Origin of the sequence: Duganella aquatilis, from assembly GCF_009674565.1 — a bacterium.
In the GTDB taxonomy this organism is placed as follows: Bacteria; Pseudomonadota; Gammaproteobacteria; order Burkholderiales; family Burkholderiaceae_D; genus Rugamonas; species Rugamonas aquatilis.
Window position 1 is genome coordinate 1 of record NZ_WKJL01000038.1, and the last position, 44,467, is coordinate 44,467.

At 66.2% G+C, this 44,467-nt stretch carries 37 protein-coding genes and 1 riboswitch; of the genes, 12 read left to right on the forward strand and 25 right to left on the reverse strand.

Features of this window, described 5'->3' with window-relative positions; all coding sequences use genetic code 11:
- Positions 1-293 (reverse strand): TSUP family transporter (locus GJ698_RS28340; RefSeq protein ID WP_371865463.1); only part of this gene is annotated, 293 nt, incomplete at its 3' end.
- A gap of 77 nt (positions 294-370) precedes the next feature.
- Here GJ698_RS28340 and GJ698_RS28345 point away from each other — a divergent pair.
- On the forward strand, positions 371-1,270 hold the full coding sequence (locus tag GJ698_RS28345; RefSeq protein WP_154361204.1) for a LysR family transcriptional regulator: 900 nt from the start codon (positions 371-373) through the stop codon (positions 1,268-1,270).
- On the opposite strand, the gene GJ698_RS28350 is transcribed toward GJ698_RS28345, so the two are convergent.
- From GJ698_RS28350 to GJ698_RS28360, 3 genes are all read right to left on the reverse strand, one after another.
- Positions 1,267-3,135 (reverse strand): flagellar assembly protein A, encoded by a 1,869-nt coding sequence (locus GJ698_RS28350; RefSeq protein ID WP_371865464.1) that lies wholly within the window; start codon positions 3,133-3,135, stop codon positions 1,267-1,269. The two genes, GJ698_RS28345 and GJ698_RS28350, sit on opposite strands and share 4 nt — an antisense overlap.
- A 111-nt stretch (positions 3,136-3,246) precedes the next feature.
- Positions 3,247-5,157: a flagellar assembly protein A gene (locus GJ698_RS28355; RefSeq protein ID WP_371865465.1), complete on the reverse strand. Its 1,911-nt coding sequence runs from the start codon at positions 5,155-5,157 to the stop codon at positions 3,247-3,249.
- 186 nt (positions 5,158-5,343) lie between these two features.
- Positions 5,344-5,679, reverse strand: a complete 336-nt coding sequence (locus tag GJ698_RS28360; RefSeq protein ID WP_371865466.1) for a hypothetical protein — start codon at positions 5,677-5,679, stop codon at positions 5,344-5,346.
- 236 nt (positions 5,680-5,915) lie between these two features.
- Between GJ698_RS28360 and ompR the strand changes: the two genes are divergently transcribed.
- Genes ompR through GJ698_RS28375 form a run of 3 tightly spaced genes read left to right on the forward strand, consistent with a single transcriptional unit; the run spans position 5,916 to position 8,765 of the window.
- The gene (ompR, locus tag GJ698_RS28365; RefSeq protein ID WP_154361205.1) at positions 5,916-6,683 is read left to right on the forward strand and encodes an osmolarity response regulator transcription factor OmpR; all 768 of its coding nucleotides are present in this window, start codon (positions 5,916-5,918) and stop codon (positions 6,681-6,683) included.
- 13 nt (positions 6,684-6,696) lie between these two features.
- Positions 6,697-8,064: an ATP-binding protein gene (locus GJ698_RS28370; RefSeq protein WP_154361206.1), complete on the forward strand. Its 1,368-nt coding sequence runs from the start codon at positions 6,697-6,699 to the stop codon at positions 8,062-8,064.
- Positions 8,064-8,765 carry a hypothetical protein gene (locus GJ698_RS28375; RefSeq protein WP_154361207.1) on the forward strand — a complete coding sequence of 234 codons (702 nt, stop codon included), beginning with the start codon at positions 8,064-8,066 and terminating at the stop codon, positions 8,763-8,765. Before GJ698_RS28370 ends, GJ698_RS28375 begins: the two co-directional genes overlap by 1 nt.
- Here the strand turns inward: GJ698_RS28375 and GJ698_RS28380 are convergent.
- Positions 8,737-9,237 carry an Imm26 family immunity protein gene (locus tag GJ698_RS28380; RefSeq protein ID WP_154361208.1) on the reverse strand — a complete coding sequence of 167 codons (501 nt, stop codon included), beginning with the start codon at positions 9,235-9,237 and terminating at the stop codon, positions 8,737-8,739. The genes GJ698_RS28375 and GJ698_RS28380 overlap by 29 nt on opposite strands.
- Before the next feature lie 113 nt (positions 9,238-9,350).
- Positions 9,351-9,450, forward strand: a riboswitch (TPP riboswitch).
- 56 nt (positions 9,451-9,506) lie between these two features.
- Between GJ698_RS28380 and GJ698_RS28385 the strand changes: the two genes are divergently transcribed.
- Positions 9,507-11,639 carry a TonB-dependent siderophore receptor gene (locus tag GJ698_RS28385; protein ID WP_154361209.1) on the forward strand — a complete coding sequence of 711 codons (2,133 nt, stop codon included), beginning with the start codon at positions 9,507-9,509 and terminating at the stop codon, positions 11,637-11,639.
- Here the strand turns inward: GJ698_RS28385 and GJ698_RS28390 are convergent.
- The 8 genes from GJ698_RS28390 to GJ698_RS28425 form a co-directional block, all read right to left on the reverse strand.
- The gene (locus GJ698_RS28390) at positions 11,636-12,355 is read right to left on the reverse strand and encodes a hypothetical protein (protein WP_154361210.1); all 720 of its coding nucleotides are present in this window, start codon (positions 12,353-12,355) and stop codon (positions 11,636-11,638) included. The two genes, GJ698_RS28385 and GJ698_RS28390, sit on opposite strands and share 4 nt — an antisense overlap.
- On the reverse strand, positions 12,352-12,864 hold the full coding sequence (locus tag GJ698_RS28395) for an AAA family ATPase (protein WP_154361211.1): 513 nt from the start codon (positions 12,862-12,864) through the stop codon (positions 12,352-12,354). Before GJ698_RS28395 ends, GJ698_RS28390 begins: the two co-directional genes overlap by 4 nt.
- Positions 12,861-13,496, reverse strand: a complete 636-nt coding sequence (gene pnuC, locus GJ698_RS28400) for a nicotinamide riboside transporter PnuC (RefSeq protein ID WP_229260205.1) — start codon at positions 13,494-13,496, stop codon at positions 12,861-12,863. Before pnuC ends, GJ698_RS28395 begins: the two co-directional genes overlap by 4 nt.
- A gap of 5 nt (positions 13,497-13,501) precedes the next feature.
- On the reverse strand, positions 13,502-15,670 hold the full coding sequence (locus tag GJ698_RS28405) for a S46 family peptidase (RefSeq protein WP_154361212.1): 2,169 nt from the start codon (positions 15,668-15,670) through the stop codon (positions 13,502-13,504).
- A 62-nt stretch (positions 15,671-15,732) separates the two neighbouring features.
- Positions 15,733-17,166: an efflux transporter outer membrane subunit gene (locus GJ698_RS28410; protein WP_154361213.1), complete on the reverse strand. Its 1,434-nt coding sequence runs from the start codon at positions 17,164-17,166 to the stop codon at positions 15,733-15,735.
- Entirely contained in the window at positions 17,163-20,459 is a 3,297-nt protein-coding gene (locus GJ698_RS28415; RefSeq protein WP_371865467.1) for an efflux RND transporter permease subunit, read from the reverse strand. Before GJ698_RS28415 ends, GJ698_RS28410 begins: the two co-directional genes overlap by 4 nt.
- The gene (locus tag GJ698_RS28420; protein ID WP_166454960.1) at positions 20,456-23,617 is read right to left on the reverse strand and encodes an efflux RND transporter permease subunit; all 3,162 of its coding nucleotides are present in this window, start codon (positions 23,615-23,617) and stop codon (positions 20,456-20,458) included. Before GJ698_RS28420 ends, GJ698_RS28415 begins: the two co-directional genes overlap by 4 nt.
- Positions 23,614-24,924 (reverse strand): efflux RND transporter periplasmic adaptor subunit, encoded by a 1,311-nt coding sequence (locus tag GJ698_RS28425; RefSeq protein WP_154361214.1) that lies wholly within the window; start codon positions 24,922-24,924, stop codon positions 23,614-23,616. The genes GJ698_RS28420 and GJ698_RS28425 overlap by 4 nt, the downstream gene beginning before the upstream one ends.
- Before the next feature lie 245 nt (positions 24,925-25,169).
- Between GJ698_RS28425 and GJ698_RS28430 the strand changes: the two genes are divergently transcribed.
- Both GJ698_RS28430 and GJ698_RS28435 read left to right on the forward strand, forming a co-directional pair.
- Positions 25,170-25,898, forward strand: coding sequence for a response regulator (locus tag GJ698_RS28430; protein WP_208023892.1), 729 nt, complete (start codon positions 25,170-25,172; stop codon positions 25,896-25,898).
- Complete coding sequence (locus tag GJ698_RS28435; protein WP_154361216.1) at positions 25,898-27,163, forward strand: sensor histidine kinase; 1,266 nt, start codon at positions 25,898-25,900, stop codon at positions 27,161-27,163. The genes GJ698_RS28430 and GJ698_RS28435 overlap by 1 nt, the downstream gene beginning before the upstream one ends.
- A gap of 26 nt (positions 27,164-27,189) precedes the next feature.
- Here GJ698_RS28435 and sppA read toward each other — a convergent pair whose 3' ends face one another.
- From sppA to GJ698_RS28465, 6 genes are all read right to left on the reverse strand, one after another.
- Positions 27,190-29,064: a signal peptide peptidase SppA gene (gene sppA, locus GJ698_RS28440; protein ID WP_154361217.1), complete on the reverse strand. Its 1,875-nt coding sequence runs from the start codon at positions 29,062-29,064 to the stop codon at positions 27,190-27,192.
- Between the two features lie 43 nt (positions 29,065-29,107).
- The gene (locus tag GJ698_RS28445; RefSeq protein ID WP_154361218.1) at positions 29,108-30,547 is read right to left on the reverse strand and encodes a sodium:solute symporter; all 1,440 of its coding nucleotides are present in this window, start codon (positions 30,545-30,547) and stop codon (positions 29,108-29,110) included.
- Between the two features lie 125 nt (positions 30,548-30,672).
- Entirely contained in the window at positions 30,673-31,875 is a 1,203-nt protein-coding gene (locus tag GJ698_RS28450) for an MFS transporter (RefSeq protein WP_154361219.1), read from the reverse strand.
- A gap of 85 nt (positions 31,876-31,960) precedes the next feature.
- Positions 31,961-33,058: an aromatic ring-hydroxylating dioxygenase subunit alpha gene (locus GJ698_RS28455; RefSeq protein ID WP_154361220.1), complete on the reverse strand. Its 1,098-nt coding sequence runs from the start codon at positions 33,056-33,058 to the stop codon at positions 31,961-31,963.
- 37 nt (positions 33,059-33,095) lie between these two features.
- Positions 33,096-34,541, reverse strand: a complete 1,446-nt coding sequence (locus tag GJ698_RS28460) for an alginate export family protein (protein WP_154361221.1) — start codon at positions 34,539-34,541, stop codon at positions 33,096-33,098.
- A complete protein-coding gene (locus GJ698_RS28465; RefSeq protein ID WP_154361222.1) occupies positions 34,528-35,421 on the reverse strand; it encodes a VOC family protein in 894 nt (297 codons plus the stop codon). Before GJ698_RS28465 ends, GJ698_RS28460 begins: the two co-directional genes overlap by 14 nt.
- 118 nt (positions 35,422-35,539) lie before the next feature.
- On the opposite strand from GJ698_RS28465, the gene GJ698_RS28470 reads away from it, so the two are divergent.
- From GJ698_RS28470 to GJ698_RS28480, 3 genes are read left to right on the forward strand one after another with little or no spacing between them, the layout of a single operon-like run.
- Complete coding sequence (locus GJ698_RS28470) at positions 35,540-35,764, forward strand: DUF3820 family protein (RefSeq protein ID WP_154361223.1); 225 nt, start codon at positions 35,540-35,542, stop codon at positions 35,762-35,764.
- A gap of 58 nt (positions 35,765-35,822) precedes the next feature.
- Complete coding sequence (locus tag GJ698_RS28475) at positions 35,823-36,848, forward strand: M4 family metallopeptidase (protein ID WP_154361224.1); 1,026 nt, start codon at positions 35,823-35,825, stop codon at positions 36,846-36,848.
- 10 nt (positions 36,849-36,858) lie between these two features.
- Entirely contained in the window at positions 36,859-37,164 is a 306-nt protein-coding gene (locus GJ698_RS28480; protein ID WP_154361225.1) for a protealysin inhibitor emfourin, read from the forward strand.
- Here the strand turns inward: GJ698_RS28480 and GJ698_RS28485 are convergent.
- The 6 genes from GJ698_RS28485 to GJ698_RS28510 all read right to left on the reverse strand — a co-directional run bounded on the left by GJ698_RS28485 (position 37,161) and on the right by GJ698_RS28510 (position 42,691).
- Positions 37,161-37,550: a PPC domain-containing DNA-binding protein gene (locus GJ698_RS28485; protein WP_154361226.1), complete on the reverse strand. Its 390-nt coding sequence runs from the start codon at positions 37,548-37,550 to the stop codon at positions 37,161-37,163. The two genes, GJ698_RS28480 and GJ698_RS28485, sit on opposite strands and share 4 nt — an antisense overlap.
- Positions 37,551-37,552: 2 nt before the next feature.
- Positions 37,553-37,918, reverse strand: coding sequence for a glutaredoxin (locus tag GJ698_RS28490; protein WP_154361227.1), 366 nt, complete (start codon positions 37,916-37,918; stop codon positions 37,553-37,555).
- A 6-nt stretch (positions 37,919-37,924) separates the two neighbouring features.
- Positions 37,925-38,506, reverse strand: a complete 582-nt coding sequence (locus tag GJ698_RS28495; RefSeq protein WP_154361228.1) for a BPSL1445 family SYLF domain-containing lipoprotein — start codon at positions 38,504-38,506, stop codon at positions 37,925-37,927.
- A gap of 84 nt (positions 38,507-38,590) precedes the next feature.
- On the reverse strand, positions 38,591-40,732 hold the full coding sequence (locus tag GJ698_RS28500) for a putative bifunctional diguanylate cyclase/phosphodiesterase (RefSeq protein ID WP_154361229.1): 2,142 nt from the start codon (positions 40,730-40,732) through the stop codon (positions 38,591-38,593).
- Positions 40,725-41,702, reverse strand: a complete 978-nt coding sequence (locus GJ698_RS28505; RefSeq protein ID WP_154361230.1) for an EAL and HDOD domain-containing protein — start codon at positions 41,700-41,702, stop codon at positions 40,725-40,727. The genes GJ698_RS28500 and GJ698_RS28505 overlap by 8 nt, the downstream gene beginning before the upstream one ends.
- 50 nt (positions 41,703-41,752) lie before the next feature.
- Entirely contained in the window at positions 41,753-42,691 is a 939-nt protein-coding gene (locus GJ698_RS28510) for a LysR substrate-binding domain-containing protein (RefSeq protein ID WP_154361231.1), read from the reverse strand.
- Between the two features lie 145 nt (positions 42,692-42,836).
- Between GJ698_RS28510 and GJ698_RS28515 the strand changes: the two genes are divergently transcribed.
- Positions 42,837-43,541 carry a pirin family protein gene (locus GJ698_RS28515; RefSeq protein ID WP_154361232.1) on the forward strand — a complete coding sequence of 235 codons (705 nt, stop codon included), beginning with the start codon at positions 42,837-42,839 and terminating at the stop codon, positions 43,539-43,541.
- Between the two features lie 132 nt (positions 43,542-43,673).
- Entirely contained in the window at positions 43,674-44,327 is a 654-nt protein-coding gene (gene ribA, locus GJ698_RS28520) for a GTP cyclohydrolase II (RefSeq protein WP_154361233.1), read from the forward strand.
- Positions 44,328-44,467: the final 140 nt, after the last annotated feature.

Genomic DNA, 44,467 nt, shown 5'->3' on the forward strand with positions numbered 1-44,467 from the left:
CCGAGCACCGCGCCGCTCCACGCGGCCGCGCCCAGCAGCGGCGCGCAGGCCGTGCCCACGCACACCGCCAGCAGCAGCCAGCGGAAGCGCCGCCACAGCGGGTACAGCGCGGGGCCGGCCGCCAGCTGCCATACGTTTGTAATCGACGAAGGCACAATCAGCAGCGCGGCAGCTTCCAGCGGCGGCATGCGCAGGGTCAGCAGCGCCACCGCCACCGTCGGCAGTCCCATGCCCGTCACGCCCTTCACCAGGCCGGCCAGCACGAAAACCAGAGCAATAAATAAAGTATCCATGGCCGCCATTGTGCGCCGCCGGCCGGCCGCTGAAAATCTGGAATATACTGAGTCAGACTTCGGAAAAACCATAGGCTATGCGCTTCGACCTGACCGACCTGAAACTGTTCATCCACATCGCCGACAGCGGCAGCATCACGGCCGGCGCACAGCTGGCCCACCTTGCCCTGCCGTCGGCCAGCGCCCGCATCCGCGCCATGGAGGAAGCGCTCAACGTGCCGCTGCTGCAGCGCGGCCGGCGCGGCGCCGAGCCGACCGAGGCGGGCCGCACGCTGCTCCAGCACGCGCGCGCCATCACCCGCCAGGTGGAGGACATGCACGCCGACCTGGCGCAATTCGCCACCGGCCTCAAAGGCCAGGTGCGGCTGCTGTGCAACACCTCGGCCATGACCGAGTTCCTGCCGGACGCGCTGGCGGCCTTCCTGAAAGCGCATCCGCAGCTCAGCATCAACCTGGAGGAGCGCCTGAGCCGCGACATCGTGCAGGCGCTGGCCGACGGCGTCGCCGACATCGGCATCGTCAGCGATGCCAGCGACCACAGCGCGCTGCAAACCTTCCCCTTCCGCGCCGACCCGCTGGTGCTGGCCATGGCGCGCAGCCATCCGCTGGCGCAGGCGCTGGGCCACAAGCGCCACATCGCCTTCGGCGACGCGCTGGATCACGACTTCATCGGCCTGGCCGGCGACAGCGCGCTACAGCAGTACGCCGCCGAGCAGGCGGCAAGGCTGGGGCGGCGCATGCACTGCAAGATCCGGCTGCGCAGCTTCGAAGCCATCTGCCGCATGGCGGCCAGCGGCGCCGGGCTGGCGCTACTGCCCGCAACGGCGGCGCGCCGCAGCAGCGAAGACCTGCGCGTGGTGAAGTTGAGCGATGCCTGGGCCGACCGCAAGCTGCTGATCTGCGTGCGCGACCAGGCCGCCCTGCCCGGCTACGCGCGCGAACTGGTGGCGGCGCTGCGCAATCCGTCTTCAGGCTAGTCGGCGGTGTACGGCGCCCAGTTGATCGGCGCCACGTGGCCGGAATGCAGCACCGTCATGCCCGGCACGGCGGTGCGCACCCTGGCCTTGACCTCCTTGGCCGGACGGTCGTAAGGCGGCGGCTCGCCGGGAACGAAGGTCATGGTCCGCAGCAGCACGTCGCCGGTCAGCAGCTCCACCGTGCAGCGCGAGCCGCGTATCAAGGCGGACTTCTGCCGCTGCACCTGATCGACCTCGCCCTGCGCCTGCTCCTGCTGCACCTGCGCCGCCTTCATCGCCAGCGAAATCTTGGCGACCTGGCGCAGCGACGGCCCCACCGCCTCCGCCATTTTCTGGAACAGCGGCAGCTGCTCCGGCGTCAGCATCACCTCGCGCTTGCGCACGCGGGTGGCCAGCGTCAGGTAGTTGCGGACTTCGGTCTGGCTGGTGATGGCGTCCATCTCGGTCTTGCGCTCGTCCGCTTCGCGCGCCGCGTGCTGCACCTTGGGCTGCAGCTCGGCGATCTTCTTGTCGAACTTGGCGGTGTCCGGCACCAGCGCGTACAGCAGCATCTCGCTCTGCTTGCGCGGCCCGGCGTGGACGATCTCGATCTTGCGGGCGGCGATGGCACAGCCTTCGGCCACCTTGATCACCACTTCGTCCGCCATGATCTCGCAATTGCTGGCCTCCCCGATCACCACCCGGCTGCCGGTGATGATGCAGCTTTCGGCGCGCGCCAGCGCCACCTCGCCGCGTTTGGTCTGCAGCACCGCGCCCGAAGCCACGCCCTTGACGCGGATGCCGCCGTCGGCGTTGGTGACGGTGCCGCCCATCAGGTTCTTGCTCAGCGTGACGTCGCCGCCGCGCGAAGCGATGTTGCCGAACACGTCGCCGTGGATGGTGATGTTGCCGCCTTCGACCGAGCGCTGTTCCTGCACGTCGCCGAATTCCTCGTACTCGCCGGTCAGCTGCAGGTTGCCGGTGGTGCGCGCGCTGACGCCTTCACGGCTGATGATCTTGGGGCCGATCGACAGCCGCTTGCTGCCCGGGTCGACGCTGAGGAAGCCCTCCACCGCCGACACCAGGAATTCGCCGCTGCGCAGGTTCTCGATCACCGTGCCCTCGCCGGCCACGCTGGCCAGCTCGATATCGCGCGGCAGCGGCGGATCCAGCACCAGGCCGGAAAGCTCGAAACCGCGCACGCCCGGCGCGCGCGGCACCTTGCGCAGCAGCTTGACGTGCGGCTTCACCTGCGGAAAACGGTTCTGGAAGCTTTGCAGGTCCAGCCGGCCGTCGCCCTTGTCCTTGGGCGCATTGCTGCGGTGGATATCCTGCGACACCTCCACGATGGCGGCGTCCTTGCCGGGCACCGCGTTCAGGCGGCGCGCCACCACGATGCGCGCCAGCCGGCCGGTGGCGATGACGTCGCGCACCGCCGGCGCGTCGATGCCGAAGCGGATGCCCTTGACCCACATGTCGGCCACGAATTCGTCGAAGTTCAGGCGCGCCGGCTGCGGCGGCATGTCAGGCACGTCGAAGAACACCGGCTCGAAATAGTATTCCGCCTCGCCGTTGATGACCTTGACCGTCTTGTACAGGGCGCGGCGCGGCGCGTGGAACGGCTCGATGCTGTCGGCAAAGCGCAGCAGCGGCTTGTCGCGCAGGTTGTCCGGCAGGTCCGGGCCGACGTTGTACAGCATCTTGCTGAACACCGCGTAATCGAGGCCGGCGAAATAGCCGCTGCTCATGAAGACCTGGCTGATCGCCGACAGGCACGCCACGGCCGACGCATCGGCCTTGAAGTAGATGCCGTCGGCGCGCTTGACGATCGCTGCCGGGAGATCGCCTTCCGCAGTTGTTTCCAGCGCCGTAGCGTCGTCTGACACAGTTGAATCCCCAGGAAGATGTACGTCGGGCCGGCGCGCCATGGCACGCCCCCTTCACTTTTTGATGTTAGCCCAAGATTAGCATGTTACGCCGGGCGAGCGCCAGCCGCTTCAAGGAGACACCGGCCGCTGGCGCGAATTCAGGTGCCAGTCGAGCGAGCCGGCGCTGTCGGCAAACAGCAACTCGCCGCCCACCGGGGTGCCGCGCAGGCGCTGCTTCAGGTCCTTGGGCGGCAGCTGCCGCAGCGCCGCGGTGTCGCCGCCGAACGGCATGGTGCGCACCATGGTCTCGCCGCTGGCCAGGTGCAGGCCGCAGCGGGCGATGCCGGCCGCCTCCACCTTCTGCTCGATCACGCGCGCCAGCCGGTCGCCCAGCAGCTTGTGCTGGGTCATGCCGACTTGCAGTTCCAGCTTGTGCTTTTGCAGCGCCTTCATCTCCTCGTCCACCGCGCCGGCGATCTTGCGCAGGAACTGGCCCTGCTCCGGCGTCAGCACCAGCTCCTGGGTGCGCAGCTTGGCCGCCAGCGCCAGGTAGCGGCGCACGTCCGGCAGCGCCGCGATGCGCTCGGCCTCCTGCTGGTTGGTCTCGTTGGCCTGGGCGAAGCCGGCCAGCCGCGTTTCCAGCTCGGCGATCTCCTGGTCGAACTGCGTCACGTCCTTGACCAGCACATAGATGAGCATCTCGGTACGGCGGCGCGGCCCGGCGCTTTCCACTTCGACGTTGCGGCCGGCCACGGCGCAGCCTTCGGCCACCGACAGCAGCACCACGTCGCCGATGATCTCGCAGTTGGAGGCCTCCTCCACCGTCACGTTGACGCCGGAAATGACGCAGTTCTCGGCGCGCTGGATAGTGACGGCGCCGTTGGCCGCGTAGATCACCGCGTTGGACGCCACGCCGGCGATGGTGATGCTGCCGGCGGCGTTGTGCACGCTGCCGCTGACCAGGTTCTGGTCCAGCACCACGGTGCCGCCGCGCGAATGGATATTGCCGTAGACGTTGCCGTGCACCGTGATGTCGGTGCCGGTGACGTCGCGCTGCTCCTGCACGTCGCCGTATTCCTCGTAGGCGCCGGCCAGTTGCAGGTTGCCGGTGGTGCGTCCGCTGACGCCTTCCAGGCTGACGATTTTATCGGTGATGGAAATGCGGTTGGACTTGGCGTCGACGCTGAGGAAGCCCTCGCGGGTGGAGACCAGGTACTCGCCGTCCTCGAACATCCTGGCTTCGGTGCCCTCGCCGGCCAGGAAGCGCAGCGTCAGATCCTTGGGCGGCGCCGGCTCGGTCTTGCGGCCGGCCAGGTCGAAGCCCGGCAGCCCCGGCTCGGTCGGCAGCTTTTTCAGCAGCCGCATATCGGCCTTGATCTGCGGGAAGCGGTTCTGGAAGCTTTGCAGGTCGATGCGGCCGTCGGCGCGCGCCTTGGGGGCGTCGCTGCGGTGCAGGTCGGAGGAAATCTCGACCACGGTGGCGTCCTTGCCCGGCTCCGGTTCCAGGTCGGTGGCGAAGGTGATGCGGTCGGCCTTGGGCGAGGCCATGGCCGCCTTCACCGCCGCCACGTCGATGCCGAACTGGATGCCCTTGTTCCACATGTCGGCGATGAATTCGTCGATGTCCAGCTGCACCGGGCGCTCGGGAATCACGGTGCCGTCGGGCAGCGTCTCCTCGTCGAGGAACAGCGGCTGGAAGGTGTATTCGGCGTAGGACAGGCTGACCTTGGGGTTCTTGTACAGCGCCAGGCGGCCGCCGTCGAACACGCGCACCTCGTCGGCCAGGCGCAGCGCCTGCAGCGTGCCGGTATCCGGGCCGACGCCGTACAGCGCCTTCATCAGCGCGGCATAATCCAGCCCGGCCAGATACCAGCCGGAGCGGAACACATGCGCCACCGCCGCCGTCAGCGCCGGCTTGGGCATGCCCAGATCGATATAAATTCCGTCCGCGCGCTTCACCAACCCTATAGGCAGGCCAGTACCCGAAGCTTGTGGCTCCTGGCCGTCGGCTGGCGCTGCGGATGCAACGTCTTGAACCACGGTCTTCCTCCAAACGGCACGCATTCAGCCGGGAGGCGTTGCGTGTAATTAATTAATCTTACACGCAGACTATGGGAAAGATAGGGGAAATACGGCTGGAAACGCTACGAGTGTGAGGATATTGATACAAATCAATAGTACGCAAATAACAAACGTAGCGTTTAATTATCGCTAGTTGCCGTAGAATTAACGGCGCGGCGGATTGGCGTACAGATCCTGGCTGACTTCGTTGATCTGGCGGCGCAGGTCGCGGCGCTCGTCCGGCGTCATGCGGCCGACGCGGCGGCTCATCTCGGCGTTGCGGCTGGCGTCCTGCATGGCGCGGCGCTGCTCCTCGGCGCGCGCCTCGTAGCTGCGCGGGTCGAGCTGGCGGCCGTCGCCGGCGCGCGGCTGGTCGCCGCGCGGCGCGTTTGGTTGCGGCTGCTGTTGGTGCTGCTGCTCGCGGCGCGGACCGTTGGGACCATCGGGATCGGCGTGCGCCAAGCCGGCGGCCAGCAGGCCGCACAGCATTGCGGAAGCCACGGAGGATCGAACGCAAAAAGATGCGCTAGCTGCCGCGAATTTTCTTTTGTGATCGATGAACATGGCGTTCCCTGAAAAGCTGAATCTATGGCCGCAGTGTATGATGCTTTGACTGAGGCGGTAAGGCTAAATGGGTAAAGTTTGTAATAATTTGTAATGGGTCGTCCCGCACGCGTTTTCGCTGGACGAATATGACGTTACCATAGCAACATGAATAAGACAAATCTGGCAGCCAAATGACTACAACAACGACTGAATCCGGCAACAACGCCGCCGCGGGCCAAGGCCACGCGGCCAAGATCATGGTCGTCGACGATGACGTGCGACTGCGCGACCTGCTGCGCCGCTACCTGACGGAGCAAGGCTTCAACGTCTTCACCGCCGAAAGCGCGACCGCCATGAACAAGCTGTGGCTGCGCGAGCGCTACGACCTGCTGGTGCTGGACCTGATGCTGCCCGGCGAGGACGGCCTGTCGATCTGCCGCCGCCTGCGCGGCGCCGGCGACCAGACCCCGATCATCATGCTGACCGCCAAGGGCGAGGACGTGGACCGCATCGTCGGCCTGGAAATGGGCGCCGACGACTACCTGCCGAAGCCATTCAATCCGCGCGAGCTGGTGGCCCGTATCGGCGCCGTGCTGCGCCGCCGCGGCCCCGACGAAATTCCCGGCGCGCCGTCGGAAACCCCGCAAACCTTCGAGTTCGGCCAGTTCGTGCTGGACCTGGGCACGCGCACGCTGAAGAAAAACGGCGAGACCGTGCCGCTGACCACCGGCGAGTTCTCGGTGCTGAAGGTGTTCGCCCGCCACGCGCGCCAGCCGCTGTCGCGCGAAAAGCTGATGGAACTGGCGCGCGGCCGCGAATACGAAGTGTTCGACCGCAGCCTGGACGTGCAGATCTCGCGCCTGCGCAAGCTGATCGAGCCCGACCCTTCGAGCCCGCTGTACATCCAGACCGTGTGGGGCCTGGGCTACGTCTTCATCCCGGAGGGACAGCCACGTTAATCCGTGGACGCCTATGAAGTTGCCGTCGAAGTTACCCTTTGGCCTGCGCCTGGCCAGCCTGAAAAGCGGCTTGTTCTGGCGCACCTTCTTCCTGCTCGGCGCCCTCACCACCACCAGCATGACGGCGTGGGTCGGCATGATCAGCGTGGTGCAGCACGAGCCGCAGGTGCAGCAGATTTCCGCCCAGGTGATCTCGGTGGTCACCATCACCCACGCCGCCCTCACCCACGCCGCGCCGGAATTGCGGCGCGAGCTGCTGTTCGACCTGGTGGCCAATGAAGGCATCCGCGTGTTCACGCTGGAGGAGGACGACCAGGTCGCGCCGCCGGCCGACAACGCGCTGATGCCGGACATCGAAAAGCTGGTCAAGGCCAAGCTGGGCGCCGACACGCGCTTCTCGTCCAAGGTCAACGGCGTGTCCGGCTTCTGGGTCAGCTTCAAGATCGACGACGACCTGTACTGGCTGATGCTGGAGCGCGAACGCATCCGCGGCCTGACCGGCATCCAGTGGCTGGGCTGGGCCAGCGTGGTGTCGGTGGTGTCGCTGCTGGGCGCCGCCTTCATCTCCAGCCTGATCAACCTGCCGCTGCGCCGCCTGACCCAGGCCACGCGCGACTTCGCCCAGGGCAAGCGCCCGGCGCCGCTGCCGGAACGCGGCCCGATCGAAATCATGGAAGCCAACCGCAGCTTCAACCAGATGGTGGACGATTTGCAGCAGGTCGAATCCGACCGCGCCGTGATCCTGGCCGGCATCTCGCACGACCTGCGCACGCCGCTGGCGCGCATGCAGCTGGAAGTGGAAATGGCCAACCTGTCGCAGGAGGCGCGCGAAGGCATGCAGTCCGACATCGGCCAGATGGACGCCATCATCGGCCAGTTCCTCGACTACGCCAAGCCGACCGAATCGTCCAGCTTCGTCAACGTCGACATCAGCGAGCTGCTGACCGACACCGCGCACGAAGTCTCGCGCCTGCCCGACATCCGCATCAACACCGACATCGCGCCCGGCGCGCACGTGATGGGCAACGCCACCGACATCAAGCGCGTGATCAACAACCTGATCGAAAACGCCCGCCGCTACGGCAAGAGCGCCGACAGCGAGCACACCGAGATCGACATCAAGTGCAGCGTCAAGGGCATGCACGCGTCCAAGCGCGTGACCATCGAGGTGCAGGACCATGGCCCCGGCGTGCCGGAAGAACAGATCGAACAGTTGCTCAAGCCCTTCACCCGGCTCGACGCCGCGCGCGGCCAGGCCAATGGCGCCGGCCTCGGGCTGGCGATCGTCGACCGCGTGATCACGCGCCACGGCGCCGAACTGCTGGTGCGCAACCGCGAAGGCGGCGGCCTGCTGATCCAGATCGTGATGAAGGCCTTGTGATGCGGCGCGCCGTTCTTTGCGCCGCGCTGCTTGCGGCCGGCGCGGCACAGGCAGGCACGCCGGCGCGGACGCCGGTGCAGGAGCGCGAACCGAGCGACGAGGAGCGCAGCTCGTTCACCGACTACTATCGCGAACAGGTGCCGGCCCAGGTCAGCGGCGGACCGTCGCTGTTTGCGCCCGCCTTCGACATCCAGCGCCGGCGCGGCGAACCGTGGCGCGTAATCGCGCGCGTCGATTCCTCGCCACGCCACTACACGCCGGAACTGTGCCGCCAGGTCCGCACCAGCTACATCTACGACGCCAGCGCGCCCAAGGGCGAACGCTGGACACCGTCGGCCGCCGCGCCGGAATGGCAGGTCTGGCTGGCGACGCCAAAAGTGATCTGCACCGCCGCCCAATACACGGTGCAGATGCATCCTGCCGTGCGCACCGACGACGTCACCGCCCTGCTGCGCCAGCACAAGGAGCTGCTGGCGCGCGCGCGGCTGCTGTTCGCGGGGAATTCAAGCTGTGCGCGTCAGCGCGCGCTGACCTTCCGCCTCAGCGCCGTCGAGCCGGCACCGCCGGCCAGCGGAGCGCCGGTCATGCTCGGCATGGTGTTCGACAGCGACCGCGACACGCGCGTGCGCGTGGGCGTACGCAAGAGCCGCGGCGAATACGTGGCCTGGAGCGTCAACTGCTCTGCTGACTCTGCCGGTTGATCGGATGTTCCGGCGGCTCCAGCAGCTTGGTCATCAATAGTTCCACCGAACCGTAGCCGTACAGCGAGTCCGCCTCCAGCCCCTGCGTTTCATACGGCACGGATTCCTCGCGCTCGGAGCGGCTCGGATCGGCGTCGGCATAGGTCACGCGCCAGGCGCGCTTGAGGGCGTCGGCGCGGCGCAGGAACTGCGGCACCGGCCACGCGGCGGGATTCCACACGTCGATATCGCCCAGCACGCGCCAGTGGCCGCTGACCAGCGCCATGTCGCCGCAACGCAGCACCTTGACCGCGTCCTGCGGCTGCAAGGTGTTCAACTGCTCCAGCGTGGGAAAGCCCGGCAGCTTGGGACCGAACAGATACGCCAGCATGATCTTGCTGCCCGGCGACAGTCGCGCCACCAGCCCCCAACCGTAGCCGCCGTCCAGCAACGGCACGGCAAACCAGCTCCCCTCTTGATACGACTGCTTCATTCAAACCCTTTCAACCACCGCCCAGCGGCGCAAGTCGGAAGTGTAGCGACGCCACGCAAAACACGGCGCACGGCATCGCCGCAACGGAACCGCATGACATCTGTGTTACACTGCGGCTTCGCTAGGGGTCCTGGGAACGTCGTTTCCGGGTGAGAGATACCCTTCGTACCTGATCTGGATAATGCCAGCGAAGGAAAGCGCAAAAGTGGTTCTCCCCTCCTTTGATGGCTCTCTTCGCCGGCTCCCAGCCGAACAAGTAGAGAGCAGATATGTCCACACCAAACTTTGCAGTGTCCGCCATCGCGTTGGCGGTTTTACAGATGACTTCCGGCGCCGTCCGCGCCGAAGATCCCGACCAGGCCATGCAGGAAGTCGTCGTCAACGGCGCCAAGCTGCGCGCCGCCTCGGCCTCGGTGGCCGGCTTCGGCAGCGCGCCGCTGCTGGAAACGCCGGCCTCGGTCAGCGTGCTGACCTCGCAGCAGATGCTGGACCTGCAAATCCGCTCCACCACCGACGCCGCCAAGTTCGATGCCAGCCTGAGCGACGCGTACAACGCGGTCGGCTACGCCGAGCAGTTCTCCATCCGCGGCTTCAAGCTGGACAACGAATCCAGCTACCGCAAGGACGGCATGGCGATCACCGGCGACACCCAGATCCCGCTGGAGAACAAGGAACGCCTGGAAGTGCTGAAAGGCCTGTCCGGCCTGCAGGCCGGCGTGTCGGCGCCGGGCGGCATCGTCAACTACGTCACCAAGCGCCCGACCGACACGCCGCTGCGCACCGTGGTACTGGAAGAGCGCGAGCGCGGCAACCTGTACGGCGCGGTCGACCTCGGCGGCCGCTTCGACAACAGCGATTTCGGCTACCGCATCAACGCCGCCGCCGAGCGCTTGCGTTCCTACATCAAGGGCGCCGAGGGCAACCGCAAGTTCGTCTCGGCCGCCTTCGACTGGCGCATCTCGCCGCAGGCGCTGCTGCAAGTCGACGCCGACTACCAGCGCAAGTCGCAGGTCACCGCGCCGGGCTACCAGTTGCTGAACAACGCCACGCTGCCGAACGTGCCGGCCGACCAGCTGCTCAACGACCAGCCGTGGAGCCGTCCGGTGGAAACCACCAGCAGCAACGTCGGCGCCCGCTTCGAGTACAAGTTCTCGCCGGCGTGGAACGCCACCCTCAGCGCCAACCAGCACAACTTCAAGCGCGACGACTACACCGCCTTCCCTTACGGCTGCGGCGCGCAGGATCTGTATCCCGGCTTCTGCGGCAACGGCGACTACGACGTCTACAACTACATCAGCCTGGGCGAGAAAAAATCGCCGCTGACGGCGCAGGCGCTGCTGCAAGGCCGCTTCGCCACCGGCGCGCTGACGCACGAATTCACCGGCGGCGCATCGTTCTTCAAGAACAGCGAAAAATGGGGCGACTACCTGTACGACTGGTCCGGCACCAGCAACATCTACCATCCTGTGGTGGTGGCGCCGGCGCCCGGCAGCAGCGGACCGGTCTCGGAACGCCGCCGCGACAACGAGCGCGCGCTGTTCGCGCAGGACATCCTGGGTCTGACCGAACAACTGAAGCTGCACGCCGGCGCGCGCTACGTCAAACTGAAACGTGACGAATACGTCGGCACCGACGACGATGGCGCCGTGCTGCCGTATGCGCACACCGACATCGGCTTCTGGCTGCCGAACGTGGCGCTGGTGTACAAGGTGCGTCCGAACGTCTCGACCTATGTGTCGTACGCGCAGGGCCTGGAGCATGGCGGCGTGGCGCCGATGGGCACCGTCAACGAGCACCGCGCGCTGGACCCGAGCAAGTCGAAACAGGTGGAAGTGGGCGTCAAGGCCGACATTCGCCAGGATTTGAGCGCCTCCGTGTCGCTGTTCCAGATCCGCAAAGGCCTGGAATACACCGACGCCGCCAACGCTTACGTGCGCAACGGCGAAGCGCAGAACCGCGGCCTGGAAATGGCGCTGGCCGGCCGCGCCACGCGCGAGCTGACGGTGGGCGTCTCGGCCACCGCGCTGAACACCCGGCAAAGCGGCACCGGCTCGGCGGACCTGGACGGCAAGCGCGTGACCGACGTCGCCGCCTTCAAGTCATCGGTGTATGCGGATTACGCGCTGCCGCAGGTGCAGGGCCTGAGCGTGGGCGCCAGCTGGCAGTACTCGGGCAAGAAAGCCTTCGACGCCGCCAACACGGTGTTCGTGCCGTCCTACCACGTGGTCAACCTGACGGCGTCGTACGCCACCCGCCTCGGCAACGTCGGCACCACCTTCCGCGCCGGCATCGACAACGCCTTCGACAAGTTCTACTGGCGCGACGTCACGCCGGACCTGGGCGGCTACCTGATGCCGGGCGCCTCGCGCACCTTCCGCGTGTCGGCGACCTTCGATCTCTAGAAGATCAGCTGCGCGCGCATCGAAAAACTTTTTGCTGCGCGCGCCGAATTCCTGCCGATCAGATAGGCGAATTCATACTTCAATTCCTGCCGCCCGATGTCGGTGTGGCCGCCGACCATCGGCCCGGCGCGGTGCGACTGCTGCTTGTACGGCGACCAGTCGTTCCACTTCCCCACTTCGCCGAAGGCCTGCACGCCGGGCTGGAACCACGGCTTCCAGTTGTGCTTTACCTGCAGCTGGTAAGTCAGCTCGGTCGGATTCGGCCCGGAGACGGTGTGGTAGTCGCGCTGGAAGAACAGGTTTGCGTTGAACTGGGTGCGGCCGATTTCCGTTTGCAGCACCGGCCCCCACTCCAGCATGTAGCCGTTGTCGCGGTCGTGCGAGCGCTCCACCTTGGTGTGCAGCGCCAGGTCGAAGTCGTACTGGCCCTGGGTCAGCATGTAGTCGTTCTGCCAGGCGGTGGCGGTGCGTTGCGTGCCGCCGCCGTTGCGCGTGAACCATTCCTCGTAGATCTCGGTGTACCAGCGCGACGTGACGCCGTAGCCGACGCCGATTTCCGGCGACGCCGTGGTTCGGCCGCTGTATTGGGCGTGCCAGTATTTGTAGTCGATGGAAGTCTGGCCTTCCACGTCGTAGGTGGAGACCAGGTAATAGCCGGTATCGGCCAGCGCCAGCGGAGTAACCAATATCGATAACGCCGCCAACCGCTTGATCATAGATACCCTGAAGCCCGTAATATGCGTTGATCGGGATCGCCCGATATCAGCAGATAGGGTATCCCACGCGCCGCCAGTTCGTCCAGCAGCAAGCGGTTGACGATGACGCTGACCTCCTCGTTCTCGCGCTGCAAACCGTCGGCCACCCAGGGGATGTCGGGCGCCGTCACCAGCGTCAGGGCGTAATCGCGCTGGTGCGCGTCCGCCAGCAGCGCCAGTTCGGCGTCGATGCCGCCGAAATAATGGCGGCTGTAGACCGCCGTCATCAGCGGCGTAGTGTCGCAAAAAAGATACTTTCCGGCCTGCTGCGCGGCGGCGTCCTCGCGCTGGCGCTGCGTGCGGGCGATGTGGATCTGGTCCGCCGCCACCGGCACGCGGCCTTCGGTGTCGACGAATTCGCGCAGGTATTCCGGCACCCACACGGTGCCGTAGCGCGCCGCCAGCGCCTCGGCCAGCGTGGTCTTGCCGGACGACGCGGTGCCGAGGATGGCGATGCGCCGCGGCGTCATTCCAGCGCCAGCCGGCGGCCGCCGGCGTGGCTGTCGCCGCTCCAGGCGCGCAGGCCGATGACCGCCATGCCGACGAAGATGGCGTACAAAATCGCCGTCAGCATCAGGTGCTTGTGCAGGTACAGCGCCACGTACAGCACGTCGACGATGATCCACACGTGCCAGTTCTCGATCTTCTTACGCGACAGCAGCAGTTGGCCGACCAGCGAACCGGCGGTCAGGAAGCCGTCCGAGTTCGGCACGTCGGTATCGGTATAGGACTTGAGGAACCAGGCCAGCAGCGCGAAGCCGACCAGCCAGGCGCCGGCGGCGCTCCAGCGGCCGCGCGCGTCGAGCGACGTCACCGGCAGCCTGGCGTGGCTGTCGTCGCCGTGCAGCCACTGATACCAGCCGAAGATCGACACCGCGATGAACACCAGCTGCAGGCCCATGTCGCCGTACAGGCGCGAACCGTAGAACACCAGGCCGTAGGTGGCCGACGAGATGATGGCGAACAGCCAGCCCCAGTGGCTCTGGCGGATGTTCAACCACACCGTGGCCACCGACAGCAGGAACGACAGCAGCTCCAGCGGGGTCGTGGCAAATACTGCCAGGTGCAGCGGCATATTCGCGTAACCCAGCAGGAGCGTCATTGCGTTCATTTTTTAGGATATTTGATGGTCATTTCTTTGAGCACGTTGTCGGCGTGATCCACTTCCGACATCACCCACAGCATATACCGGATATCCAGGTGGATGGCGCGGGTGATGTCGGTGTCGAAATACCAGTCCTTGGTGATCGACTCGTAGGTGGAATCGAAGTTCAGGCCTATCAGCTCGCCGTTCTTGTTCATCACCGCCGAACCGGAGTTGCCGCCGGTGGTGTCGGCGCTGGTCAGGAAGTCGACCGGCACGGTGCCCAGCACCGGGTCCTTGAACTGGCCGTAGCGCTTGGCCTTGATCGCATCCAGCAGCTTGGCCGGCGCGTTGAACGGCTCCTTGCCGGTGTTCTTCTCGACGATGCCTTCGATGGTGGTGAACGGTCCCTTGGTGACGCCATCCTTCGGCGAGTACGGCGCCACGGTGCCGTAGGTCACGCGCAGCGTCGAATTCGCGTCAGGATAGACCGGCTTGCCCTGCGATTTCTTGAACGCGATCACGGCCGCCATGTATTGCGGGATCACGCGTTCCAGGTTGCCGTCCAGTTCCTTGCGGCGTTCCTTCAGCGACTGCGACACGCCGTCGACCTTCACCGCCAGCTTGATGAAGGCGTCGTCCGACGCCGCCACCGTGGCGGCGTCCTTGCCCACCCACGCCAGGCGCTTGGCGGTGTCGCCCAGCTGCGATTGCGCGTACAGCGCCGGCACCGCGGCCACCGATGGCAGCAGCGCATCCAGGCCGGTCACGTGCATCGACTTCGGCAGCGCGGCGTAGCGTTGCAGCGCGGCGGTGAAGCGCGCCTGATCGACGCTGCCCACATACGACTGCTCCAGGCGATTCAGGCGCGCCTTGATGAAGCCCAGGTCGCGCTGCTGGTAGCCCAGTTCACGCTCGGCGTCCGGCTTGGCGCTTTCCTGCGCCAGGCGATACAGCGTGGCGCCCGACTTCAGCAGGTCGCTGGTGATGGCGACGCTGTGGCCGAATTCCTCGTCGCTCAGCGCGATGTCGGCGGCGATCAGGCTGTCCAGCTCCGTCAGCATGGTCTTCGACACGCCCGGCTGCCTGGCGTACCAGGCGCGGAATTCGGCGTCCTGCACGTCCTTGATGGCGGCGATGTCCTTGCGCGCGAAGCCGTCCATCAGGCCGCGGGTTTTCTTCATCACGTTATTGAGGCTCTTGACCACGCTGGCGTAGCGCACCGCGTTGCCTTCGTTGTCCTTGGTGGCGGCGGCGATCACGTCCAGGTCGGACTGGATTTCCGCGGCCTTGGCCGGATAGGCGGCGTCGCGCGCGTAGCGGATTTCCGACGGCAGCTTGTAGCGGCTGGTGCGGCCAGGATAGCCGGCCAGCAGCACCGGGTCGCCGTTCTTCAGGCCCGCGGCCGACACCACTAGGAAGTCCTTCGAGTGGTAAGGCACGTTGTCCGGCGACGGATCGGCCGGACGGCCGTCCTTGCCAACGTAGGCGCGCAGGAACGAGTAGTCGCCCACGTGGCGCGGCCATTCGTAGTTGTCGATGTCGCCGCCGAAGTCGCCGATCGAATTGGCCGGCGCGTACACCAGCCGCACGTCGCGTATCATCATCTGGCGGATACGGTAGTATTCCAGGCCGCGATGGAAGGCCGGCACCGAGCAGCGGTAGCTCTTGTCGCTCTCGCACTCGGCGACCAGCGCCTTGACCGCCTTGTCCACCGCTTCGCTGCGCTGCTTGCCGCTCATGGTCGGCGTGATGTCCTTCAGCACGCGGCTGGTGACGTTTTCCACCTTGTCGGTGACATACACCAGCGTGTTCGGGCCGCCCGCCAGCTCGTCGGCGCGGGTCTTGGCCAGGTAGCCGTTGGCGATGTAATTGTGTTCAGGCGTGGAATTGCGCTGGATGGCGCCATAGGCGCAATGGTGATTGGTCACAATCAGGCCGGCGTCCGACACGAACGACGCCGAGCAGCCGCCCAGCGACACGATGGCGCTCATCGGGTGCTTGGACAGATCGGCCAGTTTTTCCGCCGGGATGGCGATGCCGATGCGTTTCAGTTCGGATTTCAGTTGCGGCAGCTGGTACGGCTGCCATTGGCCTTCGTCGGCGGATGCGCCGGTTGCGCACAGCAGCGCGGCAGGAATCACTAAATATTTTAACAAGATATGGCCCCAGATTGAATTCGGCGCCAGCATTATAAATCGAAGCGCAGCGCCAGCCAACGCAGACCGCCAGCGGCCTGCGTTGGCGCGGCGCCTTATTCGGCGCTCGCGTGCCAGCCGCCGCCCAGCGACTGGATCAGCGCGATGGCCGTGGTCTGGCGGTTGACCTGCGCCTGCACCAGCGCGCGGCGCGCGGAAAGCGCGGTCTGCTGGGCGGTCACCACGTCGCTGTAGCTGACCTGGCCGGCGCGGTAGCGGTTCAGCAGCTGCACCTCGACCTGGTCGGCCGCCTCGGAGGCCGCCTTGCGCAGGTCCTGCTGCTGCACCAGCGCGCGGGTGGCCACCAGCTGGTTCTCGACGTCGGCGAACGCCGTCAGCACGGTCTGGCGGTAGTTGGCGATGGTCTGGTCGCGCGCCGCCTCGGCGCCGGCCACGCGGGCCTTGATGGCACCGGCGTCGAACAGCGTCTGCGCCGCCGTCACCCCCAGCGACCACAGGTTGTTGTTGGCGTTGAACAGGCCGCCGGTGGACGCCGCGCCGTAGCCGAAGGAACCGCTCAGGTTCAGGCTCGGGAAGTAGGCGCTGCGGGCGATGCCGATGTTTTCATTGGCGGCGGCCACGCGGCGCTCGGCGGCGGCGATGTCCGGACGGCGCTGCAGCAGCGTCGACGGCAGGCCGGTCGGCACGTCCGGCACGGTGATCTTCCACTCGGCCGGCGCCAGCGTGAAGTCGTTGGCGGCCTTGCCCAGCAGGACGGCGATCGCATGCTCGTAGGTGGCGCGGGTGCGCACCAGCGTGATCTGGTCGATGCGGGCGCTGGCCAGCTGGGTCTGCGCCTGCAGCAGGTCCGACTTGGCGGCGATGCCGGCGTCGAAGCGGTTCTGCGTGATCTGCAGCACGCGCTCGTAGCCTTCGGTGGTCTGTTCCAGCAGCGCTTTTTCAGCGTCGGCCTCGCGCAGCGCGAAGTAATTGGTGGCCAGCTCGCCCTGCGCCGACAGGCGCGCGGCGGCCAGGTCGGCGGCGCTGGCCTGCAGGCCGGCGTTGGCGTTGCCCAGGCCGGCGCGCAGCTTGCCCCACACGTCCGGTTCCCAGGTGGCGCCGATGTTGGCGCGGTACTGGTTGGCGGTTTGCGTGTTGCCGCCACCGCCGGAGCGGGTGGCGCTGCCGTTCAGGTTCACCACCGGGAACAGCGAGGCGCGCTGCTCGGCCACCAGCGAACGCGCCTGCGCATACGACGCGATGGCGGCGGCGACGTTCTGGTTGTTCACCTCGATGCTGTCGGCCAGCTGGTTCAGCACCGGATCGCCGAACAGCTGCCACCATGGGCCGCGTTCCAGCGTGTCGGCCGGCGCGGCGGCGGTCCAGCCGGCGGCGGCCTTGTCGGCGTCGCTCGGGGTTTCCTTGTAGGCCGCCGGCTGCGGCGTCTCCGGCACCTTGTAGCTTGGCGTGACCGAGCAGCCGGCCAGCAGCGCAACCGCCATGGCCAGCGCGCTCAGTGGATAACGGGAGGTTGGTACGTATTTGATCATGGTGTAATCGGCGATTGGTCGCTATGGATGCGGCTCAGTTGTTGTTCGGACGGGCTGCGGCGGCGCAGCTTGTCCATCAGGATGTAGACCACCGGCGTGGTCAGCAGCGTCAGCAGCTGGCTGGCGATCAGGCCGCCGATGATGGCGACGCCGAGCGGCTGGCGCAGTTCCGAGCCTTCGCCGAAACCGATCGCCAGCGGCAGCGCGCCCAGCGCGGCAGCCACGGTGGTCATCAGGATGGGACGGAAGCGCAGCAGGCAGGCCTCGCGCACCGCTTCGCGCGGCGACAGGCCGCGCGCGCGCTCGGCCTCCAGCGCAAAGTCGATGATCAGGATGGCGTTCTTCTTGACGATGCCGATCAGCAGGAAGATGCCGATCAGGGCGATGGTCGAGAACTCCATCTTGAACACCAGCAGCGCCAGCACCGCGCCGACGCCGGCCGACGGCAGCGTGGTCAGCACCGTCACCGGGTGCACCAGGCTTTCGTACAGGATGCCCAGCACGATGTAGATCACCACGATGGCGGCCAGGATCAGCAGCGGCAGCGACTTGTTGCTGTCCTGCGCCGACTTGGCGGCGCCGGCAAAGCTGCCGCGCACATTGTTCGGCATGGCGATTTCCGCTTCCGCCTCGGCGATCTGCGCCGCCGCCTGCGACAGGCTGGCGCCTTCCGCCAGGTTGAAGGCGATGGTGGTCGCCAGTTCGCCGTCCTGGTGGTTGATCGAGGTCGGCGCCGAGCTTTCGGCGTAACTGGCCACCGTCGACAGCGGCACCATGGTGGTGGCCGAGGTGCTCAGCGACGAGCCGGACGAGGCGTCGCGCACCGCCGGCGCCGCCACGTTGGCCGCGGTGGCGGTCGAGGTGGTGGTGGTCTTGCTGGTGCCGGTGGTCGAGGTGGCCGCCGCCGTGGTCGCCACCTGGGCGCCGGTCGGGTTGGCCGCGCTCGGCGCCGGCAGGCCGGTGGACGGCACGTAGACGTCCTTCAGCGCTTCCGGGCTGCGCGAATAGTCGCGCGACACTTCCATGATGACGTGGTACTGGTTCAGCTCATCGTAGATGGTGGCCACCTGGCGCTGGCCGAAGCTGTTGTACAGCGCGTTGTCGATGTCCTTGGTCGACACGCCCAGGCGCGAGGCGCTCTGCTTGTCGATGGTGACAAAGGTTTCGACGCCGTTGTCGGCCTGGTCGGAGTCGACGTCGGTCATGGCCGAGCGGCCCTTCATCGCTTCCGCCAGGCGGCTGGCCCACTTCTTCAGGTCGGCCTTGTTGTCGGCCTTCAGCGTGTACTGGTAGTTGGCGTTGGCCGAGCGGCCGCCCGAGCGCAGATCCTGCACCGGACTGAGGAACAGGCTGACGCCGGTGACCTTGGCCAGCTTCGGCCGCAGACGCGCGATCACCGCCTGCCCCGCCACCTTGCGCTGGTTGGCCGGTTTCAGGTTGACGAACATGAAGCCGCCGCCGGCGCGCCGGCCGCCGGTGAAGCCGACCACCGTCGCCACGTCCGGATCATCCTTGATGATGTTGACCAGCTGGCGCAGCTTGCCCTGCATGGCCTGGAACGAGATGCTCTGGTCGGCGCGGATGCCGCCGTTGATCTGGCCCGTGTCCTGCTGCGGGAAGCCGCCCTTCGGGATCGCCGCGAACAGGTAGAAGTTCAGGCCGATGACGAACAGAAGACTCAGCATCACCAGCCAGACGCTGCCCAGCGCCCAGTCCAGCGCGTGCTCGTAGCCTTTCAGGACGGCGTCGAAGCCGCGCTCGAAGAAGCGGGCGACGCGGCCCGGCGGCTTGGCGTGCACATTCCCCGGCGACAGCAGCCAGGCGCACATCATCGGCGTGGTGGTCAGCGAGATCACCAGCGAAATCATGACGGCGGCCGACAGCGTGATGGCGAATTCCTTGAACAGCGCGCCGAACTGGCCGCCCATGAACAGCAGCGGAATGAACACCGCGATCAGCGACAGGCTGATCGACAGCACGGTGAAGCCCACTTCGCGCGCGCCCAGCAAGGCGGCCGACAAACGGTCCATGCCGGCCTCGATGTGGCGCGTGGTGTTTTCCAGCACCACGATGGCGTCGTCGACCACGAAGCCGGTGGCCACGGTCAGCGCCATCAGCGACAGGTTGTTCAGGCTGAAGCCCAGCAGGTACATGACGCCGAAGGTGCCCAGCAGCGACACGATGGTGGCCACGGTCGGCACGATGGTCGCGCGCACATTGCGCAGGAACACGCTCACCACCAGCACCACCAGCAGGATGGAGATGATCAGCGTGACCTCGATTTCATGCAGCGACGAGCGGATCGAGTTGGTGCTGTCGCTGGCCACTTCGATCTTCACGTCCGGCGGCAGCTGCGCCTGCAGCATCGGCAGCTGCGCGCGCACGCTGTCCACCGTCTCGATGACGTTGGCGCCGGCCTGGGAGCGCAGCAGCACGATGATGGCCGGCTGGCCGTTGAACAGGCCCAGGTTGTTCTGGTCCTCGACGCCGTCGACCACGTCCGCCACATCCTTCAGGCGGATCGCGGTGCTGTTGCGGTAGCCGACGATCAGGTTCTGGTAGTCGGCCGCGCTGCGGCCGCCCGAGGCGTTGGCCGACTCGGAATAGATCTGCAGGCGGCGGCCGTTGCCCTGCAGGGCGCCGCGCGGACGGTTGGCGTTGGCGGCCTGGATGGCGGCGCGCACGTCTTCCATCGACAGGCCCTGCTTGTTGAGCGCATACGGGTTCAGTTCCACGCGCACCGCCGGCAGCGAGCTGCCGCCCAGTTCCACGTCGCCGACGCCGGTCACCTGCGACAGGCGTTGCAGCACGATGTTGGAGACGGCGTCGTAGATCTGGCCCGGCGTGCGGGTTTTCGAGGTCAGCGCCAGGATGATGACCGGCGCGCCCGAGGTGTTGGCCTTGCGGTAGGTCGGATTGCTGCGCAGCGTGGACGGCAGGTCGACGCGGCTGGCGTTGATCGCCGCCTGCACCTCGCGCGCCACCGCGTCGACGTTGCGGTTCAAATCGAACTGCAAGGTGACGTTGGCGGAGCTGGTGCTCGACTGCGAGGTCATTTCATTGACGCCGGCGATGGTGCCCAGGTGGCGCTCCAGCGGCGTGGCGACGCTGGTGGCCATGGTGTCCGGGCTGGCGCCCGGCAGCGTGGCGCTGACCGAGATGATCGGGAAGTCCACCTGCGGCAGCGGCGCCACCGGCAGCACGAAGAACGCGCCGATGCCGGCCAGCGCCACGCCCACCGTCAGCAGGACGGTGGCGATCGGACGCTTGACGAATGGAGACGACAGGTTCACGGCGCGTCACCTTTGCCCTGGCCTGGCGCCGGCGACAGCAGCGCCGCCTGGTGCGGGTCGCGCGGCGGCTCGGACTTGAAGCGGCGGTTGACGCGGCGCGCCAGGCTGTCGAAGCCAAGGTAGATCACCGGCGTGGTGAACAGCGTCAGCAGCTGGCTGACGATCAGGCCGCCGAAGATGGCCAGGCCCAGCGGACGGCGCAGCTCGGCGCCCTCGCCCCAGCCCAGCATCAGCGGCACGGCGGCAAACAGCGCCGCCAGCGTCGTCATCAGGATCGGACGGAAGCGCAGCAGCGCGGCCTGGTGGATCGCCTCGCGCGGCGGCTTGCCTTCGTCGCGCTCGGCCTCGATGGCGAAGTCGATCATCATGATGGCGTTCTTCTTGACGATACCGATCAGCAGGATGATGCCGATGATGCCGATCACGCCCAGGTCCTGGCCGGTGATCCACAGCGCCAGCAAGGCGCCGACGCCGGCCGACGGCAGCGTCGACAGAATGGTCAGCGGGTGGATATAGCTTTCGTACAGCACGCCCAGCACGATGTAGACGCAGACCACGGCGGCCAGAATCAGCCACAGCTGGTTGTTCAGCGAGTTCTGATAGGCGCCCGACGCGCCGAGGAAGGTCAGGGTCACCGCGGCCGGGAACTTGATCTCGGCCGCGGCCTGCTTGATGCTGTCCACCGCCGTGCCCAGCGAAACGCCGGGCGCGGTGTCGAAGCCCAAGGTGGTGGCCGGATACTGCGCCACGTGCGTCACTTGCAGCGGCGCCTGGCGTTCGGTGACGTTGGCCACGGCCGACAGCGGCGTCGGTTTGCCGGAGCCGGTGCGCAATTGCAGGTTGCCCAGGTCGGCCGGGGTGGCGATGTCGTCGCGGCGCGCTTCCAGGATCACGCGGTACTGGTTGGTCTCGGTGAAGATGGTCGAGACGATGCGCTGGCCGAAGGCGCTATATAAAGCATCGTCGATCGAAGCGGCGGTGACCGACAGGCGCGAGGCGGTGTCGCGGTCCACCGTGACGTAGGCCGCGGCGGCGCTGGCGCCGACGTCGGAGGTGACGTTGCGCAGTTCCTGCTTGGTGCGCATCTGCGCTTCCAGCTTGGTGGCCCATTCGTTGACGCTGGCGTTGTCGGCGCCCTCGATCGACACGCGGAACTGGGTCGGGCCGGTTTCGGCGTCGATGGTCAAGTCCTGGGTCGGTTGCAGGAACAGCGTCAGGCCGGGGATCTCGGCCACCCGGCTGCGCAGGCGGTCCATGATGTCCTGCTGCTTGCCGCTGCGGTCGTGCTTCAGGTTGATCAGCATGCTGCCGGTGTGCAGCATGGTGTTGTTGGCCGCGTCCACGCCCACCACGGAGCTGAGGTTCTCGACCGCCGGATCCTGCAGGATGACCTTGGCCGCCTGCTGCTGCAGCGCCGCCATCTTGTCATACGAGACGGCCTTGCCGGTTTCCAGGCGCGCCTGCAGCTGGCCGGTGTCCTGGGTCGGGAACAGGCCTTTCGGGATCACCACGTACAGCAGCGCCGTCAGCAGCAAGGTGCCCAGCGCCACCAGCAGCGTCAGGCCGCTATGCTCGATGACCCAGGTCAGCGAGCGGTCATAGTGACCGATGACCCAGTCGAAGAACTGCTGGAAGCGCTGCGCGAAGCGCGACGGCTTTTCGTCGGCGTGGTTCTTCAGCCAGCGCGCCGACATCATCGGCACCAGCGTCAGCGACACCACGGCGGAGATCAGGATGGTGATCGCCAGCGAGATCGCGAATTCGCGGAACAAGCGGCCCACCACGTCGCCCATGAACAGCAGCGGAATCAGCACGGCGATCAGCGACACCGTCAGCGAGATGATGGTGAAGCCGATCTGCTTGGCGCCCTTCAGTGCGGCGGCCATCGGCGTTTCGCCCTCTTCGATGTAGCGCGCGATGTTCTCGATCATGACGATGGCGTCATCGACCACGAAGCCGGTGGCGATGGTCAGCGCCATCAGCGACAGGTTGTTCAGGCTATAGCCCAGCAGGTACATGACGCCGCAGGTGCCGATCAGCGAAATCGGCACCGACAGGCTGGCGATCACGGTGGCGCGCAGGCTGTGCAGGAAGGCGAAGATTACCAGCACCACCAGCACCACGGCCAGCACCAGCTCCATCTCCACGTGTTCGACCGAGGCGCGGATGCCGGTGGTGCGGTCGCTCAGCACCTCGACGTGCATGGCGCCGGGCAGCGCCGCCTGCAGTTCCGGCAGGCGCGCCTTGATGGCGTCCACGGTGGCGATGACGTTGGCGCCCGGCTGGCGCTGCACGTTCAGGATAATCGCCTGCTTGATGCCGGAAGCGGCGCCGGACCAGGCGCCCAGCTCTACATTCTCGGCGCTGTCGATCACCTGGGCGACGTCGCGCAGGCGCACCGGCGCGCCGTTTTTATAGGCCAGGATCAGCGACTTGTAGTCGGCCGCGGCCAGCAGCTGGTCGTTGGCGTTGATGCTGTAGGCGCGCGTCGGGCCGTCGAAGCTGCCCTTGGCGCCGTTGGCGTTGGCGGCGGTGATCGCCGTGCGCAGCGTGTCCAGGCCCAGGCCATACGAAGCCAGCGCATTGGTGTCGGCCTGAATCCGCACCGCCGGGCGCTGGCCGCCGCTCAGGGTCACCAGGCCGACGCCCGACACCTGGCTGATTTTCAGCGCCAGGCGGGTGTTGACCACGTTCTGCACTTCGGTCAGCGGCATGGTGTCGGAGGTGATCGCCAGCGTCAGCACCGGCGCGTCGGCCGGGTTGACCTTGGCGTACACCGGCGGCGCCGGCAGGTCGGTCGGCAGCAGCGAGGTGCCGGCGTTGATCGCGGCCTGCACTTCCTGCTCGGCCACGTCCAGCGTCTGGCCCAGGCCGAACTGCAGGGTAATGATGGAGACGCCGGCGGCGCTGGTGGAACTCATGCGGGTCAGGCCGGCCATCTGGCCGAACTGGCGCTCCAGCGGCGCAGTCACCGTCTGGCCCATCACTTCCGGACTACCGCCCGGGTACAGCGTTTGAACCTGGATGGTCGGGAAGTCCACCTGCGGCAGCGCCGACAGGGGCAGGAACTTGAAACCGACGATACCCGCCAGGACGATCGCCAGCATCAGCAGCGAGGTCGCTACCGGCCGCTGGATGAAGGGTGCGGATGGACTCATTGTTTCGCAGCGCCTTCCTTGTTACGGCGACGGTGTTCGCCGTTCGGCGACGACGCGCCGCCCGCGCCGGCCGGCTTGGCGCCCGGCAGCGTGACTTTCGCGCCTTCCTTCAGGCGGTCGGCGCCTTCGGTGATGACTTGCTCGCCCAGCTTCAGGCCCTCGGTGACCTGCACCTTGTCGACGGTGGCGGCGCCGCGCTTGACCGGACGCACGGTCACGGTCTTGTCTTCCTTGAGCACGTAGACGAAGTCGCCGTTGGTGCCGTGGCGCAGCGCGTTGACCGGCACCATGATGGCGTCCTTGATGGTGTTCAGTTCCAGGCGCACGTTGACGAACTGGCTCGGGAACAGCGTCAGCTTGCTGTTGGCGAAGCGCGCCTTGGCCTTGACGGTGCCGGTCTGGGTGTCGATCTGGTTGTCCATGGCCGAGAATTTGCCGCTGTCCAGCGTCGCGGTGCGGGTGCGGTCCAGCGCCAGCGCCGGCAGCGTGGCGCCGTCGTTGACGCGCTGCGCCACGCCCGGCACGCTATCCTGCGGAATCGAGAATTCGACGTCGATCGGCGACAGTTGGGTGATCACGGCCAGGCCGGTGGTGTCGCTGGAGCCGACCAGATTGCCGATATCGACCACGCGCAAGCCCACGCGGCCGGAGATCGGCGCGATCACCTTGGTATAGCCCAGATTCAGCTTGGCCGTGCCTTCGGCCGCCTTGTCGGTCAGCACGGTGCCTTCCAGCTGCTTGACCAGCGCCGCCTGCGTGTCGACGTCCTGGCGCGCAATCGAGTCTTGGGTCAGCAGGGTGCGGTAGCGGTTCAGCGTCAGCTTGGCGTTTTCCAGCTGCGCTTCATCGCGTTGGCGGGTACCGGTGGCTTGCATCAGCGCCATCTCGAACTGGCGCGGATCGATCTGCGCCAGCACCTGGCCAGCCTTGACCATCTGGCCCTCTTTAAACAAAACGGATTGCAGGATGCCCGACACCTGCGGACGCACCGTGGTGGTGGCCGCCGCCGTCACCGTGCCCAGCGCCTCCAGCGTGACCGGGATGTCGGCCTTTTCCGCCGTCGCCACGCCCACCGTGGTGGCCGGCATGCGGCGGCCGCCACCGCCAGGACCACCAGGACCGCCTGGGCCAGGACCGCCCGGACCTTGGGCGCCGGGCGCGCCGGCCGGCGTTGCCGGCTGGTGCGTCAGGTACCACGCCAATCCGCCCAGTCCGGCCATGGCGGCGACGGCGATCACGCTGCCGAGAATCTTGCGGCTGCGCTTGGGAGGGTTGGCATTCAAAGTCGGCTTGGCTTGCGAATCCATCGTTATCCTTTTTCTAGGCGTGCGTGTCCATGGCAAACGCGCCATGGCGATTAATCCGTGGAATGTAACATATGGCGTAGCGGCTGTCTGTCGGTGCTTGTCTGGGGTTACAAACTCGCTACAAAATCAAGGACTTTGCGTCGCCCTCGTTAATCTGGCTTTACATTTCTTTACCGGGGCGACATCGCTCCTACACGCGCCCGCGCGATACTGCCGGCACTGTCCTGTAGCGTAGAATGAACCGCATGAACCCTGTAGACCGAATTTTGCTGGTGGAAGACGATCCGCGCCTGGCCGAGATGCTCACCGAGTACCTGAGCCAGGCCAATTTCCGCGTGACCCACGCGCCCACCGGCCGCCTGGCGATGGACCACATCGCCGCCGCCGAGATCGACGCCGTGATCCTCGACCTGATGCTGCCCGATATGGATGGCCTGGACGTGTGCCGCCAGCTGCGCACCACTTCCGACGTGCCGGTGCTGATGCTGACCGCGCGCGGCGACGCCATCGACCGCATCGTCGGCCTGGAGATCGGCGCCGACGATTACCTGCCCAAGCCGTTCGAGCCGCGCGAGCTGCTGGCGCGCCTGCGCGCCATCCTGCGCCGCCGCGTCGACGTGCGCCACCTGGACACGCCGCCCGGCGCCGCCGCCCCGGCCGCCGACAGCTTCCTGCGCTTCGGCCGGCTGGAGATCGACCCGGCCGCGCACGCTGCCAAACTCGATGGCGTGCCGTGCGAGCTGACCGCCTACCAGTTCGACCTGCTGCTGGTGCTGGCCAGGCACGCCGGCCGCGTGCTGTCGCGCGACGCGCTGATGGACCTGCTGAAGGGCGAGCCGCTGGAAGCCTTCGACCGCTCGATCGACGTCCACATGTCGCGCATCCGCGCCGCCGTCGAGGACGATCCCAAAAAACCGCGCCGCATCATCACCGTGCGCGGCGCCGGCTACCTGTTCGCCAAGGTGCAGGACTGATGAAGCGCCTGAACCTGAGCCATATCGGCGTGCCGCGCCTGTACTTCCGCTTTTACGTCGCGCTGCTGCTGATCCTGGCGCTGTTCTCGGTCGCCACGCTGGAAATCTGGAACCGCACCGGCAGCCCGCTGGAACGCTCCAACAACACGTTGGCGCAGGTGATGCAGAACGTGCTGGCGCCGCCCGATGCACCGCCGGACATGCAGCAGGCCGCCCTGGCCCGCGTCGCCGCCAATCTGAACGATGCCCACATGACGCTGTACACGCGCGACTGGCGGCCGCTGGCCGTGGTGGGCGAGCTGATACCGGCGCGCCACTGGCGCCGCCAGGGCATGACCGGGCCGCCGCCGGAATCCTTCGTGCGCCTGCCGGACGGCCGCAAGCTGCTGTCGAGCGAGCCGCTGGGCTTCACCCGGCCCAAGGCGATGCTGAACAACGCCCTGCTGCTGGTCGCGCTGGGCATCGGCGTGGTGTCGTTCCCGCTGGTGCGGCATCTGACCAAGCGGCTGGAGCGCCTGCAGCTGGGCGTGGAAAAGCTGGGCGCCGGCGACCTGACCACGCGCGTGCCGGTGGAAGGCAAGGATGAAGTGGCGCGGCTGGCGCAAAGCTTCAATCGCGCCGCCGACCAGATCGAACAGCTGGTCGGCGCGCACAAGACGCTGCTGGCCAACGCCTCGCACGAACTGCGCACGCCGCTGGCGCGCATCCGCCTGGCGCTGGAGCTGATCCCGGAGGGCATCGATCCGAAACGCCGCAAGGGCCTGGAGCAGGACATCGCCGAACTGAATCACCTGCTGGATGAAATCCTGCTGGCCAGCCGCCTGGGCGCGATCCAGGAAAACACCGACACCGAGGAACTGGATTTGCTGGCGCTGGCGGCGGAGGAATGCGCGCGCTACGACGACGCCCTGCTGGACGGCGAGTCGGCCGTGATGCGCGGCGATCCGCGCCTGCTGCGCCGGCTGCTGCGCAACCTGCTGGAAAATGCGCATCGCCATGGCGTGCCGCCGGCCACCGTGAAGATCACGTGCGCCAACCAGGTCGCGACCTTGCGCGTGTGGGATGAGGGTCCTGGCGTGCAGGATCAGGAATTCGAGCGGGTGTTCGAGCCGTTCTTCCGGCCGCGCGGCACGCTGGACAACAATGGCGCCGGGCTGGGACTGGCGCTGGTGCGCCAGATCGCGCGCCGCCACGGCGGCGACGCGCGCTGCGCCCTGATGAAGGATGGGCGCAGCTGCTTCGAAGTGGAACTGCCGCTGGTCTAAGCGGCTGGTCTAAGCGATTGCGCCAATTACGGCGATTCGCACAGGCAGTGGGTGATCGCGGTGAACGGCTTGTGCTGCGCCGTGATCTCCGACAGCCAGCCCAGCTCATTCGCGATACCGGTGGCCGCGCTCGGCGGCAGGCCGGTGGTGGCCGCGGCGCCCAGCTTCAGCTGCGCCGACACCGCCTGCGCCACCGCCTTCGCGGTGCCGCCGCCAACCATCTCCACAAAGCGGTCGAACTTGCTGATGTCACGCTCGACGTACACCACGCGGTAATCCGCCGGCAGCTTGGCGCGCGACGCCGCCGATTTCAGCGCATCGCCATACGACCCCAGACGATCCACCAGGCCGCGGTCCTTGGCCTGCGCGCCGGTCCACACGCGGCCCTGCGCCACGGCGTCGATTTTCTCCGGCGTGGTCTTGCGCGCCTGCGCCGCCTTGGTGGTGAACTCGGCGTAGACATGGTTGATGCTGCCCTGGATCACCTGGCCGAAGCGCGGGTCCAGCGGACGCAGCGGATTGCCGGCGTCGCCCAGCCAGGTGGTCGGCTGGCCGGCGGTGTGGATGCCCAGCTTGTCGATCACCTTGTCGGCGGTCGGCAGGATGGCGAACACGCCGATCGAGCCGGTGATGGTGGTCGGCTCGGCGATCACCTCGTCCGACGACATCGAAATCCAGTAGCCGCCGGAAGCCGCCACGTTACCCATCGACACCACCACCGGCTTGCCGGCGGCGCGCGTCAGTTCCAGTTCGCGGCGGATCAGCTCCGAAGCGAAGGCGCTGCCGCCCGGCGAGTCGATGCGCAGCACCACCGCCTTGATATTGTCGTCCTCGCGCGCCATGCGGATCAGCTTCGAGGTCGAATCGCCGCCGATCGCGCCCGGACCGGCGCTGCCGTCGCTGATCTCGCCCTGCGCCACGATCACGCCGACGGCGTCGCCGGTCAGCCTGTGCGGCACGCGCGCCAGGTAGTCGTCGAAGGCCACCTGGCGGAAGCTCTTGCCGTCGGTGTCGGCGACGCCGCGCTTGGTCATCATCTGGCGGATTTCATCCTTGGTCTTCAGGCCGTCGACCAGCTTTTCCGCCACCGACAGCTTGGCCAGGTCGCCATTCACGGCCGCCACCTGCGTCGGCAGGTCGTTGATGGTCTTCATGATCTGCCCTGCCGGCAGCTTGCGCGCCTTTTCGACATTGTCGGTGTACGACGACCACAGCGCGTTGTTCAGATAGGATTCCGCCTCGCTGGCCGCCTGCGACGGGCCGTTGGCGATGTACGGCTCGCCGAAGCTCTTGTAGGTGCCCACGCGCAGCAGGTTGACCGTGACGCCCAGCTTGTCCAGCGCATCGCGGTAGTAATTGCGGTAGCGGCCGAAGCCCTCGATCATCACCATGCCCATCGGGTGCAGATAGACTTCGCTGGCATGCGCGGCCAGCAGGTACTGGCGCTGGTCGTAGCTCGCGCCCCAGGCGATCACCGGCTTGCCGGTGGCCTTGAAGCGGTCGATGGCGGCAGCGACTTCCCGCAGCGAGGCCTGGCCGCCGCCTTGCAGGTCGTCGGTCAGCAGCACGGCGGCATCCACGTTCGGATCCTTGGCGGCGGTGTCCAGCACGGCCAGCACGTCGCGCAGCTGGATCATCTTGTGCACTTCGGCGCCGCGCGCGTTGGCCAGCAGCGCGTCGGTGGCGTTGACGCTGGACTGTTCGACCAGCTGGCCCTTCAGATCCAGCACCAGCGTGGTCTTCGGTTGCAGCGGCTTGGCGCCGCCGCCGAAGATCGCGTACAGCAGCACCAGCACGATCGCCAGGAAAATCAGGTTCAGCACCGTGCGGCGGCTGGCGTCCAGCGCGCGCCAGAAAAAACCGAAACCGCGACGGACATAGGAAAACGGGGATTGACTCATCAACACTCCAGTGGTTGCGTAATTTACAATGATAATACCGCCATCACCGCTTTTTGGAAATGACCAGCAGGCCGGCAAACACCAGCAAACCGTTCAGGATCAGCAGTTCCAGCCCGATGCGGTAGCTGCCGAACAGCGATTGCTGATTGAAATCAATAACATAGCACAGCACCGGCCCGGCCAGCGCCACGCCTGGCACCCAGCGGTCGCGCACCTCGCGGCGGGTCAGGATACCGAAGGCGAACAGCCCAAGCAATGGACCATAGGTATAGCCGGTCAGCTTCAGCACCAGGCCGACCATGCTGGCGTTGTCGATCCATTTGAACACCAGCACCAGCGCCAGGAAGATGGCGCAGAACGCCAGGTGCACGTGGTGGCGCAGGCGCTTCATGGCCGCTTCGCTCATGTCGCGGCGCTGCACGCCGAGGATGTCGATGCTGAAGGACGACGTCAGCGCGGTCATGGCGCCGTCGGCGCTGGGGAACAGCGCCGAGATCAGGCCGATGAAGAAGATCAGCTGCAGCGCCGCCGGCATGTGGCCCATCACCACCGCCGGGAACAGCTTGTCGCCGCTGGCCGTCACGCCGGCCGTGGGCGCGTACAGGTACAGCAGCCCGCCAAGGTACATGAACAGTACCAGTACGGCGGTCAGTACCGCCGTCAGCAGCAGCATGTTCTTTTGCGAGTCGCGCAGGGTTTTGACGGAGATATTCTTCTGCATGGTCTCCTGGTCCATGCCGGTCATCGCCAGCACGATGAAGAAGCCGGCCAGCAGTTGCTTCCAGAAATAGGCCGGGCTGTCGACAGCGCTGGTCACCACGCGGGTCAGGCCGTGCGCCTGCATCTGCGCGATGCTGTTCAGCGGGCCGAGGTCCATGGCGTGCAGCAGCCAGCCGGTGCAGATCACCAGGCCCAGCACCATGCCGGTGGTTTGCAGCGTGTCGGTCCAGACGATGGTCTTGACGCCGCCTTCGTAGGTGTACAGCAGGATCATGGCGAGGATGACCACGGTGGTCAGCCAGAACGGCAAGCCCATGCTGTCGAGGATGGTCAGCTGCAGGATGTTCACCACCAGGTACAGCCGCGCCGAGGCGCTCAGCAGGCGCGAGATGATGAAGAACGCGGCGCCGCTCTGGTAGGAGCGCGGTCCGAGCCGCTGTTCCAGGTAGGTGTAGATGGAAGTGAGCTTGAGGCGGTAGTACAGCGGCAGCAGGATGAAGGTGACGGCGATGTAGCCCAGCACATAGCCGAGGATCACCTGCAGGTAGCCGAAGCCGTCGCGGCCGACGGCGCCCGGCACGCTGATGAAGGTGACGCCGCTCATGGTGGTGCCCACCATGCCGAATGCCACCAGCATCCAGTTGCTGCTCTTGTTACCGATGAAGAAGCTGTCGTTGTTGGCGTTGCGGGAGGTGCGCCATGCCACGATCAGCAGCAGGGCGAAATAGGCGGAGACGAGACAAAACAGGGAGACTGCGGACATGGGGTGAAAGGCGAATAATTCAGATCGCCGCAATATACACTACCACGCGGCGCTTGCTTTCACCCCCAGGCCAAACCGGGGGTCTGACCCCATGCGGGGTCAGACCCCTGACCCGAAGTGCGGGTTCAGTGTGCGGCGACACGCACGCTTTTACCCCGTGCAGGCTGTGGATTCAGCCGGTCCAGGCGGCCGCTCAGCGCGGTCAGGCCAAAGGCGCCCAGCACCACCAGTCCACCGATCCAGCCGGTATGCACCAGGCCCACACGCTCGACGATCAAACCGCCGCCCCACGCACCGCCGGCAATCCCCAGGTTGAAGGCGGCGATGTTCAGGCCCGAGGCCACATCCACCGCACGCGGCGTGTAATGCTCCGCCTGCTGCACCACGTACACCTGCAAACCGGCCACGTTACCGAACGCCACCGCGCCCCACACCAGCACCGTCGCCAGCACCAGCCATTTGTACGGCGCCGCAAAGGTCAGCACCATCAGCACCGCCGCCAGGCCCAGGAAGATGATCTTCAGCGCGCCGATCGGACCGCGCTTGTCAGCCAGCTTGCCGCCCCAGATATTCCCCACCGCGACCGACACGCCGTACACCAGCATCACCAGGCCCACCGCGTTGGCGCTGAAACCGGTGACCTCGGTCAGGATCGGCGCCAGGAAGGTGAAGGCAATGAACGAACCGCCGTAGCCCACCGCCGTCATGGCGTACACCAGCAGCAGGCGCGGCTCGCCCAGCACCTTCATCTGCTGCAGCAGCGAGGCAGGCTTGTTGTGCTGGATGGTCGACGGCACGTACAGCAGGCTGCCGATGAAAGCGATCACGCCCAGCGCCGACACGGCCAGGAAGGTCTCGCGCCAGCCGAAATGCTGGCCGATGAACGTCCCCAGCGGCACGCCGGTCACCAGCGCCACCGTCAGGCCGGTGAACATGATGGCGATCGCGCTGGCCGCCTTTTCCTTCGGCACCAGCGAGGTGGCGATGGTCGAGCCGATCGAGAAGAACACGCCGTGCGCCAGCCCGGTCAGGATGCGGGCGATCACCAGCGATTCGTAGCTCGGCGCTTTCCAGGCCAGCAGGTTACCGAGGGTGAACAGCACCATCAGCGACACCAGCAGCAGCTTGCGCGGCACCTTGCCGGTCAGCGCGGTCAGCACCGGCGCGCCGATGGCCACGCCCAGCGCGTACAGGCTGACCAGCAGGCCGGCCGACGGCAGGTTCACGCCCAGATCGGCGGCGATGGTCGGCAGCAGGCCGACAATGACAAACTCGGTAGTCCCGATGGCAAATGCGCTGATGGTCAGCGCTAGCAGGGCAATTGGCATGACTTCACTCCTTGAAAGTTGATGTCATGCAGTATCGGGACTTTCGTTAATGAGAAAAAGACACGAAAACCGAAAAGATATTTGCTTACCGCGCAACGATAGGAATGGTTTCGATGGCCCACGGGCCGCCATCCCGGCGCTCCGGGCTGGGCACCACGCAGGCCACACGGCCGGTAAATTCGCGTTCCACGCGGATTTCATCGATGCGCCAGCCGCGCTCCTCCAGTTCCTTGATCTTCTGGCGGAAGGCGATTTGCAGCGCGTCGGACTTCACCGACACTTCCTGCAGCCACGAATCCGGCACCCGCTCCGGCCGCACCTTGCTGAGCACCGCCAGGTCCTGGTTGAAGATTTTCAGGTTGCTGGCGACCACGCGGCGGTCCAGCAGCGGCCAGCGCATGAAGGTGCGGCCCATCATCCACCAGGTGCGCGTGCGCTTGCCGTCCACCGGCGTGTGGGCCGAGACGATGTAGATCTTCCAGCCGTCGCGCGGCGCCAGCTCCAGCGTCACGCACGGGCCGGACAGGTGGAAGCCCGGCCGCGTGGCCACTTCCACGTGCTGGCCGGTCGGCTTGCGGCGCCAGCCCTTGCGCACCGGACGGCGCATGGTCATCAGCGCGCTGCCGCCCCACGCCTCCCGCTCGACGCTGAAGCTGCCGATTTCCGGATGATCCGGGTCGCCGAAGGTGGAGCCGTGGACGAACGGCGCGTGGGCGAAATCGAGGCCGTTCTCCATCACGCGGTCCCAGCTTGCCTCCCAGTCGAAGTGGCCGGACACCACGCGCACGCCGGGATCGTCCACCCAGTCCAGCGTCGGCAGCGGCGGGCGTTCGGCTTCGGGCAGGTCGCCGAGGAAGGCCCAGATCCAGCCATAACGTTCGATGGTCGGATAGGCATCGACGCGCGCCCGCATCGGAATGTGCAGGTCCGGCTGCGCCGGAATGTGGGTGCACACGCCGTCGCCGCCGAAACGCCAGCCATGGTAAGGGCACTGCACGTCGCCGCCCACCTTGGCGCCCGCCGACAGCGAACCGCCGCGATGCACGCAGATATCCGACAGCAGCCGCGCCGTGCCGCCCTCGTCGCGGAAAGCCACGAAATGCTGGCCCAGCAGCTGCACCGGTTTCAGTCCCTCGTTCAATTGCGAGGACGGCAGCACCACATACCAAAGATTTGTCAGCATGACGCCTTCAAGATTATCCAGAATGCGCCAGTCTAATCTACCAGCCGAATTTCAGCTCCATGCCGAGGTAGTCGGCATCCCTGCCGCCGGCCGTGCGCAGGGAGTCGCCGGCATGGAAGTGCACCGCTTCCAGCGACGCCGTCACGTTCGGCGTCACCAGCCAGTCGGTGCGCAGCTGGGCGTAGGCGCCGGTCCAGCGCGAGCCCACGCCGGCGGTGCGCGGCACGCCGGCCATGCTTTGCACGTAGACCGCGTCGCCGGTGGTCTGGCGCCATTGCATGCCCAGCGCAGTGGTGACGCTGAGCTTGTTCGATGGCTTGACCGTGACCGATGGCTTCAGGTGTATCAGGTTGCTGTAGCCGGTCAGTCCCGCCAGCGAGAAGTAATAGCCGTTGGCGAACAGCGGATTGAACGTCCCCAGCTTGCCATCGCCCGCATGCTTGTCGCCGGAAGCCATGTCGAACTGCACGCCGACGCGCGGCGTCCAGGTGGTCCTGGCGAAGGTGTAGCCGGCGATGGAGCCGATGGCCCATGCCGAAACGGTCTTGGCGCCCACCTGCCCTCTTTGCAGCATGCCTTCGATGTCGAAATCGACCTGGCCGGTCTTGCCGTTGTAGCGCATGTCGTAGACATTGCGGCGTTCGTCGCCGGTGGCGTCGAGGAAGCGCGCGCTGTCGCGGCGGTAGCGCGAGTAGTAGCCGGACAGGTCGCCCGGTCCCAGGCCCTGGTATTCGAGGCGGATGCCGCTCAGCGTCAGGTGGCCGTCGGAGTAGTCGTCGAAGTTGTTGACGCTGCGGTTCTGCACCGGCTGCGTGACGTAGCCGATCAAACGCCACGGGCCGTGCTCCCAGTCGGCCCAGACGCCGTCGAAGGCCTGGCGCATATTGGGGCCGTCGCGCACGGCAATGAAACGCTGCAGGTCGAACGCCATTTCCTGGCGGCCGATGCGCATCTTGACGGCGCCGTCGGCGGTCGGCACGGCGACCGTCATGAACAGCTGTTCCATGTCCAGCTTGTCGCGGTCGGGCGGCGCGATGGTCTGCTTCTGGAAGGTGCGGGCATCGACCACCTGGCCGAACACCTGCACGTAAGGGCCGATGCGCAGGTCGGCGTGCAGGTTGGCGCGCTGGATCACGTAGCCGTCGGACGGCTGCGTGCCGGCGCCGTACAGCGGCGATGCGATGTGCTCATAGCGCTCGCGCAGGCCGGCGCCGAGCGACAGGTAGGATACGCCGTCGTCGCTGAGCGGAATGTATTTGAGGCCGTCGAGCGGCTGGCGCGGCAGGCATGGATCGGCCAGCGCGTTCCAGTTTTCGGCCCAGCGATTGAAGTTGATCACCGGCCGCTTGGCCCCGCACGCCGGCGGCGCGGCGACGGCCGTCGTCGCGTCGGCCGCGGTCAGCGCCTGCGCGCCGGCCGCGCCGCTGACGACCAGCGCCAGCAGGCCGCCGCAGTGGCGCAGGGTTTTACTATTTCGCGGCATCGTGAATCTCGCTGATGTAACCGCCGGGGAATTCCAGCATGGCGCTCACATTGCCCTGGCTGGTCTTGACCGGCGCGACCAGCACCTTGACGCCGTTGGCGGCCGCCTTCTCCAGCGTCGCCGCCACATCGTCCACCTGGTAGCCGGTGGTCTCGCGACCGTAAGGGAACGGCAGCTTGCCGTCGCTGACGAACACCATCATCTTGCCGTAGCCGGATGACAGCTGCACGCGGCGCACCTGCTCGCCCGCGCGGCCGATTTCCGCGCCATCGATCTTGTCATCGGCGACGACCCTGGCATGCGCGAACTGCTTGAACTGGCCGATGAACTTGTCGCCCGACACTTTGGAGACATACACGCGGTTATCCGGCACCGAATGCAGCGGCGGATACGTCGGCGACTTGGTGTGCCAGTACAGCTGCATGTTGACGCCGCCGGCCCACTGGATAATCACGTCCTTGCCGATCGGATCATCGAACGGTTCGACGATCACATCGGCGCCAGCCTCCACCGCCGCCTTGGTGGCGACATGAATATCGTTCACCAGATAACCGGTGCGCTCCTCGCCGAAGCCGTATGGAATCGGCGTCTGGAAGGCAAACACCGACAGCATGCCGACCGGCGTCTGCACGTACTGCGACACGGTCTTGCTTGGCGTTGGCGTCACCGTGAACACTGCGCGCGGCGTCGCCTTGCCGCCGAAGGTGCCGGTAAAGCTGCGGATGAAGGCATCGAGATCGGCATCCTGCACATACACGTGGGTGGTGTCGTACTGAGGCCCGACAGCGACGTCCGGCGCGGCCATGGCCAGCGCAGGCAGCGCCAGGGCCAGGGTCAGCGCGCAGGACAGCAGCCGCGTGCGGAGAAAGGGAACAGTCATGAAAACTCCTGATGTAGAGATGGGCGCTTTCACTATACGCACGGCCAGCGGACATTGGACCTGTCTTAGGATCAGGTTGCCCATTTCAGCGCAGTGCCGGACGCGGTAAAATCAGTCCATGAACTCTGAAAAACTCGCCCTGCTGCTGACGCGGGAAATGCCTTACGGTAAGTACAAGGGCCGCAAGATCGCCGACCTCCCAGGCCATTACCTGGGCTGGTTCGCGCGCGAAGGTTTTCCTTCCGGCGAACTCGGCGGCCTGATCGCGCTGATGTATGAACTCGACCATAACAACCTGCGCATGCTGCTCGATCCGCTGCGCCAGGCGCAGCGCTCAGCGTGACGTCCCAGCAATGAAAATACGTGTATAAATACACTATTGCATTGTTTAGGAGAACGTCATGGCACAGCATCCGCACGGCTGCACCTGCTTCATCATTCCGCCCAAGATGCTGCGCAAACTGGCCGAGCAAACGCACGACGCCAGCGAGCGCCACTGCCTGCTCGACGCGGCGGAAATCTCCGCCCATTTGCGCGGCCAGCGCTCGGTCGCGCCGGTCGTCATGGGACTGGCCGCCGCCACCGGCGAAAAGAGCCGCACCGTGTACGACGGCCAGAACAAGTCCGCCCTGCCCGGCAAGCTGGTACGCACCGAAGGCAGCAAGCCGCTGACCGACGTGGCCGTCAACCAGGCCTACGACGGCGCCGGCGCCACCTACGATTTCTACCGCGAGGTGCTGAAGCGCAATTCGATCGACGGCAAGGGCTTGCGGCTGGATTCCACCGTGCATTATCAGACCCGCTTCAACAATGCCTTCTGGAACGGCCAGCAAATGGTGTACGGCGATGGCGACGGCAAGCTGTTCCTCGGCTTCACCGGCGCGCTGGACGTGATCGCCCACGAGCTGACCCACGGCGTGACGCAATACGCGGTGCCGGGCGGCCTGGTGTACGAAGACCAGAGCGGCGCGCTCAACGAATCGATTTCCGACGTGTTCGGCAGCGTGGTCAAGCAATGGTCCCTGAAGCAGTCGGTCGAACAGGCCGACTGGCTGATCGGCGCCGGCATCATGGCGCCGTCGGTCGGCAAGGCGCTGCGCTCGATGGCCGATCCGGGCAACCAGGCGCTCACTTGGTCGGGCGACGACCAGCCGAAAACCATGGCAGGATATGTGGAAAACGGCGACGTCCACACCAACTCCGGCATCCCCAACCACGCCTTCTACGCGGCCGCGCTGGCGCTCAAGGGCAACTCCTGGGACAAGGCCGGGCCGATCTGGTACAAGGCGCTGTCGCTGCTGACGGCCAACGCCACTTTTGCCGACATGGCCAAGGCCACCGCCCAGGCCGCCGCGCTGCTGTACGGCGCGGACTCGGCCGAACAGCACGCCGTGCAGGCCGCATGGAAAGTCGTCGGCGTCAGCTAAAGGATCGATCATGCGTTTGACTTTGAAATGTACCGGCGGCTTTGCCGGACCAGCCGGCGCGCAGACGCGCACCGTCGACCTGACGCAGCTGCCGCAGGACCAGGCCAGCCAGCTGCGGCAGCTGCTGCACGCCAGCGACTTCTTCGCGCTGCCGCCCAAGCTGGTCAAGCAGGCGCCGAAGTCGTGGGATTTCCAGTACGACCTGGAAGTCGACGACGGCGGCCAGGCGCACTGCGTCCGCTACCATCTGGACGAGGCCTCGCCGTCGCTGAAAGCGCTGACGGAAAAATTGAACGATGAAGTGGAACCGGACTAGCTGATCTTCAGCTCCGGGTAGCGGGTCAGCGGATCGTGCTCGCGCGTGAAGCGCCGGCCCGGCAACACGGCCAGCAGCAATTCCGCCGTGGTGCGCACGATGCAACCGGCGCCGACATGGCCGCCGAGCACCCGGCCCTGCGCATCGGACACGGACATGTGCAGGTGTGCGCCGTCCGGCGCGACTGATCCGGCCAGCGTCAGGATTTCCAGGTCGCCGCGCAGCTCGGTTGGCTGCGGCATGCCCGCATAGCGCAACTGCGCCACGCCCAGGCTGCCGATGCCTTGCAACACGAAGCCGGCTTCATGCCCGCTGGCCAGCAAGGCCGCCACCACGGCGGCGCGCAAGTCGTCGCCGGGCTGCAGCCGCAGCGGCAGCGTTTCCATGCTCAGCCCAGCAGGCGCGCGAATTCGCCGCTGTCGATCAGCTGTTGCAGATCGGTGGCGCCGCCGATCAGCGTGCCGTTGACGAACACCAGCGGGAACGTCGACCAGCCGCTCCACAGCTTGAGCGCCAGGCGCGGCCGCCATTGCGAGAAATAATTGCCGTAGCCGAGATACTTGTACGGCGTGCCGTTGCGCTCCAGGATCTTGCGTGCCTTGGCCGGAAAGGGATTCAGCCCCATGCCGACCACCACCACCTTGTTGGCGGCGACGGCGGCTTCCACTTCAGCGATCAGATCGCCGTGATAATTGCTGATCTGCGCCAGGGCGGCAGGATGGATGCGTGCTTGATCCAGGAGCTTACGAGTCATGGTGCTTTACAGGTCCAGTTTGGAAATTTTAGTGCCTTCAAGATTCAGATTCGCCATCAGGCCGGCGTTGGTCAGCACAAAGGCCTGCACCGGATTGTTGGCGGTGGCCGTATCGATGTCGCCGTTGGCGCCTACTTTGATCAGCGCCACCGAACCATCGACGCCGGCGGTCCAGCCCTTGCCGGCGCGGAATTTATCCAGCGCTTCGCGGCTCATGAACAGCAGCACCACCGCCTTCGACTGGGCGCCGGCCTGGAAGCCGACCGACACCGAGGCCACGCTGTAGTAGTCGGCCACCTGGCCGCCGGTGCGCAGCACGCCCTTGCCGTATTCGCCGCCCACCACCAGGCCGGCCGCGACCACGTTCGGGAACACCAGCACGCCGTTGGCTTTATGCACCAGCTCGCGCGAGCCCTTCACTTCCTTGTACAGGCGCTCCAGCGTGGTGTACGCGCCCTGCTCGATCTCGGTCTTGACCGCCGCGCTGCTCGGCTTGGCCGCGCCGGTGGTGGTGGTGCAGCCGCCCAGCATCAGGCCGGCGAAAGTTGCGGCAGCGGTGGCGCGCAGCAGGAAAGTACGTTTTTGCATGGAAGTCTCCGGTGAGTGGATTGAACAGACCATTGTTTCATCATCTACATTACCACGCTATCTCTCTTCCGTATCACACCGCAGTCAACGATTGCCGAAGGCCAGCCGCTTGCCTTCGCGCAGCATGGCGGCGAAGTCGGCCGCCGGCACCGGCTGGCTGAACAGATAGCCTTGCAGCTGGTCGCAGCCCAGCTCGCGCAGGAAGGCCATCTGTTCGGCCGTCTCCACGCCTTCCGCCACGATTTCCTGGCGCAGCTGCTGCGCCATGGTGACGATGGCGCGGGCGATGGCGCAATCGTTTTCTTCATACGGCAGGCCGATGACGAAGGAGCGGTCGATCTTCAGCGTGCTGATCGGGAATTTCTTCAGGTAGGCCAGGCTGGAATAGCCGGTGCCGAAGTCGTCCAGCGCCAGCGACATGCCCATCGCCACCAGCTGGTTCATGATGTCGATCACCTTGTCGGTGCCGCGCACCAGCAGGCTCTCGGTGATTTCCAGGTTGATCTGGTCCGGCTGCACGCGGTGCCGTTCCAGCACCGCCGCCACCCGCTTCGGCAGCTCGGCGTCGAACTGCCGCGCCGACAGGTTGACCGCGATCGGCGGAATGATCAGGTTGACGTCGCGCCACTCGCGCACCTGGCGGCAGGCTTCTTCCAGCACCCAGGCGCCGAGGTCGAGGATCAGGCCGGTCTCCTCCGCCACCGGGATGAACACGCCGGGCGACACCAGGCCGCGCAGCGGATGGCGCCAGCGCAGCAGCGCCTCGGCGCCGACGATGCGACCGCTGCGCAGGCTCACCTTGGGCTGGTAGTACAGCTGCAGCTCATGGTTTTGCAGCGCCTGCCGCAGCTCGCTCTCGATGCGCAGGTGTTCCTTGGCGCGCTGGTTCATCTCCTCGCTGTAGAACAGGAAGTTCGATTCGATGCTCTGCCCCGCCTTGGCCACCGCCACGTCGGCATAGCGGATCAGGGTCGGCACATCGGCGCCGTCCTCGTTGTAGACGGTGATGCCGATGTGGGCGCCGACCTGCAGGCTGTGGCCGGCGATGGTGATCGGCGAACCCAGCGCGGTCAGCAGCTTCTTGGCGACGATGCCGGCGTGTTCGCGCTTTTCCACGTGCAGCAGCGCGATGGCGAAGCGGTGGCCGTCCAGCCTTGCCAGCACGTCGCCCTCGCGCAGCGAAGTGCGGAACAGGCGGCCGATTTCGCACAGCAGCTCGTTGCCGATCTCGTTGCCGAGCGTGTCGCTGATGGCGCCCAGGCGGGTGATCTCCACCACCAGCAGCGCGCCGTGCTCGCCGGAGCGCTTGGTTTCGGTCAGCGCCTGGCCCACCAGCGTGGTCAGCAGGCACAGGTTCGGCAGGCCGGTCAGCGGATCGTAATTGGCCATGCGCTGCATGCGCGCCTCGGCGTCCTTGTGCACGCTGATGTCGGAAAACAGCGAGAAGGTATGGCTGATCTTGCCGTGCTGGTCGCGCACCGCGCTGATGGTCACCGACTGCGGGAACAGCTCGCCGTTCTTGCGCTTGCCGATGATTTCGCCGCGCCACGGTCCACCGCCCTGCATGGCGCTGCGCACCTTGGCGCGGAAGTCGGCGTCGTGCACGCCGGAGCGCAGCAGGTCCGGCGTCTTGCCGATCGATTCGGCCGGCGTGTAGCCGGTGATGCGGGTGAACGAGGAATTGATGGAGACGATGCGTTCGTGCGCATCGGTGATCAGCACGCCCTGCTCGCTGTCCTCGATGATGCGCGCGTGCAGGTTGACCTTGTCCAGGTCGGACAGCGCCTGGTTGGCCTCCGACAGCCGCACCAGCATGCCCTCGTTGCGCAGTTCGATGTCCAGGTGCACCCAGATGATCTCGCCGTTCTTCTTGCGGCGGCGCACCTCGGTGCGGGCCGCCGATTCGCCGGGATGGTGGTCGAAGAACAGTTCGGCGATATTGCCGTCGTCCTCGTCGTCGGCGTACAGGAACAGCACGTGCTGGCCGGTCACCTCTTCCGCCGCATAGCCGAACATCTGCTGCGCGCCCGGACTCCAGGCGGTGACGTAGCCGGCCGCGTCGAGCGCCAGCGTCGCATCCTGCGCGGCGATGTAGGCCGGCTTGATCTCGATGCGCGCCTCGATCAGCGCCGCATCCAGCTCGGCCAGCGTGCGCGCCAGCGCTTCGCCCTGTTCGCCCCGTGCCTGGCGGCTCAGCGCTAGACAACGGTCGATGGCGTCAAGCATGGGGAGTTCCCGCCTTGCCGGCCGATACGCCCTGCATCCACACACAGGCGTCGACCATGATGCGGTTGTAGGTGGCCATGTCCAGCTGCAGCACGGCCAGGCAGGCTTGCAGCGCCGCGTGGTCCTCCTGTTCCGCCGATTCCACCACGCACAGCAGCCGGCCCATGTCGCCCTCGTGCGCCAGCAAGGCCTGCTGCACGGATTCGCTGATGGTCAGCGGTTGCAGCACTTCTTCCAGCGGCATGCCGAACAGCACGCCGAGCAGCGAGAACATGCCGACCATGAAGGCCTGCTCCTGGTGCGGCTTGTCCTCGCCGCAGGCCTTGGACAGCAGCTCCATCGCCCGCGCCCGCAGCGCCACGCGCGACAGCAGCATGGCGCTGCGCTGGTCGCCTTCGCGCGACGAGAACAGCATCAGGTTCAGCCAGCGTCGCAGCTGCGAGCGGCCGAGGATCAGGATGGCCTGCGAAAAACTGGTGACGCGGCGGCCGGTGCCCATGCCCAGCGAATTCACCAGCCGCAGCAGGTGGTAGGACAGCGTCGGATCCTGCCGCAGCAGCGCTTCGATTTCGTGGGTATCGGCGTCGGCCGACACCAGTTGCACCAGTTGCAGCGCCAGCGCGCGCGAGGCGGCCTGGGTGCCGACCGCCTTGGCCGGCTGCGCCAGGAACCAGTCGCCGTCGACCCAGTTGACGCCGGGCGGCAACTCCTTGGGCAGCACGTCGTCGACGCGCTGGACCTTGTCGGCCGGCAGCGCTTTCCAGCCGGCCTGCGCCAGCGCCTGGTTGACGGCGTCGCTGGCGCCGGCGCGGTAGAAGCAGGTCATGCTGCCGTTGGCCAGCTCTTCCAGCAGATTCACCGGCGGCTCGATGGCGTCCGCCGGCAGGCGGCCGGCGTCCAGCAGCAGCGCCGCCGGGCTGCCATTGCGGTCAGCCAGAGGATGCAGAAACACGGGCGGCAATGCAGTCATAAAAGGTTCCAGCAGCGTGACGTTGGATGATCCTGCTATGTTGCCCGAAACTATTGGCCCCGGTCAACATTATGATGCGGCAGATGATTGAGCAAGCGCTCGAAAAGGCCAGGTTGACGCATGCGGTCGATCCACCAGTTCAGCGCGGCGCCGTTTTCGCCGCTGCGCCAGGCCAGGTAAAAGGTCTCGGCGGGCTTCGGTTCGTCCACCTGCTTTTCCACCAGCAGGCCTCTGGCGATGGCGGCGCGCGCGCACGGCTCGGGCAGGAAACCGAAGCCCATGCCGGCCAGCTGGTACTGGTACTTGGTCTTCATGTCCGGGACAGTCAGCGTGTCCTGGCCCAGCAGCAGGCCCACCGTGCGCGGCGCCATCTGGCGCGCGCTGTCGGCCACGCTGATGGCGCGGTGGTTTTGCAGGTGGGTGCGCGTCAGCTTGTCCTGGACACTGGCCAGCGGATGCGACGGCGCCACGGCAAACACGAAGTCGATCTTGCCGATCGGCTCGGACACATAGCCGCCACCGGCCGGACCGTCGCCGGCCGCGCCCACCAGCAGGTCGGCGCGGCGCTCGATCAGGGCTTCCCAGGTGCCGGACAGCGCTTCCTGCACGATGCGCAGGCGGGTCTGCTGCGCCACCTCGTAGAAGGCCGGCACGTCGGCGTGGAACAGACAGGCCGAAAACATCGAATCCATGCCCACCGCCAGCTCGGTTTCCCAGCCGGACGCCACGCGCCGGACCCGGTGTTCCAGGTCCAGCGCTGCCTTTAGCAGGTAGCGGCCCTCTTTCAGAAGTTCAGCCCCGGCGGCGGTCAGCTCGACGCGTGGGCCGTTGCGTTCGAAAACTTGCACACCCAGGTCGTCCTCCAGCTTGCTGACGGTGTAGGAAATCGTCGACGGTACGCGGTGCAACTCCTTCCCGGCGGCGGAGAAGGAACCGCGCCGATCGATGGCGTCGACGATTTGCAGGGCTTCCAGGCTTAGTCTGAGCATTCGAATTTTTCGATAGTAGAGGGGTAAATTTTCCGTTTTTTTATTCTGAATCAGGGGTCTACAATGTGATTCATGGATGCAGCGATACGAACGAAAAGCGTTCAAAATTATCGCACATTAACCCCAATAAGAAACGGAGCTCATCATGTTACAAGTACGCCATTCTGATTCCCGCGGCAAAGCCAACCACGGCTGGCTCAATTCGAAACACAGCTTCTCGTTCGGTCACTACCATGACCCGGAACACGTGGGTTTCGGTCCGCTGCTGGTGATCAATGAAGACCAGGTGCAAGGCGGCCAGGGCTTCGGTACCCACGGCCACCGTGACATGGAGATCATTTCCTACGTGCTGAGCGGCGCGCTGGAGCACAAGGACAGCATGGGTACCGGTTCGGTGCTGCACTACGGCGATGTCCAGCGCATGAGCGCAGGCACCGGTGTGCGTCACAGCGAGTTCAACGGCGACCGCAGCCAGCAGGTGCACTTCCTGCAGATCTGGATACAGCCGAACGAACTGGGCATTCCACCCAGCTACGAGGAGAAACATTTCACGCCAGAGCACAAAAAAGGCAAACTGGCGCTGATCGCCTCGAACGACGGCCGCAACGGTTCGGTGCTGATCCACCAGAACGCCACGATCTACGCCTCGATCATGGACGAAGGCGACAGCCTGAAACATGCGCTGGACGAAGGCCGCATCGCCTACGTTCACCTGATCCGCGGCGCCGTCACGGTCAACGGCGTGCACCTGAAACAGGGCGATGCGCTGAAAATCACCGACGAAGCCCTGGTGACGCTGGAGCAAGCCGAGGAAGCCGAACTGCTGTTGTTCGACCTGCCAAAACAATAAGGAAACCGGGGCCGGAAGGCGGCCCCGAAACATTTCCGCCAGTTTTGGTATCATGAAGGGCGCGCCGGGTCTGTTTGAACAGCCCGGCGCGCCTTTTTTACCTTACAGATGAACAGAATAAAGAGCACAACCATGTCGCAGAGCGCAGAAATCCCGTCCCAAGACGAACTGAATTACGTCACCTCCTGCGCCCTGCCGACCCCGTGGGCCCAATTCACGCTGCACGCCTTCGTCGAGAAGGCCACCGGCAAGGAACACCTGGCGATGGTGCTGGGCGACATCGGCGACGGCGCGCCGGTGCTGGCGCGCGTCCATTCGGAATGCCTGACCGGCGACGTGCTGTTCTCGCAGCGCTGCGACTGCGGCGCCCAGCTCGAAGGCGCGCTGAAGAAGATCGCCGACGAAGGCCGCGGCGTGCTGCTGTACCTGCGCCAGGAAGGCCGCGGCATCGGCCTGATCAACAAGATCCGCGCCTACCGCCTGCAGGAAGCGGGCGCCGACACGGTGCAGGCCAACGAACAGCTGGGCTTCAAGCCGGATCAGCGCACCTATGGCCTGGTGAAACCGATGCTGTCGCAGTTCGACGTGAAAAGCCTGCGCCTGATGACCAATAATCCGCGTAAGATCGATGCCATGACCAAATTGGGCATTGAAGTGGCCGAGCGGGTTCCGCTGCTGGTCAACCGCAATGCCTTCAATCAGTATTATCTGGATACCAAGGTCGCCAAGCTGGGCCACATGATGACGCCGCTGACGCCGGCGCCGGTGGAGGATGGCGCGCTGTAAGGATTTAAGGATTGCATGAAAGTTAACAAGCTCGCCAGCACTCTCACATTGATCTGGGCCTGCGCCGCCAGCGGCGCCGCCCCTGCAGCACCGGCTGCACCGGCCGCCGCTGCGGCGGCCAGGCCACCTGCCGCGCAGCC

Bases quoted from the DNA above. Each gene is read 5' to 3' on its own strand.
- GJ698_RS28345 (WP_154361204.1), top strand. From the start codon at position 371: ATGCGCTTCGACCTGACCGACCTGAAACTGTTCATCCACATCGCCGAC.
- ompR (WP_154361205.1), top strand. From the start codon at position 5,916: ATGACTACAACAACGACTGAATCCGGCAACAACGCCGCCGCGGGCCAA.
- GJ698_RS28370 (WP_154361206.1), top strand. From the start codon at position 6,697: ATGAAGTTGCCGTCGAAGTTACCCTTTGGCCTGCGCCTGGCCAGCCTG.
- GJ698_RS28375 (WP_154361207.1), top strand. From the start codon at position 8,064: ATGCGGCGCGCCGTTCTTTGCGCCGCGCTGCTTGCGGCCGGCGCGGCA.
- GJ698_RS28380 (WP_154361208.1), bottom strand. From the start codon at position 9,237: ATGAAGCAGTCGTATCAAGAGGGGAGCTGGTTTGCCGTGCCGTTGCTG.
- GJ698_RS28385 (WP_154361209.1), top strand. From the start codon at position 9,507: ATGTCCACACCAAACTTTGCAGTGTCCGCCATCGCGTTGGCGGTTTTA.
- GJ698_RS28390 (WP_154361210.1), bottom strand. From the start codon at position 12,355: ATGATCAAGCGGTTGGCGGCGTTATCGATATTGGTTACTCCGCTGGCG.
- GJ698_RS28395 (WP_154361211.1), bottom strand. From the start codon at position 12,864: ATGACGCCGCGGCGCATCGCCATCCTCGGCACCGCGTCGTCCGGCAAG.
- pnuC (WP_229260205.1), bottom strand. From the start codon at position 13,496: ATGACGCTCCTGCTGGGTTACGCGAATATGCCGCTGCACCTGGCAGTA.
- GJ698_RS28405 (WP_154361212.1), bottom strand. From the start codon at position 15,670: ATGCTGGCGCCGAATTCAATCTGGGGCCATATCTTGTTAAAATATTTA.
- GJ698_RS28410 (WP_154361213.1), bottom strand. From the start codon at position 17,166: ATGATCAAATACGTACCAACCTCCCGTTATCCACTGAGCGCGCTGGCC.
- GJ698_RS28420 (WP_166454960.1), bottom strand. From the start codon at position 23,617: ATGAGTCCATCCGCACCCTTCATCCAGCGGCCGGTAGCGACCTCGCTG.
- GJ698_RS28425 (WP_154361214.1), bottom strand. From the start codon at position 24,924: ATGGATTCGCAAGCCAAGCCGACTTTGAATGCCAACCCTCCCAAGCGC.
- GJ698_RS28430 (WP_208023892.1), top strand. From the start codon at position 25,170: ATGAACCCTGTAGACCGAATTTTGCTGGTGGAAGACGATCCGCGCCTG.
- GJ698_RS28435 (WP_154361216.1), top strand. From the start codon at position 25,898: ATGAAGCGCCTGAACCTGAGCCATATCGGCGTGCCGCGCCTGTACTTC.
- sppA (WP_154361217.1), bottom strand. From the start codon at position 29,064: ATGAGTCAATCCCCGTTTTCCTATGTCCGTCGCGGTTTCGGTTTTTTC.
- GJ698_RS28445 (WP_154361218.1), bottom strand. From the start codon at position 30,547: ATGTCCGCAGTCTCCCTGTTTTGTCTCGTCTCCGCCTATTTCGCCCTG.
- GJ698_RS28450 (WP_154361219.1), bottom strand. From the start codon at position 31,875: ATGCCAATTGCCCTGCTAGCGCTGACCATCAGCGCATTTGCCATCGGG.
- GJ698_RS28455 (WP_154361220.1), bottom strand. From the start codon at position 33,058: ATGCTGACAAATCTTTGGTATGTGGTGCTGCCGTCCTCGCAATTGAAC.
- GJ698_RS28460 (WP_154361221.1), bottom strand. From the start codon at position 34,541: ATGCCGCGAAATAGTAAAACCCTGCGCCACTGCGGCGGCCTGCTGGCG.
- GJ698_RS28465 (WP_154361222.1), bottom strand. From the start codon at position 35,421: ATGACTGTTCCCTTTCTCCGCACGCGGCTGCTGTCCTGCGCGCTGACC.
- GJ698_RS28470 (WP_154361223.1), top strand. From the start codon at position 35,540: ATGAACTCTGAAAAACTCGCCCTGCTGCTGACGCGGGAAATGCCTTAC.
- GJ698_RS28475 (WP_154361224.1), top strand. From the start codon at position 35,823: ATGGCACAGCATCCGCACGGCTGCACCTGCTTCATCATTCCGCCCAAG.
- GJ698_RS28480 (WP_154361225.1), top strand. From the start codon at position 36,859: ATGCGTTTGACTTTGAAATGTACCGGCGGCTTTGCCGGACCAGCCGGC.
- GJ698_RS28485 (WP_154361226.1), bottom strand. From the start codon at position 37,550: ATGGAAACGCTGCCGCTGCGGCTGCAGCCCGGCGACGACTTGCGCGCC.
- GJ698_RS28490 (WP_154361227.1), bottom strand. From the start codon at position 37,918: ATGACTCGTAAGCTCCTGGATCAAGCACGCATCCATCCTGCCGCCCTG.
- GJ698_RS28495 (WP_154361228.1), bottom strand. From the start codon at position 38,506: ATGCAAAAACGTACTTTCCTGCTGCGCGCCACCGCTGCCGCAACTTTC.
- GJ698_RS28500 (WP_154361229.1), bottom strand. From the start codon at position 40,732: ATGCTTGACGCCATCGACCGTTGTCTAGCGCTGAGCCGCCAGGCACGG.
- GJ698_RS28505 (WP_154361230.1), bottom strand. From the start codon at position 41,702: ATGACTGCATTGCCGCCCGTGTTTCTGCATCCTCTGGCTGACCGCAAT.
- GJ698_RS28510 (WP_154361231.1), bottom strand. From the start codon at position 42,691: ATGCTCAGACTAAGCCTGGAAGCCCTGCAAATCGTCGACGCCATCGAT.
- GJ698_RS28515 (WP_154361232.1), top strand. From the start codon at position 42,837: ATGTTACAAGTACGCCATTCTGATTCCCGCGGCAAAGCCAACCACGGC.
- ribA (WP_154361233.1), top strand. From the start codon at position 43,674: ATGTCGCAGAGCGCAGAAATCCCGTCCCAAGACGAACTGAATTACGTC.